The organism is Longicatena sp. 210702-DFI.1.196 (genome assembly GCF_020563125.1).
Lineage (GTDB): Bacteria > Bacillota_I > Bacilli_A > Erysipelotrichales > Erysipelotrichaceae > Longicatena > Longicatena caecimuris.
The window spans coordinates 1-47337 of sequence record NZ_JAJCPX010000025.1 but is presented as its reverse complement, the minus strand read 5'-3'; the positions used below and the strand labels follow the sequence as shown (position 1 = coordinate 47337).

The 47337-nt window shown below is 39.2% G+C and carries 38 protein-coding genes and 1 other annotated feature; of the genes, 12 read left to right on the top strand and 26 right to left on the bottom strand.

The features are described from left to right. Window positions 1–290 precede the first annotated feature (290 nt). From rpoC to LI241_RS10815, 17 genes are all read right to left on the bottom strand, one after another. Window positions 291–4166, bottom strand: coding sequence for a DNA-directed RNA polymerase subunit beta' (gene rpoC / locus LI241_RS10895; protein ID WP_008691285.1), 3876 nt, complete (start codon window positions 4164–4166; stop codon window positions 291–293). Window positions 4167–4170: 4 nt separating this feature from the next. Next, on the bottom strand, window positions 4171–8358 hold the full coding sequence (locus LI241_RS10890) for a DNA-directed RNA polymerase subunit beta (protein WP_008691284.1): 4188 nt from the start codon (window positions 8356–8358) through the stop codon (window positions 4171–4173). Window positions 8359–8839: 481 nt separating this feature from the next. Continuing rightward, window positions 8840–9436: a class I SAM-dependent methyltransferase gene (locus tag LI241_RS10885; protein ID WP_117547661.1), complete on the bottom strand. Its 597-nt coding sequence runs from the start codon at window positions 9434–9436 to the stop codon at window positions 8840–8842. A 70-nt stretch (window positions 9437–9506) separates the two neighbouring features. Continuing rightward, the gene (gene rplL / locus LI241_RS10880; protein ID WP_008691281.1) at window positions 9507–9881 is read right to left on the bottom strand and encodes a 50S ribosomal protein L7/L12; all 375 of its coding nucleotides are present in this window, start codon (window positions 9879–9881) and stop codon (window positions 9507–9509) included. Between the two features lie 38 nt (window positions 9882–9919). After that, complete coding sequence (gene rplJ / locus LI241_RS10875; RefSeq protein ID WP_008977706.1) at window positions 9920–10453, bottom strand: 50S ribosomal protein L10; 534 nt, start codon at window positions 10451–10453, stop codon at window positions 9920–9922. A 43-nt stretch (window positions 10454–10496) separates the two neighbouring features. Next, window positions 10497–10623 (bottom strand) — a sequence feature (ribosomal protein L10 leader region). A 32-nt stretch (window positions 10624–10655) separates the two neighbouring features. Further along, window positions 10656–11342, bottom strand: coding sequence for a 50S ribosomal protein L1 (gene rplA, locus LI241_RS10870; RefSeq protein WP_008691279.1), 687 nt, complete (start codon window positions 11340–11342; stop codon window positions 10656–10658). A gap of 22 nt (window positions 11343–11364) precedes the next feature. Continuing rightward, on the bottom strand, window positions 11365–11784 hold the full coding sequence (gene rplK / locus LI241_RS10865) for a 50S ribosomal protein L11 (protein WP_008691278.1): 420 nt from the start codon (window positions 11782–11784) through the stop codon (window positions 11365–11367). Window positions 11785–12057: 273 nt separating this feature from the next. After that, window positions 12058–13917 carry a 1,4-alpha-glucan branching protein GlgB gene (glgB, locus tag LI241_RS10860; RefSeq protein ID WP_117547662.1) on the bottom strand — a complete coding sequence of 620 codons (1860 nt, stop codon included), beginning with the start codon at window positions 13915–13917 and terminating at the stop codon, window positions 12058–12060. A 564-nt stretch (window positions 13918–14481) separates the two neighbouring features. Then, entirely contained in the window at window positions 14482–16176 is a 1695-nt protein-coding gene (locus tag LI241_RS10855) for a phospho-sugar mutase (protein ID WP_008691275.1), read from the bottom strand. A 187-nt stretch (window positions 16177–16363) separates the two neighbouring features. After that, on the bottom strand, window positions 16364–16630 hold the full coding sequence (locus LI241_RS10850) for a phosphocarrier protein HPr (RefSeq protein WP_008691274.1): 267 nt from the start codon (window positions 16628–16630) through the stop codon (window positions 16364–16366). Window positions 16631–16729: 99 nt separating this feature from the next. Then, complete coding sequence (locus LI241_RS10845) at window positions 16730–17173, bottom strand: DUF523 domain-containing protein (protein WP_008691273.1); 444 nt, start codon at window positions 17171–17173, stop codon at window positions 16730–16732. A 269-nt stretch (window positions 17174–17442) separates the two neighbouring features. Continuing rightward, complete coding sequence (locus LI241_RS10840; protein WP_008691272.1) at window positions 17443–17859, bottom strand: gamma-glutamylcyclotransferase; 417 nt, start codon at window positions 17857–17859, stop codon at window positions 17443–17445. Further along, window positions 17859–18500, bottom strand: coding sequence for a pyroglutamyl-peptidase I (gene pcp / locus LI241_RS10835; protein WP_008691271.1), 642 nt, complete (start codon window positions 18498–18500; stop codon window positions 17859–17861). Before pcp ends, LI241_RS10840 begins: the two co-directional genes overlap by 1 nt. A gap of 84 nt (window positions 18501–18584) precedes the next feature. Continuing rightward, window positions 18585–19514 (bottom strand): DUF979 domain-containing protein, encoded by a 930-nt coding sequence (locus LI241_RS10830; RefSeq protein ID WP_008691270.1) that lies wholly within the window; start codon window positions 19512–19514, stop codon window positions 18585–18587. 1 nt (window position 19515) lies between these two features. Further along, on the bottom strand, window positions 19516–20190 hold the full coding sequence (locus LI241_RS10825; protein WP_008691269.1) for a DUF969 domain-containing protein: 675 nt from the start codon (window positions 20188–20190) through the stop codon (window positions 19516–19518). 85 nt (window positions 20191–20275) lie between these two features. Next, window positions 20276–21031, bottom strand: coding sequence for a peroxide stress protein YaaA (gene yaaA / locus LI241_RS10820; protein ID WP_008691268.1), 756 nt, complete (start codon window positions 21029–21031; stop codon window positions 20276–20278). Window positions 21032–21252: 221 nt separating this feature from the next. Beyond that, entirely contained in the window at window positions 21253–21777 is a 525-nt protein-coding gene (locus tag LI241_RS10815; protein ID WP_008691267.1) for an Ig-like domain-containing protein, read from the bottom strand. Window positions 21778–21792: 15 nt separating this feature from the next. Here LI241_RS10815 and LI241_RS10810 point away from each other — a divergent pair, with 15 nt between their 5' ends. After that, a complete protein-coding gene (locus LI241_RS10810; RefSeq protein WP_008691264.1) occupies window positions 21793–22194 on the top strand; it encodes a hypothetical protein in 402 nt (133 codons plus the stop codon). Between the two features lie 33 nt (window positions 22195–22227). On the opposite strand, the gene LI241_RS10805 is transcribed toward LI241_RS10810, so the two are convergent. The 4 genes from LI241_RS10805 to LI241_RS10790 form a co-directional block, all read right to left on the bottom strand. Next, the gene (locus tag LI241_RS10805; protein WP_008691261.1) at window positions 22228–23400 is read right to left on the bottom strand and encodes an AI-2E family transporter; all 1173 of its coding nucleotides are present in this window, start codon (window positions 23398–23400) and stop codon (window positions 22228–22230) included. A 29-nt stretch (window positions 23401–23429) separates the two neighbouring features. Beyond that, on the bottom strand, window positions 23430–25412 hold the full coding sequence (gene uvrB / locus LI241_RS10800) for an excinuclease ABC subunit UvrB (RefSeq protein ID WP_008691259.1): 1983 nt from the start codon (window positions 25410–25412) through the stop codon (window positions 23430–23432). Further along, complete coding sequence (locus tag LI241_RS10795) at window positions 25402–26883, bottom strand: S41 family peptidase (protein WP_017144540.1); 1482 nt, start codon at window positions 26881–26883, stop codon at window positions 25402–25404. Before LI241_RS10795 ends, uvrB begins: the two co-directional genes overlap by 11 nt. 247 nt (window positions 26884–27130) lie before the next feature. Further along, complete coding sequence (locus tag LI241_RS10790) at window positions 27131–27748, bottom strand: AAA family ATPase (protein WP_008691257.1); 618 nt, start codon at window positions 27746–27748, stop codon at window positions 27131–27133. A gap of 325 nt (window positions 27749–28073) precedes the next feature. On the opposite strand from LI241_RS10790, the gene LI241_RS10785 reads away from it, so the two are divergent. From LI241_RS10785 to LI241_RS10750, 8 genes are all read left to right on the top strand, one after another. After that, the gene (locus LI241_RS10785) at window positions 28074–29162 is read left to right on the top strand and encodes a 2-aminoethylphosphonate--pyruvate transaminase (protein ID WP_008691256.1); all 1089 of its coding nucleotides are present in this window, start codon (window positions 28074–28076) and stop codon (window positions 29160–29162) included. Then, window positions 29159–30283, top strand: coding sequence for a phosphonopyruvate decarboxylase (gene aepY / locus LI241_RS10780; protein WP_008691255.1), 1125 nt, complete (start codon window positions 29159–29161; stop codon window positions 30281–30283). The genes LI241_RS10785 and aepY overlap by 4 nt, the downstream gene beginning before the upstream one ends. 1 nt (window position 30284) lies before the next feature. Further along, window positions 30285–31580, top strand: coding sequence for a phosphoenolpyruvate mutase (aepX, locus tag LI241_RS10775; protein WP_008691253.1), 1296 nt, complete (start codon window positions 30285–30287; stop codon window positions 31578–31580). Between the two features lie 143 nt (window positions 31581–31723). Continuing rightward, the gene (locus tag LI241_RS10770) at window positions 31724–32398 is read left to right on the top strand and encodes a response regulator transcription factor (protein WP_008691251.1); all 675 of its coding nucleotides are present in this window, start codon (window positions 31724–31726) and stop codon (window positions 32396–32398) included. Further along, a complete protein-coding gene (locus LI241_RS10765) occupies window positions 32395–33771 on the top strand; it encodes a cell wall metabolism sensor histidine kinase WalK (RefSeq protein ID WP_008691250.1) in 1377 nt (458 codons plus the stop codon). The genes LI241_RS10770 and LI241_RS10765 overlap by 4 nt, the downstream gene beginning before the upstream one ends. Before the next feature lie 66 nt (window positions 33772–33837). Then, window positions 33838–34713: a PepSY domain-containing protein gene (locus LI241_RS10760; RefSeq protein WP_008691249.1), complete on the top strand. Its 876-nt coding sequence runs from the start codon at window positions 33838–33840 to the stop codon at window positions 34711–34713. A 370-nt stretch (window positions 34714–35083) separates the two neighbouring features. Continuing rightward, complete coding sequence (locus tag LI241_RS10755) at window positions 35084–35941, top strand: AraC family transcriptional regulator (protein WP_008691248.1); 858 nt, start codon at window positions 35084–35086, stop codon at window positions 35939–35941. An 11-nt stretch (window positions 35942–35952) separates the two neighbouring features. Continuing rightward, window positions 35953–36996, top strand: coding sequence for an acyl-CoA--6-aminopenicillanic acid acyl-transferase (locus tag LI241_RS10750; protein ID WP_008691247.1), 1044 nt, complete (start codon window positions 35953–35955; stop codon window positions 36994–36996). A gap of 462 nt (window positions 36997–37458) precedes the next feature. On the opposite strand, the gene LI241_RS10745 is transcribed toward LI241_RS10750, so the two are convergent. The 5 genes from LI241_RS10745 to prfA form a co-directional block, all read right to left on the bottom strand. Then, entirely contained in the window at window positions 37459–37929 is a 471-nt protein-coding gene (locus tag LI241_RS10745) for an LURP-one-related/scramblase family protein (RefSeq protein WP_008691246.1), read from the bottom strand. 68 nt (window positions 37930–37997) lie between these two features. Then, complete coding sequence (gene mnmG, locus LI241_RS10740) at window positions 37998–39872, bottom strand: tRNA uridine-5-carboxymethylaminomethyl(34) synthesis enzyme MnmG (RefSeq protein WP_008691245.1); 1875 nt, start codon at window positions 39870–39872, stop codon at window positions 37998–38000. A gap of 11 nt (window positions 39873–39883) precedes the next feature. Then, window positions 39884–40210 carry a hypothetical protein gene (locus tag LI241_RS10735; RefSeq protein ID WP_008691243.1) on the bottom strand — a complete coding sequence of 109 codons (327 nt, stop codon included), beginning with the start codon at window positions 40208–40210 and terminating at the stop codon, window positions 39884–39886. A 322-nt stretch (window positions 40211–40532) separates the two neighbouring features. Continuing rightward, complete coding sequence (prmC, locus tag LI241_RS10730; protein WP_008691239.1) at window positions 40533–41393, bottom strand: peptide chain release factor N(5)-glutamine methyltransferase; 861 nt, start codon at window positions 41391–41393, stop codon at window positions 40533–40535. After that, entirely contained in the window at window positions 41390–42466 is a 1077-nt protein-coding gene (prfA, locus tag LI241_RS10725; protein ID WP_008691238.1) for a peptide chain release factor 1, read from the bottom strand. Before prfA ends, prmC begins: the two co-directional genes overlap by 4 nt. A 546-nt stretch (window positions 42467–43012) precedes the next feature. Here prfA and licT point away from each other — a divergent pair. The 3 genes from licT to LI241_RS10710 all read left to right on the top strand — a co-directional run. After that, window positions 43013–43858, top strand: coding sequence for a BglG family transcription antiterminator LicT (gene licT / locus LI241_RS10720; RefSeq protein ID WP_008691237.1), 846 nt, complete (start codon window positions 43013–43015; stop codon window positions 43856–43858). A 119-nt stretch (window positions 43859–43977) separates the two neighbouring features. Then, the gene (locus LI241_RS10715; protein WP_008691236.1) at window positions 43978–45915 is read left to right on the top strand and encodes a beta-glucoside-specific PTS transporter subunit IIABC; all 1938 of its coding nucleotides are present in this window, start codon (window positions 43978–43980) and stop codon (window positions 45913–45915) included. A 10-nt stretch (window positions 45916–45925) separates the two neighbouring features. Then, window positions 45926–47337, top strand: a 1412-nt coding sequence (locus LI241_RS10710; RefSeq protein WP_227151282.1) for a 6-phospho-beta-glucosidase, incomplete at its 3' end; no start/stop codon positions are given.

The window sequence follows — 47337 nt, the reverse complement described above, 5'->3', positions numbered from 1 at the left end:
AATTGACGTTTCCTGTTCAGTTTTCAAAGACCGATAGCATCCACTGTTTGGTGGATGTCACTCTCGTTGAGTGCCTGTATATAATATCAAATTATATCGTTCCTGTCAATCAAAATAATAACTTTTTTATGATTATTTCAGATTATTTTTACTAATCTGCTATTCCATATGATCTAGGCAGAAATTCTTTCTATCGCTTTACGAATTTGCCTCTTGATATAGATACTTTTGATAATCACAAAAGGAGTTCCTACATCGTAAGAACTCCTTCTTGATATCCTTTAGGATTGTTAATCGTGTAATTCCGGAAGAATTGGCTGTTTAATTCCAATTTCTTCATCAGATACATCTTCACCATCCATGATTTTCTGTACCATTTCACTTGTTAATTTCTCAGGTGAAGGTACATATGCCATAAATTGATCATCATCTGGTTTCGCATTACGTTCGATACGCTCTTCGCGTAACTCTTCTGCTCTTTCCGCAATGATTTCATTTGTCTGGCGATCAGCTTTGCAGCCGGTTCCAGCTGGAATCAGCTTACCGATGATAACATTTTCTTTCAAACCAATCAGGTAATCTTTCTTACCTTTGATTGCTGCATCCGTCAGAACTTTCGTTGTTTCCTGGAAAGATGCTGCCGATAAGAAGGAGTCTGTTTCAACAGATGCCTTAGAAATACCCAACAATACCGGTTTGAAAGTAGCCGGTGTTTTACCGCTTAACAATGCCTGACGGTTGATTTTCGTGATTTCGGTCAAGGATACCTGCACACCTGGATTCAAGTGTGTATCATTGCCTTCCAGAACGACTACTTTACGCAGCATCTGGCGAATCATAACTTCAATATGCTTGTCACTGATTTCAATACCCTGGCTAGCATATACTTTCTTAACTTCTTTTAGAATGTAGTTTTGTACCTGACGTACACCAGCAACCTTTAATAATTCCTTAGGGTCAACCTGACCTTCCGTAATTTTGTCACCAGCTTCGACATGTGCACCAACCTTCATCCAAGGACGAATTGCCTGTACCAAAGTCACCTTATGCGTAATACTTTCTTTATCATTTGCGACAACTACTTCGTAACCTGTTTCAATCTGATTAATCGATGTGATTTCACCGGTAATCTGAGCTAATACAGCTACACCCTTAGGACAACGAGCTTCAAACAGCTCCTCGACACGAGGAAGACCCTGTGTGATATCTCCACCATCAGCACTTGCTACACCACCGGTATGGAAAGTACGCATGGTCAGCTGTGTACCTGGTTCACCGATAGATTGGGCAGCCATGATACCAACAGCTTCGCCAACTTCAACATCTTTACCGGTTGCCATGTTACGACCATAACATTTCTTACATACACCGTAAATAGATTTACAAGTAAATGCGCTTCGGATATATAAGCCTTCAACACCAGCATCTACAATTCGCTGCGCAATTGGCTCCGTGATGAATTCATCACTTTCAATGATGACTTCACCTGTCTTAGGATCTGTAACTTCTTGTTTTGTATAACGGCCAACTAAACGATCATACAAAGATTCGATAATCGTATTCGTTTTGCGATCTACGATAGCTTCTACCCAGTACCCTTTATCTGTACCACAGTCTTCCTGTTTAACGATAACATCCTGGGCAACGTCAACCAAACGACGTGTCAGATATCCAGATTCGGCAGTCTTCAATGCGGTATCGGTCAGACCTTTACGCACACCGTGTGTTGAGATAAAGAACTCAGACACATTCAGACCTTCACGGAAACATGAATAGATAGGAACCTCGATGATACTTGGTACATATTCACCCTTCGCTGATTTGGACTGTGATGGTTTCGCCATCAGACCACGCATACCAGCTAACTGAGTAAAGTTTGACGTATTACCACGGGCACCAGAACGCGCCATCATGTTGATTGGGTTTTTACGTGGCAAGTTACCTAACAGCTCTTCGGCGATATCATCTTTGACATCTGCCCACAGCTTATTTAAGTGACGTTCCCACTCCTGCATCGTAAGCTTACCTTTCTTACGCAGGGTTTTTAATTCTTCGGCTTTGGCTTTACCATATTCCACATGCTCTTCTTTATGAGGAGCAACCTCGATATCACTTAAGGATACCGTAACACCGGCAACTGTAGAATATTTGAATCCCATATCCTTGATCTGGTCAAGGATTTCAGATGTTTTTTCAGTACTGTAACGTTTGAAGATCTCACCGATGATCTTACCTAAGTCTTTTTTCTTGAAAGCAGGTGTTACAGGTAAATTACGGATAGCTTCTTTTACATCTTTTCCCATATCCAGGAAATACTTTTCCGGTGTTGCCTGGAAATTGGCTGCACTTACCTCATTCAAGAATGGGAAGTCGCTAGGGAACATGTTGTTAAAGATAACCTTACCAACTGTTGTCAGCAAATACTGTTTCTGCTGTTCATCCGTAAAGCTTGTTTTATTTAATGCTCTTGCCGGAATGGCAATACGAGAATGTAAATGAATCTGGTCTGTTTCATAAGCCATCAAAATTTCATTGATGCTACCGAAGACATGTCCTTCATTATCTCCATAACGCTGCCACATAGCTGCTGATTTTGGACAATCGACAGATAAATAGCGCTGCGCTTCATCATGGAATTCTTCAGCCGTTTCTTCCATCGTCAGATAGAAGTTACCCATGACCATATCCTGACCTGGGGTAACGATTGGTTTTCCATCCTTTGGACCAAGGATATTGTTAGAACCTAACATCATCACTAAGGCTTCAGCTCTTGCTTCTTCACTCAATGGTACATGGACAGCCATCTGGTCACCATCGAAGTCGGCATTAAAGGCAGTACATACTAATGGATGCAGACGCAATGCACGTCCTTCTACCAGTTTTGGTTTAAACGCCTGAATACCTAAACGGTGCAGCGTAGGGGCACGGTTCATTAAGACAGGATAGCCATCAATTACCTTTTCAACGATATCCCAAATACGTGGATCCTGACGATCAATCAGTTTCTCTGCTGTCTTTGGATTGCTGGCGATTTCCTGATTTACGATTTCATTAATAACAAATGGTTTAAACAGCTGAATTGCCATTTCACGTGGAATACCACACTGATACATCTTCAAATCTGGTCCTACGGCGATTACAGAACGACCGGAGAAGTCAACACGTTTACCTAATAAGTTCTGACGGAAACGTCCTTGTTTACCCTTTAAGGAATGTGATAAAGACTTCAAAGCACGTCCGCCGGCACCGGTAATTGGTTTAGAACGACGACCATTATCGATCAAAGCATCAACTGCTTCCTGCAGCATACGTTTTTCGTTTTGTACGATGATAGCAGGAGTTCCCAACTCTAACAGCTTCTTCAAACGGTTGTTACGTGTGATGACACGACGATATAAATCATTTAGATCACTTGTCGCGAAACGTCCACCATCTAACTGCAGCATTGGTCTTAAATCAGGTGGGATTACCGGAATTACTGTCATAACCATCCATTCTGGCTTATTGTCAGAATTACGGAAAGCTTCTACGGTATCCAAACGCTTGATTAATTTCTTACGTTTTTCACCCTGCGCATTTTCCAAAGCTTCCTGAATGTGTTTGTATTCTAATTCTAGGTCAACTTCTTTCAACAGGGTCAAAGCAGCTTCTGCACCAGTCTGTGCCGTAAAGCTTCCAGGACCGTACAGTGCCATATATTCACGATATTCTTTTTCAGATAAGATCTGTTTGTATTCCAGATTCGTATCCTTAGGATCTGTTACGATCCAGGATACGAAATATACTACTTCTTCCAATTGTTTTGGTGTTACATCCAGCAGCAGTGCCATACGGCTAGGAATACCGCGTAAATACCAGATGTGTGCTACCGGTGCAGCCAATTCAATGTGTCCCATACGTTCACGACGAACACTGGATTTGGTGATTTCTACACCACAGCGGTCACAGACAACACCTTTATAACGTACTTTCTTATACTTACCGCAATAACATTCCCAGTCCTTGCTAGGTCCGAAAATACGTTCACAGAACAATCCGTCACGTTCCGGTTTCTGGGAACGATAATTGATTGTTTCCGGTTTTTTAACTTCACCATGACTCCATTCATGGATTCTTTCAGGAGATGCTAGGCTCACCTGAATTGAGGCAAAATCATTAACACTCATCTACTTACGCCTCCTCTACTTGTTCATCATCTTCTGCAATTAATACATCTTCGTCGAAGTCATCCATGTTTTCTTCATCATCCAAAAGCACTTCATCATCTTCAACTTCAACATCTTCATTTATATCATTGATATCCTCTTCACTGACAACTTCTTCCTGTGGAATTGGTGGCAGTGCAGCAGGTTCACTTGATTCTTCTTTGTTGATATCGACTTCATTTCCGTCTTCATCCAGCATCTTCACATCGATGGCTAATGCCTGTAACTCATGTTTCAATACGCGGAAGGATTCAGGAATGCCTGGTTCAGGAATATCTTTTCCTTTGATGATTGCTTCATAAGTCTTAGTACGTCCTACGATATCATCAGATTTTACCGTCAAGATTTCCTGCAGTGTATGGGCAGCACCATAAGCTTCCAGTGCCCAAACCTCCATCTCACCGAATCGCTGACCACCATTCTGTGCTTTACCACCTAATGGCTGCTGCGTTACTAAGGAGTAAGGTCCGGTTGCACGGGCATGCAGCTTATCGTCAACCATGTGCGCCAGTTTGATCATGTACATAACACCGACAGAAATACGTTCATCGAATGGTTCACCGGTACGTCCATCGTACAGTACCTGTTTACCATCTACGGTCATATCGGCTTCTTTCATGATGTCGCTTAATTCCTGGTTGTTGATACCATCGAATACCGGTGTGGAGAATTTCACGCCCAGTTTCTTAGCGGCATATCCTAAATGGATTTCCAGAACCTGTCCGATGTTCATACGAGATGGCACACCGAATGGGTTCAACATGATATCAATTGGCGTTCCATCTGGCATATATGGCATATCCTCAACCGGTAAGATCTTGGAGATGACACCTTTATTACCATGACGGCCGGCCATCTTATCACCTTCAGAAATCTTACGTTTCTGAACGATGTAAACTTTTACGGTTTCATTAACTCCAGGTGGCAGATCATGACCTTCACTTCTTTTGAAGATACGGATAGAATGTACGATACCGGCACCACCATGAGGTACCTTCAAGGAGTTGTCACGCACTTCACGGGATTTCTCACCGAAAATAGCTAATAACAGTTTTTCTTCAGGAGAGATTTCACTCTGTCCTTTTGGTGTTACTTTACCAACCAGAATGTCACCCTCGCGTACTTCCGCACCAACCATGATGATACCACGGCTGTCTAAGTTACGGCAGGCTGCTTCACTTACGTTAGGAATGTCACGAGTAATTTCTTCTGGCCCTAATTTTGTTTCACGACAATCAATGTCGTATTCTTCAATATGAATTGACGTATACACATCATCACGTACCAAACGCTCACTCATGATGATGGCATCCTCATAGTTGTAGCCATACCATGTCATATAGGCGATAGTAACGTTTTGTCCAAGGGCAAGTTCACCCTTTTCCATAGATGGTCCATCGGCTAGGATATCTCCCTTATCGATGCGTTCACCTTTTTTTACGATTGGACTTTGGTTGATGTTAGTACCATTGTTAGAACGCTGGAATTTACGCAAACGATATTCATGACGTTCTCCATCATCACCACTAACGATGATGCGCTGAGAATCGACATATTCAACAATACCGTTTTCTTTTGCGACGATACCGACACCGGAATCCTTGGCGATCTTATACTCGATACCAGTTCCTACATATGGAGAATGTGGCTGTAACAAAGGTACGGCCTGACGCTGCATGTTCGCACCCATCAAGGCACGAGAAGCATCGTCATTTTCCAGGAATGGTACACAGGCAGTTGCCACGGATACGATCTGTTTTGGTGAAACGTCGGCTAATTCTACTTCTTCACGTTTAGCGATGATGGTTTCTCCCGCTTTACGAGCAACGACATTTTCATTGATCAGACGGCCTTCTACAACCTCATTCGCCTGCGCGATAACATAATCCGCTTCTTCATCAGCTGATAAGTAGATTGCTTCATCTTCTACTGTTCCATCTTTCTTAACGATACGATATGGTGTCTGAATAAATCCATATTCATTGATCTTACCATAAGAAGTCAGGTTGGAAATCAAACCGATGTTTGGACCTTCTGGGGTTTCGATAGGACAGATACGACCATAGTGAGAACTATGAACGTCACGTACTTCAAAACCGGCACGATCTCTAGTCAGACCACCTGGACCTAAGGCAGAAATACGACGTTTGTTGGTCAATTCTGCCAATGGATTCTGCTGATCCATGAACTGTGACAGCTGAGAACTCGAGAAGAACTCCTTGATAGCTGCTGTTAATGGACGAATATTCGTTAATTTCTTAGGTGTTAAGGTTGCTGTTTCCGCAATGGACATACGTTCCTTAACAACACGCTCCATACGGCTTAAACCAATACGGAACTGGTTCTGGATCAATTCACCAACAGAACGGATACGACGGTTACCCAACATATCGATATCGTCGGTTTCTCCAACACCTTCCATAACATTTAAGTTATACGTATAGAATGCATACATATCGGAAATCGTAATGGTATGCTTGTTCGCATATGGGTCATTACCGATTACTTTTACTACTTGCTCATCGCCGGTACGTACAAGCACTTCCTGAACAGCTGCACCTACCAACCATGCATACACCGTTTCACCGTTGTTTACTTTATTACGTAAAGCTTCCTGGTCGTTTGCACTTAAGGTATCTGGCTTATGACGAGGTAAATAGCCTTCTGCATAGAAGTCACCTTCTTCATTTTCCAGATCATTGCCCTGTGCATCCGTTACACGGCCTAACGCATACATGCGCTGTCCATAGTTTAACACTGCATTGACATTGCCTTTTTCCAATGCCACCTGCTTTGCGATGATACCGCCATGTACAGAAATGGTTTCACATTCTTTTGCGATTGCGTCTACATCCTTCTGTGTTAATACGGTTCCTTCAAACAGTGTAGCATCACTCAATTCCACATCTTCTGCCAAAACACGGCCAACAAGACCAAGATGGTTAGATGCCGGAACTTCTACTTTATCCGGATGGTTGAATAATGGATTGAAAGGGAAAGCATGTACATGCATACCTTTTTCCAACTCTTCACGTAAAGTGTTACGTTCATCACGATGAATCATCGTACCACTAGGCATGAAGACACTGCCATCACTTGCCAAAATATCCATTGCCAAACGATTACCGTAAATACGGTTGATGGCATTTAATTTCTTACGTAATTTAAAACGTCCGGCTTTGGTTAGATCATAACGGCGAGGATCAAAGAACTTCGCATTCATTAAGGTGATAGAACCATCCAAGGTAGGGATTTCATCCGAACGCTGGTTTTCATAAATAGACAATAAAGCTTCCTGTGTAGTCTTTACCTTATCGGCTAACAGGGTATTCTCAATTTCTTCGTATTTACCAAAGTAAGATGCATATAATGTAAGGTAAAGATTCATGAATTCACGATCTTCATCATCCTGTGCAACATCTTCGATCACATCACGTCCCATAGCCTTTAAGAACGTCTTGATCTGTGTTGTATCATGGGCATCTTCGCTGTGATCTAAATCAATAGACATACCGACAGCTTTAAACAATACAGAAGAAAGCATTTTACGTTTACGGTCAATGCTCATGTTTAAAACACGTCCGGTAGACGCTTTTTTCGTTTCTGTCATGTATTCCAGCCAAGTACCACGGCTTGGAATTAATTCACAGGCATACGATACTTTACCTGTTTTTTCATCATAACCGGTAGAGAAGTACGCTCCTGGAGAACGCACGATCTGCGAAACGATGACACGTTCCGCTCCATTGATGATGAAAGTACCTGTTTCGGTCATTAAAGGGAAATCACCCAGGAAGACATCTTCCCATTTATTGATAACTTCACCTGTTGTGTTATCTGTTATTTCAAGTTCCATGCGTGCTTTCAATGGTGCTGCGTAATTACATTCGCGATACATTGATTCTTCCGCATTGTATTTAGGTTCACCGAATTCATAACCGGCGAACTTCAGCTTGATATTTCCTCCATAGTTTTGAATCGGGTAGATTTCATTGAAAACTTCTCCAATTCCTTCGTTCTTGAACCACTCAAAAGAATCCGTCTGAATTTCAACCAGATTCGGCAGTTCCAGATGTCCACTAACTTTTGAGTAATCGCGACGCTCTGCCTTTTTACCGGAAGCGACAATACGATAAGGCTGTTTTTTGTCCATGTACGCCATCCTTTCTACAAGTTTTTCTTACCAAAATAGGGCATGAAAACCCATTTTAATATTTTAGTATTATGCAATTTATTATAATATCAATGGTTTGTCAAATTGTCAATGCTTTTTCGATATTTTAGCTATTTGTGTCCGTTGGGTAGCAATCTGCATGGAAAGGTATATTTTCATAACTGATTGCATGTGATGACGATTGTTGCACCATCATGGTGGCAATTTCCATCAAGAAGAGCTTTCCTTCATAATTTCGTGAAAGCGTGCATGCTGGCATTCCCTAATATCAACCGATTTAACTTCTCTACGTTATCGTTGGTATTCTTGGTATCAACCGACTTAACTTTTCTACGTTATCATTGGTACTCTTGATATCAACCGATTTAACTTCTCTACGTTATCGTTGGTATTCTTGATATCAACCGACTTAATTTCTCCCTACGTTATAGCGGTACTATAGTTACAGCTGTACGTATATTTATTTCTTTGCCTTTAAGATCCAATAGCCTTTTTCTTTTTCAATGATGTCACAATTACCGAACACTTCTTTGATTTTATTCACTGCACTATTTGCGCCCTGTTGCTTACGAATAACAACCCATAAGCAGCCGCCTTCACATAAATGATCATAAGCTTTTTCAAAGATTTCATAAATGACCTTCTTACCGGCCCGGATGGGTGGATTGGTTAGGATGTCAGTATAAGTATTCCCAGTTACCTGTGCATATACATCGGACTCATGAATCTGCACATCCACATGATTGGCCTTGGCATTTTCTTTAGCTAGGGCGATTGCACGTGGATTGACATCGACCATTTCCACATGCTTATCGGGATATGTATGCTTGATGATGATACCGATTGGTCCATATCCGCAGCCAACATCAAGTATCGTATCCTGTAGTTCATCTCTTTTCAGCAGGGTGTTTAAGAAGACCTGTGTTCCAAAATCAACACCGTCTTTTGAGAAGACACCATTATCAGTTAAGAAAGTATAGTTAAAACACCAAAACCGGAAAGATATTTCCTTCCGGTTTTCTGCTAAATGACGATTATCTGTAAAATAATGATCCATCGTTATCCCGCCTTTTTTAGGTGACAAAAAGCCCGAAGGCTTTTTGTAGTTCATCAAGATGTGTAAGTTATTACTTAACTTCTACGCTAGCTCCAGCGTCCATCAATTTCTTCTTGATTTCTTCTGCTTCTTCTGGGCTAACATTTTCTTTGATTACGCTTGGTGCTTTGTCAACCAGACCCTTAGCGTCTACCAGACCTAAGCCTGTGATTTCACGTACAGCCTTGATAACAGCAACTTTTGTTCCACCGATGTCTGTTAATGTAACAGTTACTTCGCTTGGTCCTTCAGCAGCAGCACCTGCATCAGCAGCAGCTGCAACAGCAACTGGAGCAGCAGCCGTTACGCCAAATTTTTCTTCGATTGCTTTTACTAATTCATTCAGTTCTAAGATTGTAGCTTCTTCTAAGTAAGCTAAGATGTCTTCCTGGTTTAATTTTGCCATGTTCTTTTCCTCCTAGTTAATAGTTTGTCTGCATGCAATTAAGCAGCAGCTTCTTCTGTAGCTTCGGCAGCTGGTGCTGCACCTTCTTCTTTGCTTTCTGCAACAGCTTTAACAGCACATGCGAATCCGCGTACTGGTGACTGTAAGCAGCTTAACAGCATTGATAACATACCTTCGCGGTTTGGCAGACTTGACAACTCTTTGATTGTGTCAACACTGACTACCTTACCTTCTACGATACCGCTCTTCAGTACAAGCTTGTCGTGTGTTTTCGCAAATTTTGCTAATACACGAGCAGGGGCAACTGCGTCTGGTCCAAATGCGATTGCGTTTGGTCCAACCAAGTCTTTTACTAATTCACTGGCACCGGCTTCTTCGGCAGCACGCTGAGCAAGAGAGTTTTTGTAAACCTTGAACTCTACGCCTTCTGCGCGAAGATCTCTACGCAGCTGTGTTACTTCCGCAACACTCAGACCACGATATTCAACAACTACGGTTGAATCGGCTTCTTTCATTTTCTGAGCAATTTCAGAAACGACTGCCTTTTTGCTATCGATGATTGCCTGGTTCATGAACTTCACACCTCCTGATTTATATGTAACAATATACCTTTCAAGAGTGATATAAAACACCCGCAAACTGGACAGTCTACGGGTGAAAGTTTTATCTACTTGCTTTCTACCTCGGTAACATGATTAAGCTGTTACGCCGTTACTGTCTATGGTATATTGATAACATCGAATATTTTAAACGTTGTTTTGCAGTTTGTCAACCTTATTTAACGATTTCTACATGGATGCCAGGACCCATTGTTGTTGTTAATACAAGGTTTTTGATATAAGCACCCTTAACTGCAGCAGGGCGTGCTTTTACGATTGTGTTGTAGATTGCGTTGAAGTTGTCCACTAACTTCTCATCGTCAAAGCTTACTTTACCGATCATCAGGTTAATGTTACCTTCTTTATCAACACGGTATTCTACTTTACCTTTTTTGATGTCTTCAACAGCTTTTGCAACATCCATGGTAACTGTACCAGTCTTAGGATTTGGCATTAAGCCCTTAGGTCCTAACAGACGACCTAATTTACCTAATTCACCCATCATGTTTGGAGTGGCAACGATCACATCGAAGTCAAACCATCCCTTCTGGATTTCTTCTAACAATTCTTTTCCACCAACGAAATCTGCGCCAGCGTCTTTTGCTTCCTGTTCCTTAGGTCCCTGTGTAATAACACAAACTTTCTGTGTTTTACCAGTACCATGAGGCAGTACCATAGCACCACGAATCTGCTGATCTGCATGACGTGGGTCTACATTTAATTTGAAGCTAACTTCAACAGATGCGTCGAATTTAGCGATGTTTGTTTCTTTTGCTAATTTTACAGCTTCAGCTACCGAATAAGACTTTGAGCGGTCGATTTTCTTAGCAGCTTCAGCGTATTTCTTTCCAACTTTTGCCATATCTATTTACCTCTCGCCTTTCTTATCCTTCATAACCTTCAACTTTAACGCCCATGTTTCTAGCAGTACCAGCAACGATACGCATAGCAGCTTCAACATCATTTGCGTTTAAGTCAGGCATTTTGTATTCTGCGATTTCACGCAGCTGATCAACTGTAATTGTTCCAGCGGTTTCTTTCTGATCACCACTAGCCTTCTTGATGCCAGCAGCTTTCTTGATCATGATGCTTGCTGGAGTTGTTTTTAATACGAAATCAAAGCTCTTATCTTCGTATGCAGTAATAATAACTGGTACCATATCACCATTACGGTCCTTTGTAGCATCGTTAAATGCTGTACAGAACTGCGGCATGTTGATTCCGGCAGATGCCAGTGCTGGTCCCGGTCTAGCTCCTCCTGCAGGGAACTGAAGTTTACAAATCTTTGCAACTTTTTTACTCACAAGACACACCTCCTATATATTGTTGTCTTATGCAGTGGTTTGATTGAAGGAGCTGCTCCTTCTCCCACGCATTCTAAAACACCACAAAATGTGGCGCTCTTGTATTTTAATACGAATGGAAATGAAATGCAAGAAGAAGTGTTTATTTTTTTTAAACTTCTTTTCCAAAAGCGATAGTAGGTATTAAAAAACGATACTCTTTATGAAATGCATAACGTTTGTCCCATATAAAGCAAAGGTTCAATACCATCATGGCATTGAACCTTTCTTACTTTATTTCACTTGTTTTTTCGCAGTTGGTTTTTTTCTCTTATATTCTAATAAGACACCGCCAAAACTTGGCACATCTACTGTAATGGTATAAGGACGTTTATTGCATTCTTCTTTTATCGTTTTATATTTCTGCAATGTTGTAGTTTCTCCTCCATATATATCCATATCCGTATTCAGAATTTCCTGATAGGTTCCACTTTCAGAAACCCCGAAGGTATGAGCCTTATATACATTAGGTGAAAAATTCAGAAGAACGATATAATTCTTAGTTTCCCCTTTTCGCATATAACTAAAGAGATTTTCATCCGCATTATCCGCATCGATCCATTCAAAAGATTCCCAGTCATATTCTTTTTCATACAGCGTAGCCGATTTACAGTATACTTCACCTAGTTTCGCAAAGTATTTATGGAAAGCGTCATGCATCGGATATTTTAATAAATCCCAATCGCACTGTTTTTCTTCATCCCATTCACGGAAATGAGCCAATTCATTTCCCATGAAGTTTAGCTTTTTACCAGGATGTGTAAACATATACAAATATAACGTTCTTAATTGCGCAAATTTTTGTTCATAGGTTCCAAAGATTTTATCAACAATTGTCTTCTTGCCATGTACTACTTCATCATGAGAAAATTCCATCAAGAATCTTTCAGAATAGAAATAGGCCATTGAGAAAGTAATATTATTATGATGCCATTTACGGTAAATAGGATCTTTTTCTAAATATTTCAAGGTGTCATTCATCCAACCTAAATCCCATTTATAGTCAAAGCCCAAACCGCCTTCAACCGTCGGATGTGTAACCTTAGGGAAATCACTGGAATCCTCTGCTATCAGCATGATTCCAGGGAATGCTTCATGTAAATTAAAATTCATTCGTTTAATAAAGTGCAATGCTCCTTCGTTTGTTCCTAAGTCTTTATTGCCATGCCAGTGAATGACATTGCTGATTGCATCCATACGAAGACCATCGACATGATATTTATCAATCCAGAAAGCTGCCGCTGACATTAAGAATGAGCGCACTTCTTCTTTCCATAGATTAAAATTAGCGGTTCCCCATTGTGAGTCTGCATCACATGCTTTCTCATATTCATATAGAGGCGTTCCATCAAAATAAAACAAAGAGAAATCATCTCGTACAAAGTGTACTGGCACAAAGTCCATAATGACACCAATTTTTGCTTTATGACATGCGTTAATCAGATACATCAGATCCTCACATGTACCATAACGACTCGTTGCACTGAAATAACCGCTGCATTGATAACCCCAAGAACCATCGAATGGATATTCATTCAAAGGCATCAATTCAATATGAGTAAAATGATTTTCTTTTACATAAGCGATCAATTCTTTTGCTATGCTGCGATAATTTACCCACTCCACATCTTCTTCCTTTTTCCATGAGCCTATATGCAACTCATAGATATTCATTGGTTTTGCAAAGTTCTTATCTCTTTCTGCGAGCCATTTGCCATCGCTCCATTTTTTATATTCCAGATTTGTCACAATGGATGCTGTGTTCGGACGCAACTCTGAATAAAATGCATATGGATCCATTTTATCGACAACTCTGCCGGTTGCCTGTGTGATACGGTATTTATACATATCTCCTTCTTTAGCACCAGCAATAAATAATGTCCATACTCCTTTATCATCACTGCGACGCATCTTGTGTCCTTTACAGCTCCAATCATCAAAGCTTCCAATGACCTGTATTTCCTGTGCATGCGGCGCAAATGTCGTAAAACGAACACCCTTTTTCCCACGTTCTTCACAGATATGCGCACCAAAAAACTCATATGCATTGATGGCATTTCCTTTATAATAATTATCTAAAATTTTATTTTTCATGAGAACTCCTCCAGTTTCTATATCATATCTTTATTTTACTCTATTTTGCCTGTAAAACCTACAAGAATTTTGTTATTTTAAAGAATTTGTAATGGGTTTCAAGGTTTTTTGCTGTTTTTTTATACAAATCATGAAAATTGTCGTTTAGCCTTTGATAATCAAAGTTTTATGCATCTATGTTGACTTCTAATCCCATATAAGTTATTGTATATATAGAGTTATCCTAAGCTAACAAAAGGAGGCGTTTTTATGATCATCTTAATCCCTTTACTTGTATTATCTTTTGCCTATAGTACCTTTTTCATTAAGAAAAAACTATTGCAGATTGTTAAACTGTGTGCATAAGTCATCTTTCAATAAACTTTGTCTTTCAATTGATCATTTTGGTTACCTTGACAATTAGGCACTGACATCTCGCATAAACTTTGCCTTTTCATGGCAGATAGTAAAATCTTCATACTCCTTTGCTAATTAAAACAGGAAGTCTTTACTATTTTTCAATAGTCTTAAGACTTCCTTATTTTTTCCCGAATCGGGCATTAAAATGTACTTTGCTATGTTCTATTAACCAATCAGTTTCTTCATAGCATCTTGATAAGCTAATGTTTTTTCATGTGCGTCCTGTAAGGAAGTGCCTTTGATACAATAATAGAACTTACATTTTGGTTCTGTACCGCTTGGACGTATTGCTATCCAGCTGCCATCTTCTAAATAGTATTTCAAGACGTCTGATTTCGTAAAGCCACATAATTCACTCTCTACACCATTTTCTAAGATACGACATTCCTTGTAATCCTCAAAACGCGTTACCTTTGTTGCATTGATTTCTTTTACTTCACTCTTACGCAAAGTAGCTAAAATTTCCTGAATGCGTTCAGCTCCAGCCTGTCCTTCTAATTTCAAAGAAGTTTGGCTTTCTTCATAATAGCCCAATTCAGCATACAAATCATATAATACATCCACTAATGTCTTACCTTTTGCTTTATAGTAGCAAGCAGCTTCAGCTAGCATCAAACAAGCCTGTGGAGCATCTTTATCGCGTACGAATGGTTTAATCAAAGAGCCATAACTTTCTTCATAACCAAATACATACTGCTTTTCATTTGTCTTTTCATATTTCGCAACCTTTTCACCAATAAATTTGAAGCCGGTTAATGTCTTTTCTGTTGCAACACCATACTTTGTCGCAATCTTTTCTCCAAGATCACTGGTTACAACGGTATTAAACATGACAGGATTGTTTGGCATTTCCCCTTTTGCTGTCAATTGTGAGAAGATGTACTCAATTAAAACGGCACCACTTTGATTCCCTGTTAATAGTTTATAGTCTCCATTATGTTTAACACCGACACCCATACGGTCTGCATCAGGATCACATACCAAAATAATATCGGCATCTTCACGTTTTGCATATTCTAATGCCATTTCATAAGAACCTGCTTCTTCAGGATTTGGTGTTGGTGTATTCGAGAAATCAGGATCTGGCGTACATTGTTCTTCCACAGCCACAAAATGATATCCCGCACGTGTATATACCTCTTTCACTGGAATATTGGCTGTTCCATGCTCTGGGGTAAAGATAATTTTCACATCATCTTTTGGAATATCCGGATTCAACTGGATACTTAATACATTAGCATAATATTCTTCATCAACATCTTTTCCGATGACCGTAATCAGTTTCTCCTGTTCAGCAGTTGGATTTGCCTCAATTGCCAATTCATCCGCAACCGCATTCACACGATCAATAACTTGTGCAGCAAGTGCCGGTACTAGCTGACAGCCTTTTTCATCATACAATTTATAACCATTATATTCTTTCGGATTATGACTAGCCGTTACCATGATACCGCCGAAACATTGAAAATGTCTGACTGCAAAGCTTAATTCAGGAGTCGGGCGCAAGGATTCAAACACATAAGAACGGATGTTATACGTAGCCAACAATCTTGCAGAATCCATAGCAAATTCTTTTGACATATGACGGTTGTCATAACCAATCGCAATGCCGCGTTTCATAGCTTCTTCGCCATGTGCGCAGATATATTCAGCAAATCCCACATTTGCTTTACGAATCGTATGAATGTTAATACGATTTGTTCCAGGACCCAACAAGCCTCTCATTCCTGCTGTTCCAAACTCTATCGTTGTATAAAAAGCATCATTCATCGTCTCTTCATCCATGTTTTCAAGCACTTCTTTATAAGAAGGATCTAGGTTAGGATGATGTAACCATCTTTCATAAATATCTTTGTACATTTTCTCATTCTTCCTTTCTGTATTGCTGTTTCTATTATAGCATACTTCATTTACATTTTATATCAAACTTTATCGAAATGTAAGCGATTACCACAGATTTCTGTGATGCATTATGTTTCTTTTTTATTACCTTATAAAAGAGTTGAAAAAAAAGATGACCTTTGTCATCTTTTTCATCATAATTTCATTAACCGATGATTTTCTGTGCGCGCAATACTTCTTCGATAGCAGCGATTGCAGAATCTTCATCATCACCATTACAAGTGATTGTGATTTCAGACTGTGTTGGGATTCCCAGTGACATAACACCCATGATGGATTTCATGTTTACTTCACGGCCTTTGAAAGACACGTTAACTTCACATTTGAATTTGCTTGCAGCGTTTACAGCAACAGTAGCTGGACGTGCATGCAAACCAACTGGGTCGATTACAGATACAGTAATTTGTTTCATTTTATATTCCTCCTAAATTAACTTATTTACATACTCTATTTTAAACCATTTTGATACCACTTACAATCTTTTTTTTAACGAAAACAAAGGAAATCGCCATTATTTTAAAAAGCCGATTCGTTTTTCAAGAAATTCGTCACAATTCCACACTTCAATTCCCTGCTTTTTACAGAGCTGTACAAAAACACCATCACCATCTTTTAATTTCCCTTGAAAAGTACCGTCATAAATACGCCCTTTTCCACAGCTTGGGCTTCTTGGCTGTAAGATTACCAAATCTACTTTTTCATCAAGCAACCGCTGTACTTCCTTTTCAGCGCCTCTTATAAAAGCGTCTGTCACATCTTCCTTATCTGTATTCAAGATACGTCCGTTAACGATCTCACAACATGCCCGCGGAACCGGTAAACCACCGGCTATTTCAGGGCATACTGTAAGATGAGGACGATCCTTTAAAAATGCTATAATTTTGGCATTTTCATTGTTACCGCCATTGTATTTACAATTCACGCCCATAAGACATGCACTCACCGCATAGTTCATTCATTTTGCCCCTTTCCCTTTCGATTTGATCACTCATGTAGCATCATTATACCATACTTTCAAAGAACGCAACAATTTCAACAAATCCTCTGAGTAAGTGCTTTGATCGGTTATCCTTTTATAAAAATCATATAGCTTATTATTTTATTTAATAAGCTATCTTTCTCATCAGCCGATATAGAGATTTCCTATATCTTTCACATAGACCAATATCAAATACGTCCCTAGATCCTTCATGTGTCAATCTGCTTGCTATTTGCTTCTATCTTTTATATTGCCTCTTTCTTTTCTTCCTTAACATATTTCACAAAATCTCCATGCGGAATTACCGCTTTTAAACGCTCCGCATTCTTTTCATAATCCAAGGAAAAGCAATAGACTTCCAATTCTAAAAGTGCGCCTTGTGTTGTACGTATTATCTTTCGTGCTTTGTAGTACTCCCCTAACGTATCTTTATGACAGCCCTCCAGCTCATCAATCGCTGATGCAACCTGTTCATCAATCTCATAAATTTCACCAAAGACATCCTGATCACCATCTAGCAATGCCGGATACGCCGCATCTTTTAATGCGTAGAGGCAGCCTTTTACATATCCATATCCAACAAAGTGGCTTTTCCCTTTCAGATAGCGTTCATAGTTATACATTCCCTTACGTAAAGAACCATATACAAATATCTGTTTCATTAACAAATCGTGCCTTCACTTTCTTTAACATCAATTGCTTGCTCAACCATTGCCGTTATCGCCGCTTGAATACCTTTTACAATGACATCCAATGCCATACTTGGCTGATTTGGTTTATCAACAACCTGACTTGGGAGATATGGAATATGAATAAACCCACTTTTTTGTCCTTTTCCACGTTTTTCTAATAAATAGCGAACGCCATAGGTAACATGATTGCACACAAAGGTCCCTGCTGAATTAGATATAGAGGCTGGTATACCTGCAGAGCGTATGCTTTTGACCATCGCCTTAATCGGCAGATTAACAAAATAAGCATCCGGACCATCCGCAAAGATTTTTTCATCGATAGGCTGCTGATGACCATTATCTGCAATGCGATAATCATCAATATTGATACCAATGCGCTCTACCGTGATATCACTTCTGCCTCCTGCCTGACCAATGGATAGCACCATGTCCGGTTCATGGTCTTCAATCGCCTGTTTGATGACGGCAAGAGATGTGTGGGCAATTGTTGGTATTTCTAATTTTATGATCTGTGCATTCGCAATTTCATCATCTAAACGTTTCACTGCCTCGATTGCCGGATTGATACTTTCCTTTCCAAACGGATCAAAACCTGTTACTAATATTTTCATAATCTTATGATACAGCTTTTATGTGCTGTATGTGCTCCTTTCCATACGCTTTATTCTGTGCCAATCAAAGCTTTTTAAACTTTTTTAAAAAGCTAAGGTCAGCATCAAGATGATATGAATGAGAATCAACAACAAAGCCATTGGTGCCTGTGCTTTGATGATGGTCCATTTATCCTTTGTTTCTAATACGGCGGTCGGTACAATGTTAAAATTTGCCGCCATCGGTGTTAATAATGTTCCACAATATCCACACGTCATACCTAAAGCTCCAACAACACTGGCATCACCGCCTTGAGCAATCACAAATGGAATACCTATCCCTACCGTTATAACTGAAAAAGCCGCAAAAGCATTTCCCATGATCATCGTAAAAATGACCATCGCAAGGCAATAGACAACCACACCAAAGAAGATACTGCCTTCTGGTAAGATACCAGCCATCATTGTTGATATGACATCGCCAACACCGGCTTTGGTAAATACCTGCCCCAATGCTCCTAACAACTGTGGCAACAAGGAGGCACTTCCCACCTGCATCAGCAATCTAGCCGTATCATGGCGTGTATCCTGAAAGTTTGGACGACAAATAAACATAGCGGTAAATAAAGCAAGGATGCATCCTGTTCCAACCATTACCGCACCGGGTAACGCTAATTCACCAAGTTTCACTCTTGACAATATCAACGCCACAACCGCTACCAACACCGCCGGTATAAATATCTTATTACCAATTTTTTCACTGTATTGTTGACGTGCTTTTTGATCTACTGGCGCAAATGTACCAACTTGTACTTGATGGGTCATGGTCAAACCGCCCATCACTAATAACAAGATGCCGCACACTTCATAGGGTAACACCTTACCAAACATAAAGATCACCCCAAGGATGCTCCAAAACAATGTCGTCCCCACTTTGGCATGTTCATTTTCCAAAGCCCGATAGGCTGCATTAAAACTGATAAATCCACAAAGGATAAAGATAAATTCCGCTGCATAATCTAAGAATGCCGCCATTTTATTCTTCCCTCCTTCGCAATTTCTTATCCTTTAGCCAAACCTGCACAAAGCTTAAGCACAGGACAATTATGGCCACCGGTATGGAAGCTGCTGCTACAGAACTGATCGTAACTTCTCCATAGCCGGCTTCTGCTAACGCTCCCTGTATCAATAAGACACCACTTGCGGCAGGAAACAGATTTTGCGCAAAAAAGTTCCCATAGTTTTCAATGGAGGCTGTCATTCCTTTTAATGTATCTCTTTGCTTTTCATTTAAGGGTTCCCCCTTAGCCTTCTCTGCTGCCGCCTCTGACATCGGCAAAATCAAAGGACGTACAAATTCTACATGTCCGCCGATTCGTATATTTGCGGCACTGGCAATACTGCGTATGATCATATACAAAGCCAATACCTTGGCGGCAGATGCATTTTTAATCTTCCCTATCAAATAAGCAGAGCGTTCCTTAAGTCCATATCGCTCGATAATCGCAATAACAGGAAAAATCACCAAAAAAATCGACATCAAGCGATTATTCACAAAGGATTCTCCCATAATGCGTAATATTTCCATAAAGCTTAATCCGGATACCAAGCCAGTTACAAAACCGGCAATCAACACGGTCGCTAAAACATCAAATTTCATGACAAAGCCAGCGACGATGATAACGATACCGATAAGTTTTATATAATCCATTCTTTTGACTCCTTTCTAGAACGGTTTAAATTTTATCAAGGAATCAATCTCTATGCAAACAGGATTACCTTAAAATCTTATCATTTTATCCTTTTTTATAAAATACGATCTGCTGATTTCCAGTTCGTTCCTTATCTAGCTGATAACCATCTTCTTGAAACTGATAAACTTCTGCCAAAGTTTCTACTTGTCGCTGTGCCAAAAAGTGAACCATGCGTCCTCTTGCCATCTTGGCCTGTGTTGCCTCAACTTTACGTTTTCCCTTTTTTTCTACTTGGAAAATAACATCAATCCATTGTTCTTTTGGAATATAGGGACGTATTGCTTTCTCATATTCTTTACTTGAAAGATTCAAAAGATACTTCTCTTTATGCGTATGAACTTCCTTTAGCAATACTTTAGCCAAAGTATCTTGCCAATATGCATATAGATCGTTATAATCTTGTACCTTTAATTTACATTGCATTTCTAAGCGATAAGGTTGAATACTGTCAAAGGGTCTGACAATGCCATAAAAAGCGCTGAGGATACGCAGATGTTCCTGAAGATAGGAAAGCTCGCTCATCGCTAAATCTTCCATTTGCATATATTTAAATTGTAAGCCATCATAAGCTTCTATTGCACAATAGCCATTCTCATGAAAAGACAATTGATCAAAGCGTTGTTTTGTCTGTATAGCCAATGCTTCTTTCACATGCATGAAATGCATAATATCTTCTACTGTTAACATCTTTATATTCGCTAAAAGCAACTCTGCTTTTTCCCACAGCTGTGGCATGGCAGATGGTTTGTAATGGGTCGTTGTTTTCATTGTTTTTGTCGGTGAAATGATATAAAGCATAAAATCCCTCACTTTCTGTATGTATTATAACAGATATCCTCCATTTTGACAGAATGCTGATGGCATAAAAAAAGGGGGTATCCAAAATCTTTAGGGGTCTGAAATTTCTTGTTTGTTTTTTCATTCCCCTAAAGTTGCCCCGTAATTTTCTGGTGAAACTTCCTAAAAGTTTGGTTGCATTAAAAAAGAACAGCAGATTTTCTCATGCTGTTCAATTAGCATTATTTTACAACAATCTTACAGGAAACTTTTTTGCCATTTACACTACGTGCATAAATATAGGCAGTTCCTTTTTTCTTAGCTGTAACCTTTCCTTTTGCACTGACGGTCACAACATTCTTATTAGATGTTGACCAGGTAACTGTTTGAATGGTTCCTTTCGGTGCCAGTGTCGCTTTTAAGGTGAAAGAAGATCCTTTTTTCAATGTTTTGTTCTTATAATTTAAAGTCACCTTTGAAGGAGCATTTACAACCTTTACAATACATTGTGCTTTTTTCCCATTCAATGATTTCGCTGTAATGGTTACACTTCCTGTGGCTTTTGCGCTGACTTTACCATATTTATCCACCGTTTCAATTTTTTTATTACTACTCGACCAAGTAACATTCTGAGATGCTTTTGAAGGTAAGACGCTGGCTTTTAAGGAAGATTTCTGTCCTTTATACATCGTCTTTTTCGTTGTACTTAATTGTACCTTGGCTGCAGCAGGACGTTTTAAAATTCCGTAAATTATTTTACGAAGCAAGGTGTGTTATTGTTTATGGAAAATGGACGTGATTTTCAAATACCTTCCTTTTTATATGAACCAACCACATTAGCAGAACGCCTTTATGTCCTGCGTAAGATCTTAAAACAAAATCAAGAAGATAATAGAGCTGACTTCCTATTAAAAGAAGAATACTTTTCTTTTGAAAGCATCCTTTCTATCAGCTGTTATTCTCCAACGAATATTATTTTCTATTACGGAGAAGATATGGATAAAAGTACCTTCTTCTTTAAGGAGAATAGTTTAAATCATTGTATTTATGACTTTTTAGCGAATTTATGGGACACAGAAATGGTTTATTCTGTGGAAGAAACGAATGCTTTTTATGAAGAAGTCATACAGCACTATGAAACGCTTCTTGAAAGCTCAAACACCGATCATAAAACAAGGCGATAAGAATGTATGACTTCCTACCGCCTTGTTTATTTTTTATGATGCTTGTTTTGGCAAAGGTTGCTTTGACTTTTCTCCTTCATCACTTTGTCTTTTCAAACTGCTTCGCCGATGCATTTCTTCACGCAATAAAGCATAGATGATGGAGAAAATCGGCAAGCCCAATAACATACCGGCAAAACCAAAGAAACCTCCGCCTACCGTGATTGCAAATAACACCCATAAGCCAGATAAGCCTACTGTATTCCCCACAACACGTGGATAGATGAGATTAGACTCAAATTGCTGTAGACAAATACCGAACAAAATAAAGAAGATTCCTTGCAGCGGATCAACAAAAGCAACAAGCAAGGCACTTAAACCTACACCGAAGATTGCTCCAAAGATAGGGATAATATTTGTACAGCCAATGATTACGCTAAGAATCGGCGCATATGGGAATTGTAAAATCAGACATCCGATATAACAAAGGATACCGATGATGATTGCTTCTACTAATTGCCCGGTAACAAAATTAGCAAAGGTTACATTGGTTAAATGTGCAACCTTTAGTAAATACTCGTTTACCCGCTTTGATGTAAAGGCATATAAGAATTCTTTTGCTTGGGTTATTAAGCGGTTTTTGGAAATTGTCAGATAGACCGCAATCACCAAAGCCATAAAGATATTCGCAATGCTGCTCGCAAAGCCACTTGCCATATCAATAAGATGAGGTAACCCATTCTTTACGATATTAACCGCCATTTTTTGAATATCCATCGCATAGGTTTCAATTTGTTTTAAAACTTCCTCCGGTATCTGTTTATTCTCAATCGCCGTTTGAATATTCTTTTGCACTTCTTCTAAATACCCCGGCAATGCATTTGCCAGTGTGGTAACACTGTGAATTACTTGCGGCATGACAATCCAAAAGATAAAGGTGATCACACCTATAATAATGATCAATGATAACAAGGCTGCCACTGCACGTTTACCTTTACCCAAGGATGCAGGCAGTTTCTTCATAAAGTACTTCATTGGCAGATTAAAGACAAATGCCATCATAATACCATAAATAAATGGCTTTAATAAATTTATGATCATCTGTAAAGTACCCATGACCTGATCAATATGTAAAATGACCCAAACCAAGGCAATGGTATAGGTGATGATGAATATAATGTGTTTCATCGTCAAACGATTTAACTTCTTATCCTTATCTTTTAACATTGCCCCATCTCCTTCTTCTTTGCAAGTGATTATGAATTACGTAATTCAATCAAAATATCACGTAATTCCGCAGCTCGCTCGAAATCGAGCACTTTTGCCGCTTCTTTCATTTCCTTTTCCAAATTTACTAAGAGTTTTTCTTTATCCTTCTTTGTTACTTTGGCTTTTTTGCTCATATATTTCGCCGTCATTTCCTGTGTTTCTTTACTGCGAACAACCTCATGAATCGGCTTGATGATTGTTTTTGGTGTGATTCCATGTTCCTTATTATAAGCAATCTGGATTTCACGTCTTCTGGCTGTTTCATCCAAAGCTTTCTGCATACTGCCGGTAATCGTATCGGCATACATGATAACTTCACCATGCGCATTACGGGCAGCACGTCCAATGATCTGAATCAAAGAGCGTTCGCTACGCAAGAAGCCTTCCTTATCCGCATCTAATATCGCTATTAAGGAAACTTCCGGAATATCCAGACCTTCTCTTAGCAAGTTGATACCAATCAATACATCATATTTCCCACGACGCAAATCACGGATGATTTCCGTTCGCTCAATTGTTTTTACTTCATGATGCAGCCAGGCAACCTTAAAGTCCATCCCTTTCAAGTAGCTGGATAAATCTTCTGCCATTCGCACGGTTAATGTGGTTATCAAGGTACGCTCATTACGAGCGATCCGTGTTTTTATCTCATCCACCAGATCGTCAATTTGTCCTTGTGTTGGACGAACTTCAACCTTAGGATCTAACAATCCTGTAGGACGTATGATTTGTTCAATGACTTCACCATGCGTCTTCTCCATTTCATAATCTCCCGGTGTTGCGGAAACAAAGACTGCCTGATGGTACATTTTTTCAAATTCTTCAAAACGCAGCGGTCGATTATCCAATGCACTTGGCAAACGGAATCCATAATTCACCAAAGTTTCTTTTCTTGCCCGATCGCCATTATACATCCCACGAATCTGTGGCAAAGATACATGACTTTCATCTACGACCAATAAAAAATCATCCGGGAAGTAATCAAATAAGGTATAAGGACGTTCCCCTGGTTTTCGTCCATCGATATGACGAGAATAGTTTTCTATACCGGGGCATACGCCAAATTCACGCAATGCCTCCATATCATAACGAGTACGTTGTTCCAAGCGCTGTTTCTCTAGCAGCTTTCCTTCATTATCAAGTTCTTTTAAGCGTTCTTCTAATTCCGCACCGATCGTATCTGCGGCACGATTGATAATTTCTTGCTTTGTCGCATAGCCACTTGCCGGATACACAACATATACCGTATAAGCGTTTTGTACCTTACCAGTCAAAGGATCTACTTCACAAATACGTTCAATTTCATCATCAAACATCTCAATACGCAAGATATAAGAATCGGTATGTCCAAGTGCCACCTCAATCACATCACCACGTACACGGAAGGTACCACGTATTAAATCCATATCATTGCGCTGATACTGACGTGCTACTAATTTCCCCATTAATTCCTTACGATCTATGATATCCCCTACGCGAATACTGAAAAACATATCCCGATATTGCTCTGGGTTACTGGCACCATAGATACAGGCTACAGACGCAATAATAATCGTATCTCTTCGTTCCAGTATCGAATTGACGGCTGCCATTCGGAGCATATCTAATTCCATATTGGTTGTGGCATTCTTATCAATATAGGTATCAGAACTTGGTATATAGGCTTCAGGCTGATAATAATCAAAGTTAGATACGAAATATTCCACACGATTATTAGGAAAGAATTCTTTAAATTCTGAATATAGCTGTCCAGCCAACGTCTTATTATGCGCAAACACTAGCGTAGGTTTATTGACCTGTGCAATGACATTCGATATCGTAAAGGTCTTACCCGTTCCGGTTGCCCCTAACAAAACCTGCTGTTTCTTTCCTTCCTTTATGCCTTCTACAAGCTCTTTGATTGCCTTAGGTTGATCTCCTTGAGGCTGATATTCTGATACTAAATCAAATAGCTTTTCCTCATTTTTCATTTGCTATTTCCATCGCTTTCTTTAATTGTAAATCATATTTATATGGATCACTCCGCCATTTTCTAAGGCAGTCTGATACCAGTGATCTACAGACTTCTTCGCGAATCTTTCCATCCGCTTTCAATTCATGATCTTTTTGATACTGTGTTAATGCTTTTGCAGAGGTATAAGAGAAATAGGCATCCGTACGATCAACTGCGTATCCTAAAAACTTTAAGTAGATCTGTACAGGAGATGCCGCTTCATTTACGGTATCAAAAGCAAATTCTTCTTTATCTAATTGCGGCATGCCCGTTACATATGCCGCTTCCTGTGCTACTTTGATATCCGGAGTAATTCCAACTTTATTAAGCTTATTACCTTTTGGTGTTATCCATTCACCGGTTGTGTATTTTAGCATACTGCCATCCTTAAATGGTAATGGAATCTGTACCGTACCCTTACCATATGTTTTTTCACCGATAACGATTGCTTGCGCCTGTTCTTTTAAAGCCGCTGTTAAAGCCTCTGATGCACTTGCCGTTCCACCATTGACCAGTATCAATAATTTATCAAAGGTATAATGCTCATAACCATTCAATGTCTTATATTCCGTGATATTTCCATCATGATCATCTTCCTTAAAAATAACCTGATCATCCTGCATTAAATAGCTGGCAATCTGTAGTGCCGCTTTTAAATAGCCTCCACTGTTATCACGTAAATCAATAATCAAATGCTTAACTTTTGCTTTATTGATATCCTCTAAATGGCGACCAAATTCATCACCACTTGTTTCCGCAAAAGTCGTTAGTTCAATTTTTGCTGTATCTCCCTTGATTTCACTGAACACAGTTCCATTTACTTTTTTACGGGTAATCGTTTTTTCTATATGTTTTCCACTGCGAATGATTTCCAGCTTCACTTTTGTGCCACTTTCCCCTTTAACTTTTTTAGCCACTTCTTCTGTTGAAGTGTTTTTTAATACTTTGCCATCTACTGCATAAATCTGGTCACCTGCATGAAGTCCTGCTTTTTCTGCCGGTGAATCCTTAATAATATCAGAGATGATAAACGTATTATCATCTAAGGCATACATTGTAACACCAATGCCGACAACACTGCCTTCCATAGAGCTTGTAAAGCTTTCACTTTGCTCATTATTCAGATACATCGTATGCTGATCACCGCCGGCATCGACCATACCCTTGATAGCTCCATTGATCAGTTGCTCATTGAAGTCTTCTTTATCTTTCCCAAAATAAAATTTATTTTTCATGATGGTATATACTTCACTCAATTTAGCAAAAGTTTTATCATTGGTGACATCTGAACGGCTTAAAAATCGGTTAAGACCATATCCAGAAAAGAAGAAAATAACACATAGAGCAATTATGCCAATGCGTCTTTTCCTTTGTTTCTTCTCTGCTTCTATCTCATCCGGCCATTTATGGCGCACTAATTTATAACGAACTACTTTTTTTTCAGACATCATCATCACCTCATCAGCATAACTGAAAATTATTACGTGTATTATCATACCATATTTCAGCGTTCATGATAAGTCATTCCCTTCGTAATCATCTGAATGATCAAAAAGGTAATGACAAACGTAGTAAATATGAATAAATATCCACCGATTTATGATTTATACCCAGAATTCTTATCACTATTTGAAGGATTTTTTTCATACAAAAAGAGCCCTCTGTTTTAGAAGGCTCAACATATGCACATCTTTTTTATAAACTCTTATTGACCGCAACTTCTTTAATGATTTCCACACAACCATCAATACCAAAGGTACTGGAGTTTAATGAAATATCATAATTTTCTGCACGACCCCATTTACGATCGGTATAATACTCATAATAATTCGCACGACGCTTATCAATTTTATGAATAGAATTTTCAATATCGCGTTCATCTACTTCATAAGAATGAATAGCGCGTTCTTTTTTCTCTTTCATATTACCATGAATAAATACATTTAATACCGTATCATAATCTTTTAAAACATAATCTGCACAGCGTCCGACAATAACACATGCGCCTTCCTTTGCCACCTGCTCAATAACCTGTGATTGTACCAGAAACAGACGATCATTCAAGGAAAGTTCAGTAATTGTTGATAACGGTCCTCCTAAGGAATAACCAAGAGCACCTAATAAACGGAAACCTTTGCTTGTACGAGAATCTTCTTCCTCAAACAATTCCTTATCTAATCCGCTTTCCTTTGCAGCAATTTCGATAAGTTCTTTGTCATAGAAAGGTACATTCAGCTGTTCAGCCAGCTTTTTGCCGATTTCTCTACCGCCGCTTCCAAATTCTCTACTGATTGTAATAATGGTCTTTTTCATAAAATCGACCTCCTCACCTTGTAATTTCATTATACTATCATCTGCTTACAACATCAATGTTTCCGTTTTCATTTTTGTAAATAGCATTGCATCAAGTTTTTTATCACTGCCTTTCTTAAGGTATTCCCGGATAGTATCTATCCTATACAAAAAGAAGCAAACGGCTAGTTACAAAGGTTGTTATTTGTTCATATTATAGCGATTAATTCAGATAGAAAAAACATTTATATTGATATTTTCCTTGTATTTGTTCAATTTATGTATTATCATAACGATATTGAACATATAATTATCTTATATGATTCATCAAAAGGAGATGCTAAAAATGAAGCCTACTGTCTTATTAACACCGGGTCCTTTAACAACCAGCGCTGCTGTAAAGCAAGCAATGTTACAAGATCTTGGCACTAGAGATGATGAATATCGTATGATAATCCAATCTTTGCGTGAACAACTATGCAAATTGGGACAAGTGCATCCAGCGCAATACGCTTTGATTTTCATGCAAGGTTCTGGAACCTTTGGAGTAGAAAGTGTCTTAACAAGCACGATTCGTCAAGATGAGCATGTTCTGATTTTAGCGAATGGAGCTTATGGAAACCGCATGGCACAAATATGTGAAACTGCTCATATCCCATTTACATTAAAAAATTATCCTATGGATAAAGCTTTACCACTCGATGAAGTAAAAGAGCAGATAGCCGATCCTCGCTATACCCATGTTGCCTATGTGCATTGTGAAACAACGGCAGGTGTGATGAATGATCTTTACCGTATTCAAGAATGTATCCGCAGCTATCACAAAATCAGCATTGTCGATGCCATGAGCAGTTTTGGTTCTGCACCGATTGCTATTGCAGATGCAGGGATTGATTATCTGATAACCAGTGCGAATAAATGTCTGCATGGTGTACCGGGAGTAGCTATCATCTTTGCCAGAAAAGCACATTTGGATACATGTCAGCATTGTGCTGTTAGCCTGTCCTTGGATTTGTACGAACAATATCGCTCTATGGAAGAAACCCAAGGCGCATTTCGCTTTACCTCACCAACGCATGTCATGTTAGCTTTGCAAGAAGCCTTAACAACACTGATAACAAACGGAGGCATTCCAGCACGTCATGAACGCTATATGCATGTCCAAAAAGAATTGCATGACAGTATGACGAAGTATGGTTTCCATACCTTAGTAGAGCCTGACGTGCAATCTTGTGTCATAACGACATATTTGTGTCCGAAAGGTTTTGATTTTACGCATTTCTACAACTTTTTTAAAGCCCATGGTTTCTTGTTATATGCTGGGAAATTACCTGGTATAGATGCATTTAGGATTGGTAATATAGGGGAAATCAGCGATGCAGATATTCTTCACTTTAAAAAAGTCTTACGCATGTATATGGAGGAAAACAGATGAAAGCAGAAACTTTGATAAATGCTTTAGAAGCAATTGCTATCCACGATTATATTGGTGTTCCAGATTCCACATTAAAAAGCTTTTGTGATTATTTATACTTGCACAAGAGCCCTGCACAGCATCATGTGCCTGTAAATGAAGGTGCAGCACTGGCTATGGCAGCCGGCATCTATTTGGCAAGCGGTCAGATATCTTGTGTTTATATGCAAAACAGTGGCTTAGGTAATGCTGTAAATCCTATCACCAGTCTGCTGCATGAAAAGGTATATGCGATTCCAATGTTATTCATCATCGGCTATCGCGGTCAGCCAGGATATACAGATGAACCACAACATAAATTTCAGGGAGCGATCACCTTACCTATGCTAGAGCTGTTAGAAATTCCCTATGCCGTGTTGAAAAAAGACGATGATGCCTTCTCCCTTTCACAGATACTAAAAAAAGCACAGACATGTTTTCAAGCGAAGAAGCAATTTGCCATCGTTGTGGAAAAAGGTGCTCTTGAAAGCGAAGAAACCTTACACTTTCAAAATGGCTTCCATATACGAAGAGAAGAAGCCATTCAACACGTTATTTCTTCACTGCAATCAGAAGATGTCATCATCAGTACGACCGGCAAGATTTCCCGAGAGGTTTATGAACAGAGCAATGCTATATTAGGTCATCATAAACAAGCGTTCTTAACCGTAGGCTCTATGGGACATGCCTCTATGATTGCACAAGGTATAGCCTTAAAGTGTCCGCATAAGCGTGTCTTTTGTTTTGATGGCGATGGAGCTGCGCTGATGCACATGGGCTCTATGAACTATATTGCCCAACAGCCTTGTAAGAACCTTATCCATATCGTTTTTAATAATCTTGCTCATGAATCCGTTGGTGGCATGCCGACACAATGTGCTAAGACGCCCCTTTATGAAATCGCAAAGGCCATGGGCTATAAACATGTTCTCTATATTACTGATTTACAAGAATTGGATAGCACTTTACAAAGAAACTATCAAGGACCGGTATTTATCGAAATCGGTGTTGCAGTAGGTTCTCGTGCTGACTTAGGAAGACCGAAAGAAACTGCTGTAGAAAATAAAGAACAATTTATGAGCGTTTTGAAAGGAGAATACTAACATGAAAAGTGTTTATGCATGTTTTAGTACCGATGTCATTCACGAAGGACATCTTCATATTATTCAAGAAGCACAGGCCTATGGAGAACTCACGATAGGGGTATTAACAGATGAGGCGTTGATAAAGTTTGATCGTTTCCCGACAATTACCTTTGATGAGCGGTTTCAAATGATGCAAAAGTTGGATGGCGTTGCACATGTTGTTGCGCAATCCACGGTTTCATATACCGAAAACTTACAAAAGTTAAAACCAGATTATGTCATTCATGGTGATAATTGGAAGACGAACGAACAAAAAATCATACGTGATAACGTGCTTAAGGTTCTATCAACATGGGGAGGACAACTCATTGAGGTTCCTTATACACGCACGGAAAAGGTACAGCATATCGATAAAGTGATGCATGATAAGTTAGCTATGCCTGAATTTCGAAGGAAACGATTGCGTCAGCTTTTACAGCTGCGTCCAATCGTAAAAGCACTGGAAGTCCACAGTGGCATTACAGCTTTAATTGCCGAAAAAACAATTGTGCAAAACAAAGAAGAACTTGATCAGTTTGATGCCATGTGGATCAGCAGTCTGTGTGATTCTACCGCAAAAGGAAAACCTGATATCGAACTGGTGGATATGTCCAGCCGCATACGTACCATTGATGATGTGATGGATGTATCTACCAAACCCATCATATTAGATGGCGATACTGGTGGTTTGATTGAACATTTTGTATACAACGTACGAACCTTGGAACGTCTTGGCGTTTCGGCAATTATTATTGAAGATAAAACAGGATTAAAGAAAAACTCTTTATTTGGTAATGATGTAGAACAGACACAGGACAGCATTGCCCATTTTTGTGAAAAGATCAAAGCCGGGAAACAGGCACAGCTAAGCGAGGACTTTATGATCATCGCTCGTATCGAAAGTTTGATTCTTGAAAAAGGCATAGCGGATGCATTACAACGTGCTTATGCGTATGTCGCGGCTGGGGCAGATGGCATTATGATTCATTCAAGGCAAAAAACACCGGATGAAATTTTTGCCTTTTGTGATGCCTTTCGCCAAAAAGATAAGAACACCCCGATTGTGGTAGTGCCTACTTCCTATCATAGTGTATTGGAAGAACAGCTGGCAGCGCATGGTATCAACATCGTTATCTATGCCAATCAGTTAACGCGCAGTGCTTTCCCAGCCATGCAAGAAACAGCAGCCAGCATCTTAAAACATCATCGCGCGAAGGAAGCAGATGCACAACTCATGTCGATTAAAGACATCATCACGCTAATTGATGAAATGTAGCCTCTCTGATTCATATATGAATTACCGGTAGTTGACAATGGTCTGAATCCCTGTCTGCTACTGGTTTTTCTTTTCCTATTGGCATTTCCTATACCCCATTACAAGGAATATGCTAAAATGAACATAGAAGATGAGGTGATTTTATGCGTATTCTTTTAGCCGAAGATGAAAAAGAACTAAATCGTATCGTATGTGAACGATTACGGGAAGAACAATACAGTGTTGATGCTTGCCTAAATGGTGAAGAAGCCTTAGCATTTTTACAAGTCATGGAATATGATGTTGTCATACTGGATATCATGATGCCTATCGTAGATGGTTTAGAGGTTTTACAAACCTTGCGAGCTAATGGCAAGCAAGTGCCGGTTTTGATGTTGACAGCAAAAGACAGCATTCAGGATAGAGTTAAAGGATTGGATGCCGGAGCAGATGATTACCTTGTAAAGCCATTTGCCTTTGATGAACTTTTGGCACGAATCCGTGTTTTATTACGCAAACCATCCAATCAGCACACCGGTTTTTATCAGGTAGATGATTTAGTCTTATATCCAAATACTCATAAAGTGTTACGTGCTGATAAGGAAATTCATCTCTCCGCAAAGGAATTCTCATTATTACGTTATATGATGCAAAATACCGGTATTGTCTTAAGCCGAGAAAAACTGGAACAGCATATCTGGAATTATGATTACAGCGGAGAATCGAATGTCATTGATGTTTATATCCGTTATCTGCGTAAGAAAATCGATGAAGGGCATGCGCATAAGCTGCTGCATACGATTCGCGGTGTTGGCTATGTTTTGAAGGTGGACGTATGAAACGATTATCTATTAAAGCCAAACTGACAGTATTGTACAGCTCATTGATGATGCTTTTGATCATCTTTATCATAGGACTATTCTTCACATACAGCTCCCAAGAGATTCTTTCCCATACCAAAGCAACTTTAGAAGAACATGTATCATCCAGTTTTGATAACATCGACTATAAGCATGACAGCTATCATTTTGATAATGATATATTAGAATTAGAGGATGGTGTCTATCTTTCTGTATATGATGCAAAAACGCAGGAATTGGTGTATGGGCGAGTTCCTTATGGCTTTGCGTATGATCTTCCTTTTGCGGATGGACAGGTGCGCAAGATTAAAAGCAATCAGACTAAGTTTTATGTGTTAGATATGCAGTATCAGGTAAAAAAGAGTGCCCCTTCTTTGTTGGTGCGCGGTATCATATCCATCAGTGATGCACAGGAAAACGTTTATGCTACCCTGCGTTTGAGCTTACTGTTACTGCCATTGTTTGTACTCGTCAGCTCAATTGCCGGTTATTTTCTTGCGAAAAAAGCATTGTCACCGGTTGCGACCATTACCCAAAGAGTCCAGACCATTTTAAAAGGACAAAATCTGACGAAACGCGTGGCTTTAGGAAAAGGAAAAGATGAAATCTATGAGATGGCTGAAACCTTTGATAAACTGTTAGCGCAGATGGAAGACAGTTTACAACGAGAACAGCAATTTACCAGTGATGTTTCACATGAATTAAGAACACCATTAACAACTATCCTAATGCAATGTGAACAGCTGTTACATGAGAAACAGAAGGATGAAGCATCCGCCAAAGAGTTAAAAGTCATCCAACAAAAAGCCATTGCCATGCGTAATATCATCTCCCAGTTGTTATTGTTGTCGAGAGCCGATATGGGTAATGCCCAGCTGACGATGGAACCACTGAACTTTAGTGAATTAAGTGCTTATGCCATTGAAGAAATACAGCTACAGGCAGAAAAGAAACAGATACAGGTAACAAGTGACATACAGAACAACATCATGGTCTATGGTGATCAGACATTGTTAATTCGTTTCTGGATGAACGTGTTACATAATGCAATTCAATATGGTAAGGAGCAAGGACATCTTTTCCTACAGGTAAAACTTATGGAAGATCATGTGCAGATTGTTGTGGATGATGATGGAATCGGCATAACAGAAGAACAGCTACCTTATATATGGAATCGGTTCTATCGCTGTGACAGTGCCAGAAACAACAGCACTAGCAGTGGTTTAGGATTATCTATGGTAAAATGGATTATTGAAGCGCATGGTGGTTTATGTGATGTGAAGAGCTGCTATGGAAAAGGTACAACCTTCACTTTCACTTTACCCGTTTTAAAAAAAGATGAAAAGCTTTAATCTTCCTTTAATCTTTCCATGGTACTGTGTATGTGTAAAGAAGGAGTCGCATAGGAGGAAACGATTATGAAAAAACAATTATATCTGACAACTCTTCTCAGTGCCGTTATCTTAGCTGGCTGTGGCAGTTCCGTAACTCCATCCTCAGCCGCAAGTGACATTGGGGAAGCAAAGGCAAAAGCGATTGCGCTGGAACATGCAAAGGTAAAAGAGGCAGAGCTTACCAAAATTCATGTGGAAAAAGAAACAAAGAAGGGCAAAGCGGTATATGATATTGAATTTGAAACAAAAACAAAGGAATATGATTATACGGTAACGCAAGAAAAAGGAGAAATCCTATCTTCATCCATTTCCAACAACATGAAAGATGACGATAAGAAAAAGACGACGGAAGATGATAAAACAGCAGACAAGAATACACAAAACAATGTTCAAACAAAGGCAACCGAGTCTACTGATAACCATGCATCCTCACAGCCAAATACATCGGATTCCACAAAAGAAATCAGTGCGGAAAAAGCGAAAGCGATTGCTTTAGCGCATGCCAAGGTCACTGAAAACAACACGCAATTGTTGAAAGTAAAAAAAGAACGTGAAGATGGCATTAAGGTGTATTCCGTTGAATTCTACGTTGGTAATACCGAATATGACTATGACATTGCCCGCAGTAACGGAAAGATTATCCAGTATGATATTGATGTGGAAGAACAGAAACACCACACACCATCTACTTCTATTATCTCATTAGCAAAAGCTCGCTCTATCGCATTGCAGAAAGTGCCTGGCGCAACCAGTAAAAACATTCACTTATCCTTAGATGATGAAGATGACAAACAGGTATATGAAGGAGAAATAAAGTATAAACAAATGGAATATGATTTTGAAATTGATGCGAAAACCGGAACTTTCTTAAAATGGACCAGTGAAAGAGATGATGATTAAACTCATATAACATAAAAAAGCTGCCTAAGACGGTTCAATAAAACAGTATGATTAAAATTATTTTCAGGAAACGGCGTAACTTACAGGTTATGCCGTTTTTTCGTTTTGCACTCGTTAGTAAAGAGGTGGGAAGTCTTCCCACAGTTATTCCTGCTTATGCTCATCATTATCAAAAAGCATTTAGAATCTGTTGTCAGATAGTTCTCAATTTTAAATACGGTGGTAATTGTAAAATGCCAAAATAGATAAAGAAAATTTGCACCAAAATTTTTATTCATCTACACTATATATAAGTTTACAAAAGAGCGCATCAAAAGCGAGGAATAATAAGTAATGAGAAGCTATGATTATATAGAAGGAGGCACACAAAATGGAATGGTTGAGAAAGCTAAGCGCAGCCATAGATTATATAGAAAACCATTTAGACGGTGATATATCCTATGACGAAGCTGCAAAAATCGCCTGTTGTTCAACCTTTTACTTTCAACGGGTTTTCTCTTATGTGGCAGGTGTTTCACTGTCTGAATATATCCGGCGCAGAAAAATGACACAGGCAGCGTTTGATTTACAACGGACAGGTGCGAAAGTAATTGATATTGCCTTAAAATATGGATATGCTTCTCCGACTTCATTTAACAGGGCATTTCAGAGCGTCCATAATATCACACCCGCAGCTGCGCGCAGCATAGGAAATACATTCAATGCTTATCCAGCAATTCGCTTTTCCGTTCAAGTTTCAGGAGAAACCGCTATGTCCTATCATATTACACAAAAACAAGCCATGCGTATGGTAGGTGTTCGTATTGCGTTAAGTGAGGACATGGAGGAAAATCAAAGAATAATTCCAAAATTTTGGAAGTCTGTTTTAAAGAGCAGTTTATTTTCCGAAATATGTGATTTATCACATCAATCTCCCGAAGGAATATTAGGCGTTAGTGTTTATGAAAATCCCAAAAAGATATTTTATTATATTGCAGCAGCCACGAAAGAACCTGTCCCATCCGGTATGTTTGCATTTGAAATTCCGGCTGCTGTATGGGCTGTCTTTGAGAACAAAGGAGATTTTAAAGAAAATGTGCAGGACATTTTTCGAAGATTTTATACAGAATGGCTACCGTTTTCAGGATATGCATATGCTGGACTTCCAGACATAGAAGTATATCCTATCACCAAAGAAACACCGCTAAGAGGTCATTCTGAAGTATGGATTGCTATAAAGAAAGATTAGGAGGATAAAATATGTATCATTTACGATTGAAAGGCGACCATTATCAAATGGGCGTTAAGAGAGGAAAAATTTTTCAAAAAAGCAATATCACATTTCCTCTGCATCTTGATGATTTTCAACTTGAGCATGGAAGAAAAAGCGAACAGATATTGAAAGAGTATTTTCCCGAAGTATGTGAAGAAATAAAGGGCGTCAGTGATACCATCGGGGTAAGTTATCTACCCTTTGTATCATGGATGTTATGCATGGGCTGCTGTATGTATAATCTGGAAGATAATATCCCCGTAGAAATCAGGGGGTGTACAGCCTTTGCCTATTCCAAAAACAACAACATAATCTATGGAAGAAATAATGATTTACCGCCATATTTGAAAAAAGGGAGTAAAAGTGAAATCTATTCCCCGTTAAATGGGAATAGATTTAATATAACAACTTCTTCTTTCATTAACGGAGAAGAAGGGGTGAATGAACATGGATTGGCCGTAGCAATGACTTTTGTAATGACTAGTCTGGAAAACATACAAGCGGGTTTTAATTCCTGTTTTGTCGTAAGGTACTTGCTTGAAAAAGCGAATAGCACAGAAAGTGCACTGTTTCTGCTGATGAAACTGCCAATAGCATCTAACTGTAATATTCTTATCGCAGACAAGAGTGGAGAAATGCTTGTTGTCGAATGTACACCATATGAAAAAAGAATCCGTGAAGCGGTAAGCATCGATGATGCTAAAATTGTGTGTACTGTTAATAGCTTTACATCTGATGAAATGAAGCAACACGACGCAGCTAAGGGAAACGATTATCAATCTGCAAAACGCTATCGTACGGTTATGGAAAATTTCAGCACCCACATAAAAGGAAATCTGATAGAAGCGACTCAACAGCTTTTAAGAGGCAATTTCGGGTTCATGTGTCAATATGATGAACCAGATTTTGAAACCGTCTGGAGTTCCATCTTTGATTTGAAAAAGCTGATGATATATCGGGCAGAGGGTGACCCACGAAAAAAGAAATTTATCGTAGACAGCAGATTGCATAACATTGTGCAAAAAAAATAGGGATTTAGATATGTATCATTGGATCCTGTGTCCTATCTGTAATCACGCAATAAGGCCAGAAAGGACAAAATTCGGTTTTTCTCTTTTGGAAGAGGTTTTATTATGTTAATTACCATCATGCAAACGTTATGGAATTCATAAAAAAGGCTGAATCCATATAACGAGAATTTTATCCATGCTTATAAACTGTCCATATATTATACATACTTATATAAATCACATTATTCAAACGCCTATGTAGTTTTATGCCGCATGGGCGTTTGTTGTAATCGTTTTTATTGGAAACAGACAAAAAAAGACGGGCAAAAAGCAATCGCTTCTTCCTCGTCTTTCTTGCCACCCTGTACAACAGCTACTCGCTTTCTGTTTGTTGGTTGATATTGTTTTACGAGTAGCTACCTATTAAAACAATATCTTTTATGTTAGAGCTTTGACGTATCTGTAAAGCCCTTTATTTGGATGCTATTCACCTTGTGAACATTTCGCCGCATCAATTGCCAATACAATCATCAGGCAGAGTAATGCATCCTTTTCATGTACGATATCCATTGTATATGTATCGGAAAGTTGAAACAGCTCTTTATGAACATCCATAATATGTCCACTCTGGCTGACAACAGCATAATCCCATTCCATGACGTTTCCATCTACTTCCCAATCATTACAGGTTAAATGAAATTTAGGCCGTAAAAAGGTTAATTCTTTTTGGATAGTACCAACTTCTTCGCCGTCGATATACATAGTAAATTTAGGCAGAAAGCTAAATGCTTTTTCTTTGATTTCGCCTAGCATATTACCATCTCTATCATAAATTTGTAGGCGATGTCCAAGTGACATAACCCCCTTCACATGATAGCGTGGCTGTTGTTCTTCATCATAAATATCATAGCTATCGAACCAGCTGAAGATCCGTTGTTTAAATAATAGTTTCATTTTTTACCTCTTTATACATTATCTTTTTTTATGCTAAGCACCTTTTATCTTGTAGATAAATAAACATATCATGATTCATTTTTATGATCTTCACGCTTTAATTGTTCAAGATAAACAGCTAAAACGGCAATATCTGCCGGATTGACACCGGAGATACGAGAAGCCTGCCCCATTGTCATTGGCTGCACTTCATTTAATTTTTGTCGCGCTTCTAATGATAAATGCTGAATCCGCTGATAATCTATATGTTCCGGCAAACGGACGGCATCCATTTGTCGCAAATGAGCTGCGTCACGTTTCGCTTTTTGAATATAACCTTCATATTTTATTTCTATTTCTACTTGCTGCGCAATGGCTGGCGCAAAGGTTTTTTCTAAATAAGGTGCTAAACCTTCCATTGTCACTTTCGGACGTTTTAATAAGGTTTTTGCGCTAATGCCTTCCTTTAAAGGCTCATAGTCCAATTCCTGCATATACGTATTTACAGTAGATTTCGGTGTAAAGCGAACGGTATCTAAATATTCCAGACAGTCAATGATCTGTTGTTCTTTTCCTTTAAAGTTTTCATAACGTGCATCTGAAATCAAGCCTATTGTATGACCATAAGGTGTTAAACGTAAATCTGCATTATCATGACGCAGCAACAAACGATATTCTGCTCTCGATGTTAATAGACGATAAGGTTCTTTTGTCCCTTTGGTAACCAAATCATCAATCATTACCCCAATATATGCCTCATCACGACGCAAGATAAAAGGTTCTTTGCCATCCAGTTTTAAGACTGCATTTATGCCTGCTAGTAACCCTTGGGCAGCTGCTTCTTCATAGCCGCTGGTTCCATTGATTTGTCCTGCGGTATACAAATTAGCAATCCGCTTGTTTTCTAAGGTTGGTTTACACTGTAAAGGATCGATTGCATCATATTCAATCGCATACGCATATTTTTTAATGACACAATTTTCCAATCCTGGTAAGCTATGCAGCATAGCTTCCTGTACATCATGTGGCATAGAGGTTGAAAAACCTTGTACATAGGTAGTATCCAAAGATTCACTTTCTGGCTCAAGGAATATCTGATGTCGTTGTTTATCCGCAAAGCGCACCAATTTATCTTCAATGCTTGGACAATAACGAGGCCCTACTCCCTTTACCAAACCGGAATACATGGCAGAACGTTCTAGATTTTCATTAATGATACGATGGGTTTCAGGGGAGGTATAGGTTAAATAACATAATGCCTGTTCTTTAAAAGGTCTGATGTTTGTTGTTTCATGAGAGAAACAAAGAAAGGCATCTGTACCGGGCTGTACTTCTGTTTTGGAAAAATCAATAGAGCTTGTTAAAACACGCGCCGGTGTACCTGTCTTTAAACGGAAAGTACGAATACCTAAATCACGCAGGCTTTGAGATAAGTAATTCGTTGTTGGTTCTCCATCCGGTCCACTTGGTGTAGAGGTATGACCAACCAGTATATTGCTTGACATGAATGTACCGGTTGTCATGATCAATGCCTTACATTCTTCCATATGTCCATCAGCCTGCAAAACGCCTTTTACGACACCATCTTCTGCAATGACTTTTTCAACGCACATTTCTCTTACTTCCAGATGTTCCTGCGCTAACAGTACTTTCTGCATATAAGCTTTATAAGCCAATTTATCCGATTGTACACGTAAGCACTGCACGCCTGGGCCTTTTGTGGTATTTAGCATCTTAAACTGCAACGCTGTTGCATCTGCCGCTTTGCCCATTTCACCGCCAAGCGCATCAATTTCTCTTACAACAATTCCTTTTGCAGGTCCTCCAACACTTGGATTGCATGGCATAGATGCAATCATATCTATGTGCATGGAGTATAAGATTGTTTCTTTCTGTAAACGAGCACAAGCTAATGCGGCCTCAACACCCGCATGACCTCCGCCGATAACGATAACATCTGCCATCCTGTTTCCTCCTAATTCTTTCGACAATATCCGCATTTAGGGCAAATGCCACTTGCCCCGATCTTAGCCCCACATGAAGGACATAATACCTCTTTACTACGAATATCTTTATCTAGTTCATATATAAATTCTTTCTGAATACGTTTCCTACGCAAATTCATTTTTAATACCATACCTGCTAATAAAAGATTCAATAAGGACATCACCAGCAAGATACTTCTTGACACGATTTGATTTGTCAGAAAAGCTGCCAGCAAAATAATCAAGGTACTTATACATAAGAATCCAAAACTTATCCAGCGCTCTTTTCCATACAAATATGTTTTCTGATGGTACATAAACATTCCTTCCTTCATATATAAAGCAAATACATATTTACGTGGTATATTATAAAATATTTTCTATCCATTGAACAGCAATATTTCATGTTATTTCATATAATCTGTAAGTAACCCCTTACCCCTTTTCCTATTTGATACAAAGGAAAAGGTTGCGTGTTTTTCTTTTTCTAAATGCTCAAATAAAATACATACACCTGTTTTACCCGCTTTTTCTTTCGGTTGGAAATCATAGCACATTAATTATAAACCCTTCTTTTATCAAGGACAATTCGTAAGATATTTTAAGCTGTCTTCATCTAGAAAAGGAAAACGGATACGCTTAAGACGCATCCGTATGCAGATAAATAAATAACATGCGATTTTTTCCACTCATATCCTGTAAGACTTCAATCTTAGCTTCCGGAAAATATTCTTTTGCCAATGCTGTCAGTCTTTCTTTTTGATCATAGCCCATTTCAAAAGCCATAAAAGCTTTTTCATTTAATACCTTACGCGCATTTTCAAAGATGATGCGATAGAATTTTAAACCGTCTTCACCACCAAACAATGCGACATGTGGCTCATAATCAACAACACTCTCCTCCATCACTTCCTCATTGGGAATATATGGCGGATTGGAAATTAAGATATCCAGCTTAATATTGCGTTCGATCAAAGGCTGCAGCATATCCCCTACCATGAAGCACACGGTTGCCTCATTGGCAGCGGCATTTTCTTTGGCAACCATAACGGCTTTTTCACTGATATCCGTTGCCAACATGTGCAATCTATCCTCTTCCTTTTTCAAGGAAATCGCGATTGCTCCACTACCGGTACCGATATCTGCGACCGTTACCTGTTTACCATCAAATACTTCATCATAAGCAGCTAATACATTTGCCACCAATTCTTCGGTTTCCGGTCTGGGAATCAATACGTCTTCATTGACTTTGAAACGATAGCCATAAAACCATTCAAAACCTAAAACATGCCCTAAAGGTTCTCCTTTAATCAGACGACATAAGCCCTGTTCAAATTGTTCGGCTATATCGGCAGGTACTTCCTGCTCATATTCCATATAAAGGTTATGGGCCTCCATATTGGTAAGTTCCAACAAATACAACAAGGCTGCCTGCTCCCCACGATCGGCCTCTTCCATGCGTTTGTTGGCATCTTTTAACAGCTCACGATATGTACTCATTCGTTATTACCTGCCAGTTTTGCTTGTTGATCAGCACTTGTTAAGGCATCTAATAAATCCTGCATCTTGCCTTCCATAATGCGATCCAACTGATTCACGGTATAACCAATACGATGATCGGTCACACGGTTTTGCGGATAGTTATACGTACGAATCTTCTCTGCACGATCTCCGGTACCAATCTTGCTTCTACGCTCCATGCCCTGCTCTTCTTCCAGCTTGCGCTGATGTTCCTCATACACACGAGAACGAATCGTCATTAAGGCAGTTGCGCGGTTTTCATGCTGTGAACGTCCATCCTGACATTTTACTGTAATACCGGTAGGTTTATGCACGATACGAACAGCGGAATCTGTCTTATTGATATGCTGTCCACCGGCACCACTGGAACGCATCGTTTCAATTTCCAAATCATTCATATCAATATCAAAATCTTCAGCCTCAATCTCTGGTGTAACTAAAACCGTTGCTGTAGAAGTATGGATACGTCCCTGGCTTTCTGTCTTTGGCACACGTTGTACGCGATGACTGCCAGATTCAAATTTCAGCTTGCCATACACACCATCACCCTTCACCATGAAGGATACCAAAGAGAAACCGCCGGCCTCACTGTCATCCATTTCAACAATTTCAATCTTCCAGCCCTGACTTTCCGCATACTTGCTATACATACGATACAAATCACCCGCAAAGATATTGCCCTCATCGCCACCGGCAGCTCCACGGATTTCCACAATGGCATTGTGCGAATCATTTGGATCTTTAGGAATCAAAAGAATCTCCAGTTTTCCTAAATATTCTTCAATCTTCGGCTCTAATTCCTCAATTTCCATCTTCGCCATTTCTTTAATTTCTTTATCTTCTTCCTTTAACAGTTCCTTTGCCTCTTCTAAGGCTTCCATACTGTGTTTATAATCCTGATAGGTTTCAACGACCTGTGTTAAGTCTGCTTGCTCTCTTCCCAGCTTTGCCAATTCTCTGCTGTCAGAGACAATATCCGGCTGCATCATCAGTTCTGTAATCTCATGATACCGGTTGACCATACCTTCCAGTCGCTCGATCATAATGCTCATAAACAAACCTCCTTGTTTTGCGTCTTTTCTATTGTTGCCTTTATATGCGTAAATATCCTTATATACTATACCATTGAAAGTAAAAAATGAAAAGCAATTCTTATAGAGTAATATAAGGTTTTACTGTGTGGAAAAAGATAAGAAAAGTTAATGTTGATGAAGGTGGTACACCCTGTATTAAAGGATAAGAGAAACGAATTTTAATGAAGGGAATACATCATAGAAAAGGCTGACAGTAAACAGGTGCTTATAACATGATATGATGATAAGCAACGCTTAGAAAAGATGAGATGATCATGCAAATGATTCAATAGAAAAATGAAACCATCGTTCAAATAATCGCTGCTTATAAAAGCACGACACACCTGCATATCAAACAAAAAATCATCATGAAAGCGTTGACATCTAAAAAAAGGCTTGTTATAATGAAACCGCAAACAAGGATAGTTATTGTTGAAAGACAAGCTCGACCTGTATAAATTAACGTATATGCTTTCATGCATATGGTTTCTTATATGGGTCTTTTTTGTTAGGAGGATGGCTTAGATGATATTTAAGAAACGCTTAAACAACAATGTTGTGATTGCGATTGATGGGACAGATGAGAAAATTCTCACAGGAAAAGGATTAGGCTTTCAGATGCAGGCCGGCAACGAAGTAGATGAAACAAAGATTGAAAAAATATTTGCCTTAGCGGATAAGAAAGCGAATCAGAAATTGTTGGAGCTGTGTGAAACGATTCCGATGGAGCATGTGGAATTAGCTGAAGAAATTGTAAATTATGCAAAGATCCATGTGAATGAGGCAATGAATGAAAATGCCATTCTTGCTTTATGTGACCATATTTATATGGCAGTAGAACGTAAGAAACAGGGCGTCGATGTGAAGAATGTTCTCTTGTGGGATATTCAAAAGTTCTATCGGGATGAATATGAAGTCGGCCGCTATGCAGTAAAAGCGGTGCAAGAACGCTTTCATGTTGCATTGAGCGAAGATGAAGCAGGCTTTATTGCCCTGCATATCGTAAATGCGCAGTTGAATCTGCAAACGAAGACGGTAAAAGAGATCACGGTACTCATGCAGGAAATCGAACGTATCGTTCGCATTGATTTTGCGATTGATATCAATACGGATTCTATCTATTATGATCGCTTTATTTCCCATTTGAAATTCTTTGCCGAACGTGTCTTTTCTCACAAAACCTTTACCGGGCAAGAAGTCGATGGCTTATTGGATGTCATCATTCAAAAATATCCGAAGGCTTATGCCTGTGTGAATAAAATCAGTGCCTTTCTAACAAAAAAATATGCTTATACCTTAAGTGAGGAAGAAATCTTATATTTAAGCATTCATATCTCACGTATTGTTCAGGTATCTACTCAGAAAAGCTGAGTTTGATATAAGTCGTTACAAGCGACAGCTAAGCAGCATTTAAGAAGGATAGTTACATTGAGTTGGCTTGACCTTCGTTTCGTGTATTTCATTAAAATGAAGAAATGGAGGACTTTAAAATGGCTACTTACGAAACACTTGCACAAGAAATTGTGAAAAACATCGGAGGCAGTGACAATGTCATCAGCCTCACACACTGTATCACTCGTTTACGCTTCAAACTAAAAGATGAATCCATCGCCAAGGATGAAGTCTTAAAGAATTTGGATGGTGTTGTGACCGTCATGAAAAGCGGTGGACAATATCAGGTTGTCATTGGCAATGCAGTTGCGGATGTTTATGCGCAGGTCCTGCCTTTATTGCATCTTGGTGATATGGACAATATGGCAACACAAAGCGATGGCAAAAAGGAAAAATTATTAGATCGTTTTGTGGATATCATCTCCGGTATCTTCCAGCCAATCCTTGGTATCATGGCTGCCTGTGGTATGATCAAAGGCTTAAATATCCTTTTTGTATCTTTGCATTTGTATAGCGATACTTGCGGTGGCTATATGATCATCAATGCAATTGGGGATGCGATGTTTACCTTCCTGCCGCTATATCTTGGTTACACTGCATCAAAGAAATTTGGCTTAAAGCCAATGGTTGGTTTAACAATCGGTGCGATCATGTGTTATCCGGCTATTCAAAGTAGTGCTGTATCAACCTTGGGAGAGCCTATGTATACCCTGTTTGAGGGAACGATGTTTGCTTCCCCTGTCTATATTGATTTCTTTGGCATTCCTTTGATTTCCATGGATTATACTTCTACCGTTATTCCAGTCATCTTTATCGTTTACTTTGCTAGTAAATGTGAAAAACTATTTAACAAATGGATTCCGGATCTGGTTAAATTCTTCTTTGTGCCAATGTTGACATTGCTTGTTGCTTTACCAGTTGGGTTCTTATTAATCGGACCGGTTGCTACCTTTGGTTCTAAGATCATAGCCGAAACGGTTATTGCGATTCGTGATTTCTCTCCGATGTTGGCAGGTGCTGTGGTTGGCTTAACTTGGCAGATTCTTGTCATCTTCGGATTACATTGGGGCTTTATTCCGGTATATATCAATAATATTATGACCAATGGCTTTGATGCGGTCATGATGCCCTTCTTCGCTTGTACTTTTGCGACTTCTGCCGTTGTTTTAGCCATCTTCTTAAAAACAAAAGATAAAAAGTTAAAAGAAATGTGCATTCCTAACTTTATTTCCGGTATCTTCGGGGTTACCGAACCTGCTATTTATGGTATTTTATTACCTTTGAAAAAACCATTTATCATCAGCTGTATTGCCGGAGGTATCGGCGGCGGTTTCTATGGCTTCTGTAACTTCCGTAAGTTCTCTATGGGTGGCATGGGCATCTTTGAATTGCCTGCTATGATAGAACCTGATGGCAGTATGGGCAATCTTACAGTTGCGATTGCCGGTATCCTGTTAACGATGGTCATCGCCTTTGTAATCACAATGATTAGCTTTAAAGATAAAGCTAAAAATACGAATGATTCAGCGATTGAAATACAAAAAAACGAAATAACTACAGATATGGAAAAACCTTTAGTAAAGAAAACCATGCTGATAGCACCTGTTGATGGTAAAGTCATTGCGTTATGTGATGTGCAGGATGATGCTTTTGCCAGTGAAATTCTTGGAAAAGGCTGCGCTATTTTACCGACAGATGGATGTTTTCATGCGCCAATCAGCGGAACGATTTCTACTTTATTCCCTTCACGTCATGCCATCGGCATTACATCGGATGATGGAATAGAAGTGCTGATTCATATTGGGTTAGATACTGTACAGCTTAATGGGGAAGGTTTTACAGCACTTGTGAAACAAGGTGATCATGTAGAACAAGGTCAACCATTAGTAAATGTGGATCTAGCATTTGTAAAAGAGAAAGGTTTCTGTCTGGAAACACCAGTTGTCATTACCAACTCTGCTCAGTATTTAGATGTACTGGATGTTGCGAAAGACACGATACATGCAGGAGAAGACTTCCTGCATATCGTAAAATAGAGGTATGTGTATGAGCTTTCCTAAACAGTTCTTATGGGGTGGGGCAACCGCCGCAAATCAATTTGAAGGTGGATATCAGGAAGGTGGCAGAGGCTTAGCAAATGTTGATATCTGTCCTTCAGGAAGTGATCGTTCCGCTATTATTTGTGGTCATCTTAAAACCTTTACCTGTGATGAACACCATCACTATCCATCACATGACAGTGTTGATTTCTATCATCATTATCAAGAAGATATCGCCCTCATGGCAGAAATGGGGTTCAAGGTATATCGCATGAGCATTGCCTGGACACGTATCTTTCCCAATGGGGATGAAGAAGAACCAAATGAAGAAGGTTTGCAGTTTTATGATGCCATCTTTCGTGAATGCCAAAAGTATCATATAGAACCACTTGTGACAATCGTACATTTTGATTGTCCTATGCATCTCATCCAAACCTATGGTGGATGGAAAAACCGTAAGATGATTGATTTTTATCTTCGTTTATGCAAAGTTTTATTCAAACGTTATAAAGGTATCGTAAAATATTGGCTGCCTTTTAATGAAATCAATATGATCTTACACGCTCCATTCTTAGGTGCCGGTTTATATTTTGAGGATGGAGATGATGAAGAGCGTATCAAATATCAGGCTGCGCATCATGAATTGATAGCCAGCGCTCTAGCCACAAAATTAGCACATGAAATAGATCCAGAAAATCAGATTGGCTGCATGTTTGCGGCAGGTTCTGTCTATCCTTATAGCTGTCATCCACAAGATGTCTTTGAGGCTTTGAAGAAAGATCGAGAAAGTTACTTTTTCATTGATATCCAAGCACGTGGAGCTTATCCATCCTATGCGATAAAGGAATTAACTAGAAAACATTGCATGCCCCATATGGAAGATGATGACTATGCGATTTTAAAGAAGTATCCGGTTGATTTTATTTCCTTTTCCTATTATAACAGTCGCTGTGTCAGTGGACAGAAAGAACCAGAAAAACTAACAGAAGGCAATCTGTTTGCTTCCGCAAAGAATCCCTATCTGACCTATAGCGATTGGGGTTGGCCGATTGATCCATTAGGCTTAAGAATCACTTTAAATCACGTCTATGATCGCTATCAAAAACCAATGTTCATTGTAGAAAATGGCTTAGGCGCGATTGATACGGTAAAGGCTGATGGAACGATTGAAGATGATGCACGTATTTCTTATTTGCGTGAGCATATCCTTGCTATGAAAGCTGCAATAGAAGAAGATGGTGTTGAACTGATGGGGTATACCGCTTGGGGACCGATTGATTTAGTTAGTGCCTCCAGCGGTGAGATGAAAAAACGGTATGGTTTTGTATATGTTGATAAACAGGATGATGGCAGTGGCTCCATGCAGCGCATCCGTAAAAAATCTTTTTACTGGTATAAATCAGTCATTGAAAGTAATGG

What these genes read in the sequence shown, in the direction of transcription:
- rpoC (WP_008691285.1), bottom strand. Translation starts at nt 4,166, where the DNA reads ATGAGTGTTAATGATTTTGCCTCAATTCAGGTGAGCCTAGCATCTCCT.
- LI241_RS10890 (WP_008691284.1), bottom strand. Translation starts at nt 8,358, where the DNA reads ATGGACAAAAAACAGCCTTATCGTATTGTCGCTTCCGGTAAAAAGGCA.
- LI241_RS10885 (WP_117547661.1), bottom strand. Translation starts at nt 9,436, where the DNA reads ATGGATCATTATTTTACAGATAATCGTCATTTAGCAGAAAACCGGAAG.
- rplL (WP_008691281.1), bottom strand. Translation starts at nt 9,881, where the DNA reads ATGGCAAAATTAAACCAGGAAGACATCTTAGCTTACTTAGAAGAAGCT.
- rplJ (WP_008977706.1), bottom strand. Translation starts at nt 10,453, where the DNA reads ATGAACCAGGCAATCATCGATAGCAAAAAGGCAGTCGTTTCTGAAATT.
- rplA (WP_008691279.1), bottom strand. Translation starts at nt 11,342, where the DNA reads ATGGCAAAAGTTGGAAAGAAATACGCTGAAGCTGCTAAGAAAATCGAC.
- glgB (WP_117547662.1), bottom strand. Translation starts at nt 13,917, where the DNA reads ATGAAAAATAAAATTTTAGATAATTATTATAAAGGAAATGCCATCAAT.
- LI241_RS10855 (WP_008691275.1), bottom strand. Translation starts at nt 16,176, where the DNA reads ATGTACAAAGATATTTATGAAAGATGGTTACATCATCCTAACCTAGAT.
- LI241_RS10850 (WP_008691274.1), bottom strand. Translation starts at nt 16,630, where the DNA reads ATGAAACAAATTACTGTATCTGTAATCGACCCAGTTGGTTTGCATGCA.
- LI241_RS10845 (WP_008691273.1), bottom strand. Translation starts at nt 17,173, where the DNA reads ATGAACTATGCGGTGAGTGCATGTCTTATGGGCGTGAATTGTAAATAC.
- LI241_RS10840 (WP_008691272.1), bottom strand. Translation starts at nt 17,859, where the DNA reads ATGAAACAGATATTTGTATATGGTTCTTTACGTAAGGGAATGTATAAC.
- pcp (WP_008691271.1), bottom strand. Translation starts at nt 18,500, where the DNA reads ATGAAAATATTAGTAACAGGTTTTGATCCGTTTGGAAAGGAAAGTATC.
- LI241_RS10830 (WP_008691270.1), bottom strand. Translation starts at nt 19,514, where the DNA reads ATGGCGGCATTCTTAGATTATGCAGCGGAATTTATCTTTATCCTTTGT.
- LI241_RS10825 (WP_008691269.1), bottom strand. Translation starts at nt 20,190, where the DNA reads ATGGATTATATAAAACTTATCGGTATCGTTATCATCGTCGCTGGCTTT.
- yaaA (WP_008691268.1), bottom strand. Translation starts at nt 21,031, where the DNA reads ATGCTTTATATCATTTCACCGACAAAAACAATGAAAACAACGACCCAT.
- LI241_RS10810 (WP_008691264.1), top strand. Translation starts at nt 21,793, where the DNA reads ATGGAAAATGGACGTGATTTTCAAATACCTTCCTTTTTATATGAACCA.
- LI241_RS10805 (WP_008691261.1), bottom strand. Translation starts at nt 23,400, where the DNA reads ATGTTAAAAGATAAGGATAAGAAGTTAAATCGTTTGACGATGAAACAC.
- uvrB (WP_008691259.1), bottom strand. Translation starts at nt 25,412, where the DNA reads ATGAAAAATGAGGAAAAGCTATTTGATTTAGTATCAGAATATCAGCCT.
- LI241_RS10795 (WP_017144540.1), bottom strand. Translation starts at nt 26,883, where the DNA reads ATGTCTGAAAAAAAAGTAGTTCGTTATAAATTAGTGCGCCATAAATGG.
- LI241_RS10790 (WP_008691257.1), bottom strand. Translation starts at nt 27,748, where the DNA reads ATGAAAAAGACCATTATTACAATCAGTAGAGAATTTGGAAGCGGCGGT.
- LI241_RS10785 (WP_008691256.1), top strand. Translation starts at nt 28,074, where the DNA reads ATGAAGCCTACTGTCTTATTAACACCGGGTCCTTTAACAACCAGCGCT.
- aepY (WP_008691255.1), top strand. Translation starts at nt 29,159, where the DNA reads ATGAAAGCAGAAACTTTGATAAATGCTTTAGAAGCAATTGCTATCCAC.
- aepX (WP_008691253.1), top strand. Translation starts at nt 30,285, where the DNA reads ATGAAAAGTGTTTATGCATGTTTTAGTACCGATGTCATTCACGAAGGA.
- LI241_RS10770 (WP_008691251.1), top strand. Translation starts at nt 31,724, where the DNA reads ATGCGTATTCTTTTAGCCGAAGATGAAAAAGAACTAAATCGTATCGTA.
- LI241_RS10765 (WP_008691250.1), top strand. Translation starts at nt 32,395, where the DNA reads ATGAAACGATTATCTATTAAAGCCAAACTGACAGTATTGTACAGCTCA.
- LI241_RS10760 (WP_008691249.1), top strand. Translation starts at nt 33,838, where the DNA reads ATGAAAAAACAATTATATCTGACAACTCTTCTCAGTGCCGTTATCTTA.
- LI241_RS10755 (WP_008691248.1), top strand. Translation starts at nt 35,084, where the DNA reads ATGGAATGGTTGAGAAAGCTAAGCGCAGCCATAGATTATATAGAAAAC.
- LI241_RS10750 (WP_008691247.1), top strand. Translation starts at nt 35,953, where the DNA reads ATGTATCATTTACGATTGAAAGGCGACCATTATCAAATGGGCGTTAAG.
- LI241_RS10745 (WP_008691246.1), bottom strand. Translation starts at nt 37,929, where the DNA reads ATGAAACTATTATTTAAACAACGGATCTTCAGCTGGTTCGATAGCTAT.
- mnmG (WP_008691245.1), bottom strand. Translation starts at nt 39,872, where the DNA reads ATGGCAGATGTTATCGTTATCGGCGGAGGTCATGCGGGTGTTGAGGCC.
- LI241_RS10735 (WP_008691243.1), bottom strand. Translation starts at nt 40,210, where the DNA reads ATGTACCATCAGAAAACATATTTGTATGGAAAAGAGCGCTGGATAAGT.
- prmC (WP_008691239.1), bottom strand. Translation starts at nt 41,393, where the DNA reads ATGAGTACATATCGTGAGCTGTTAAAAGATGCCAACAAACGCATGGAA.
- prfA (WP_008691238.1), bottom strand. Translation starts at nt 42,466, where the DNA reads ATGAGCATTATGATCGAGCGACTGGAAGGTATGGTCAACCGGTATCAT.
- licT (WP_008691237.1), top strand. Translation starts at nt 43,013, where the DNA reads ATGATATTTAAGAAACGCTTAAACAACAATGTTGTGATTGCGATTGAT.
- LI241_RS10715 (WP_008691236.1), top strand. Translation starts at nt 43,978, where the DNA reads ATGGCTACTTACGAAACACTTGCACAAGAAATTGTGAAAAACATCGGA.